Annotated in this window: 48 protein-coding genes (1 of these 48 running past the window's edge); 11 read left to right on the forward strand and 37 right to left on the reverse strand. The window is 72.4% G+C overall.

Going from position 1 to position 57671, the window contains the following annotated elements:
• Positions 1-302: 302 nt before the first annotated feature.
• Together AB0G56_RS28800 and AB0G56_RS28805 are read right to left on the reverse strand one after the other, a co-directional pair.
• Positions 303-2732, reverse strand: a complete 2430-nt coding sequence (locus AB0G56_RS28800; RefSeq protein ID WP_360974556.1) for a polysaccharide lyase 8 family protein — start codon at positions 2730-2732, stop codon at positions 303-305.
• A 109-nt stretch (positions 2733-2841) separates the two neighbouring features.
• Positions 2842-3366: a hypothetical protein gene (locus AB0G56_RS28805; protein WP_360974844.1), complete on the reverse strand. Its 525-nt coding sequence runs from the start codon at positions 3364-3366 to the stop codon at positions 2842-2844.
• Positions 3367-3634: 268 nt separating this feature from the next.
• Here AB0G56_RS28805 and AB0G56_RS28810 point away from each other — a divergent pair, with 268 nt between their 5' ends.
• Entirely contained in the window at positions 3635-4249 is a 615-nt protein-coding gene (locus tag AB0G56_RS28810) for a YceI family protein (RefSeq protein ID WP_360974559.1), read from the forward strand.
• 145 nt (positions 4250-4394) lie between these two features.
• Entirely contained in the window at positions 4395-6041 is a 1647-nt protein-coding gene (locus tag AB0G56_RS28815; protein WP_360974562.1) for a sigma-70 family RNA polymerase sigma factor, read from the forward strand.
• A 4-nt stretch (positions 6042-6045) separates the two neighbouring features.
• On the opposite strand, the gene AB0G56_RS28820 is transcribed toward AB0G56_RS28815, so the two are convergent.
• Positions 6046-6462, reverse strand: coding sequence for an ATP-binding protein (locus tag AB0G56_RS28820; protein ID WP_360974565.1), 417 nt, complete (start codon positions 6460-6462; stop codon positions 6046-6048).
• 112 nt (positions 6463-6574) lie between these two features.
• On the opposite strand from AB0G56_RS28820, the gene AB0G56_RS28825 reads away from it, so the two are divergent.
• On the forward strand, positions 6575-7396 hold the full coding sequence (locus AB0G56_RS28825) for a helix-turn-helix transcriptional regulator (RefSeq protein WP_360974568.1): 822 nt from the start codon (positions 6575-6577) through the stop codon (positions 7394-7396).
• Positions 7393-7632 (forward strand): DUF397 domain-containing protein, encoded by a 240-nt coding sequence (locus AB0G56_RS28830; RefSeq protein WP_360974571.1) that lies wholly within the window; start codon positions 7393-7395, stop codon positions 7630-7632. Before AB0G56_RS28825 ends, AB0G56_RS28830 begins: the two co-directional genes overlap by 4 nt.
• A 1-nt stretch (position 7633) precedes the next feature.
• Here the strand turns inward: AB0G56_RS28830 and AB0G56_RS28835 are convergent, their stop codons facing one another.
• The gene (locus AB0G56_RS28835) at positions 7634-9019 is read right to left on the reverse strand and encodes a hypothetical protein (RefSeq protein ID WP_360974574.1); all 1386 of its coding nucleotides are present in this window, start codon (positions 9017-9019) and stop codon (positions 7634-7636) included.
• A gap of 90 nt (positions 9020-9109) precedes the next feature.
• On the opposite strand from AB0G56_RS28835, the gene AB0G56_RS28840 reads away from it, so the two are divergent.
• A complete protein-coding gene (locus AB0G56_RS28840) occupies positions 9110-9727 on the forward strand; it encodes a GPP34 family phosphoprotein (RefSeq protein ID WP_360974577.1) in 618 nt (205 codons plus the stop codon).
• A 16-nt stretch (positions 9728-9743) separates the two neighbouring features.
• Here the strand turns inward: AB0G56_RS28840 and cimA are convergent, their stop codons facing one another.
• From cimA to ureA, 6 genes are all read right to left on the reverse strand, one after another.
• Positions 9744-11348 (reverse strand): citramalate synthase, encoded by a 1605-nt coding sequence (cimA, locus tag AB0G56_RS28845; protein ID WP_360974580.1) that lies wholly within the window; start codon positions 11346-11348, stop codon positions 9744-9746.
• Positions 11349-11632: 284 nt separating this feature from the next.
• Positions 11633-12931, reverse strand: coding sequence for an MFS transporter (locus tag AB0G56_RS28850; RefSeq protein WP_360974583.1), 1299 nt, complete (start codon positions 12929-12931; stop codon positions 11633-11635).
• A gap of 110 nt (positions 12932-13041) precedes the next feature.
• Positions 13042-13644, reverse strand: a complete 603-nt coding sequence (locus tag AB0G56_RS28855; protein WP_360974586.1) for a TetR/AcrR family transcriptional regulator — start codon at positions 13642-13644, stop codon at positions 13042-13044.
• Between the two features lie 18 nt (positions 13645-13662).
• Positions 13663-14703 (reverse strand): agmatine deiminase family protein, encoded by a 1041-nt coding sequence (locus AB0G56_RS28860; protein ID WP_360974589.1) that lies wholly within the window; start codon positions 14701-14703, stop codon positions 13663-13665.
• A 13-nt stretch (positions 14704-14716) separates the two neighbouring features.
• Positions 14717-16441: an urease subunit alpha gene (locus AB0G56_RS28865; RefSeq protein WP_360974592.1), complete on the reverse strand. Its 1725-nt coding sequence runs from the start codon at positions 16439-16441 to the stop codon at positions 14717-14719.
• Positions 16438-17136: an urease subunit gamma gene (ureA, locus tag AB0G56_RS28870; protein ID WP_360974595.1), complete on the reverse strand. Its 699-nt coding sequence runs from the start codon at positions 17134-17136 to the stop codon at positions 16438-16440. Before ureA ends, AB0G56_RS28865 begins: the two co-directional genes overlap by 4 nt.
• Positions 17137-17316: 180 nt before the next feature.
• On the opposite strand from ureA, the gene AB0G56_RS28875 reads away from it, so the two are divergent.
• Positions 17317-18762, forward strand: coding sequence for a cytosine permease (locus AB0G56_RS28875; RefSeq protein WP_360974598.1), 1446 nt, complete (start codon positions 17317-17319; stop codon positions 18760-18762).
• Positions 18763-19010: 248 nt separating this feature from the next.
• On the opposite strand, the gene AB0G56_RS28880 is transcribed toward AB0G56_RS28875, so the two are convergent.
• The 7 genes from AB0G56_RS28880 to AB0G56_RS28910 form a co-directional block, all read right to left on the reverse strand.
• Positions 19011-20099, reverse strand: a complete 1089-nt coding sequence (locus AB0G56_RS28880) for a branched-chain amino acid aminotransferase (protein ID WP_360974601.1) — start codon at positions 20097-20099, stop codon at positions 19011-19013.
• Positions 20100-20551: 452 nt separating this feature from the next.
• Positions 20552-21595 (reverse strand): 3-isopropylmalate dehydrogenase, encoded by a 1044-nt coding sequence (locus tag AB0G56_RS28885; protein ID WP_360974604.1) that lies wholly within the window; start codon positions 21593-21595, stop codon positions 20552-20554.
• Positions 21596-21686: 91 nt separating this feature from the next.
• The gene (locus tag AB0G56_RS28890; RefSeq protein ID WP_360974607.1) at positions 21687-21818 is read right to left on the reverse strand and encodes a hypothetical protein; all 132 of its coding nucleotides are present in this window, start codon (positions 21816-21818) and stop codon (positions 21687-21689) included.
• Positions 21819-22117: 299 nt separating this feature from the next.
• Complete coding sequence (locus tag AB0G56_RS28895; protein WP_360974847.1) at positions 22118-22669, reverse strand: GNAT family N-acetyltransferase; 552 nt, start codon at positions 22667-22669, stop codon at positions 22118-22120.
• Between the two features lie 17 nt (positions 22670-22686).
• A complete protein-coding gene (locus AB0G56_RS28900; RefSeq protein ID WP_360974850.1) occupies positions 22687-23562 on the reverse strand; it encodes an alpha/beta hydrolase in 876 nt (291 codons plus the stop codon).
• Positions 23563-23771: 209 nt separating this feature from the next.
• Positions 23772-25412, reverse strand: coding sequence for an L-glutamate gamma-semialdehyde dehydrogenase (gene pruA / locus AB0G56_RS28905; RefSeq protein WP_360974610.1), 1641 nt, complete (start codon positions 25410-25412; stop codon positions 23772-23774).
• A 176-nt stretch (positions 25413-25588) separates the two neighbouring features.
• Positions 25589-26569 carry a proline dehydrogenase family protein gene (locus AB0G56_RS28910; protein ID WP_360974613.1) on the reverse strand — a complete coding sequence of 327 codons (981 nt, stop codon included), beginning with the start codon at positions 26567-26569 and terminating at the stop codon, positions 25589-25591.
• A gap of 180 nt (positions 26570-26749) precedes the next feature.
• On the opposite strand from AB0G56_RS28910, the gene AB0G56_RS28915 reads away from it, so the two are divergent.
• Positions 26750-28063: a helix-turn-helix domain-containing protein gene (locus AB0G56_RS28915; RefSeq protein WP_360974616.1), complete on the forward strand. Its 1314-nt coding sequence runs from the start codon at positions 26750-26752 to the stop codon at positions 28061-28063.
• A 174-nt stretch (positions 28064-28237) separates the two neighbouring features.
• On the opposite strand, the gene AB0G56_RS28920 is transcribed toward AB0G56_RS28915, so the two are convergent.
• A complete protein-coding gene (locus tag AB0G56_RS28920) occupies positions 28238-28831 on the reverse strand; it encodes a TetR/AcrR family transcriptional regulator (protein WP_360974619.1) in 594 nt (197 codons plus the stop codon).
• Between the two features lie 110 nt (positions 28832-28941).
• Between AB0G56_RS28920 and AB0G56_RS28925 the strand changes: the two genes are divergently transcribed.
• A complete protein-coding gene (locus tag AB0G56_RS28925) occupies positions 28942-30513 on the forward strand; it encodes an MFS transporter (protein WP_360974622.1) in 1572 nt (523 codons plus the stop codon).
• A gap of 86 nt (positions 30514-30599) precedes the next feature.
• Here AB0G56_RS28925 and serA read toward each other — a convergent pair whose 3' ends face one another.
• From serA to AB0G56_RS28955, 6 genes are all read right to left on the reverse strand, one after another.
• Positions 30600-32189, reverse strand: coding sequence for a phosphoglycerate dehydrogenase (gene serA, locus AB0G56_RS28930; protein WP_360974625.1), 1590 nt, complete (start codon positions 32187-32189; stop codon positions 30600-30602).
• Positions 32190-32473: 284 nt separating this feature from the next.
• Positions 32474-33472, reverse strand: a complete 999-nt coding sequence (gene ilvC, locus AB0G56_RS28935) for a ketol-acid reductoisomerase (protein ID WP_360974628.1) — start codon at positions 33470-33472, stop codon at positions 32474-32476.
• A 127-nt stretch (positions 33473-33599) separates the two neighbouring features.
• Positions 33600-34127 carry an acetolactate synthase small subunit gene (gene ilvN / locus AB0G56_RS28940; RefSeq protein ID WP_018568644.1) on the reverse strand — a complete coding sequence of 176 codons (528 nt, stop codon included), beginning with the start codon at positions 34125-34127 and terminating at the stop codon, positions 33600-33602.
• Between the two features lie 35 nt (positions 34128-34162).
• Positions 34163-36010 (reverse strand): acetolactate synthase large subunit, encoded by a 1848-nt coding sequence (locus AB0G56_RS28945; protein ID WP_360974632.1) that lies wholly within the window; start codon positions 36008-36010, stop codon positions 34163-34165.
• A 265-nt stretch (positions 36011-36275) separates the two neighbouring features.
• Positions 36276-39668: an EAL domain-containing protein gene (locus AB0G56_RS28950; RefSeq protein ID WP_360974635.1), complete on the reverse strand. Its 3393-nt coding sequence runs from the start codon at positions 39666-39668 to the stop codon at positions 36276-36278.
• Between the two features lie 421 nt (positions 39669-40089).
• Positions 40090-41052, reverse strand: coding sequence for a 2-hydroxyacid dehydrogenase (locus AB0G56_RS28955; RefSeq protein ID WP_360974638.1), 963 nt, complete (start codon positions 41050-41052; stop codon positions 40090-40092).
• A 77-nt stretch (positions 41053-41129) separates the two neighbouring features.
• Here AB0G56_RS28955 and AB0G56_RS28960 point away from each other — a divergent pair, with 77 nt between their 5' ends.
• Together AB0G56_RS28960 and AB0G56_RS28965 are read left to right on the forward strand one after the other, a co-directional pair.
• Positions 41130-42128 (forward strand): aldo/keto reductase, encoded by a 999-nt coding sequence (locus AB0G56_RS28960; RefSeq protein ID WP_360974641.1) that lies wholly within the window; start codon positions 41130-41132, stop codon positions 42126-42128.
• Positions 42129-42351: 223 nt separating this feature from the next.
• Positions 42352-43497 (forward strand): PQQ-dependent sugar dehydrogenase, encoded by a 1146-nt coding sequence (locus AB0G56_RS28965; protein WP_360974853.1) that lies wholly within the window; start codon positions 42352-42354, stop codon positions 43495-43497.
• Between the two features lie 9 nt (positions 43498-43506).
• Here the strand turns inward: AB0G56_RS28965 and AB0G56_RS28970 are convergent, their stop codons facing one another.
• The 12 genes from AB0G56_RS28970 to AB0G56_RS29025 form a co-directional block, all read right to left on the reverse strand.
• Complete coding sequence (locus AB0G56_RS28970; protein ID WP_360974644.1) at positions 43507-43728, reverse strand: DUF6191 domain-containing protein; 222 nt, start codon at positions 43726-43728, stop codon at positions 43507-43509.
• A gap of 36 nt (positions 43729-43764) precedes the next feature.
• Positions 43765-46812 carry an AAA family ATPase gene (locus AB0G56_RS28975; RefSeq protein WP_360974648.1) on the reverse strand — a complete coding sequence of 1016 codons (3048 nt, stop codon included), beginning with the start codon at positions 46810-46812 and terminating at the stop codon, positions 43765-43767.
• A 188-nt stretch (positions 46813-47000) separates the two neighbouring features.
• On the reverse strand, positions 47001-47186 hold the full coding sequence (locus tag AB0G56_RS28980; protein WP_360974651.1) for a hypothetical protein: 186 nt from the start codon (positions 47184-47186) through the stop codon (positions 47001-47003).
• Between the two features lie 212 nt (positions 47187-47398).
• Positions 47399-48163 carry a hypothetical protein gene (locus tag AB0G56_RS28985; protein ID WP_360974654.1) on the reverse strand — a complete coding sequence of 255 codons (765 nt, stop codon included), beginning with the start codon at positions 48161-48163 and terminating at the stop codon, positions 47399-47401.
• 51 nt (positions 48164-48214) lie between these two features.
• Complete coding sequence (locus AB0G56_RS28990) at positions 48215-48787, reverse strand: GNAT family protein (protein WP_360974657.1); 573 nt, start codon at positions 48785-48787, stop codon at positions 48215-48217.
• A complete protein-coding gene (locus AB0G56_RS28995; RefSeq protein WP_360974660.1) occupies positions 48765-51002 on the reverse strand; it encodes an MMPL family transporter in 2238 nt (745 codons plus the stop codon). Before AB0G56_RS28995 ends, AB0G56_RS28990 begins: the two co-directional genes overlap by 23 nt.
• A 323-nt stretch (positions 51003-51325) precedes the next feature.
• Positions 51326-51727 (reverse strand): hypothetical protein, encoded by a 402-nt coding sequence (locus tag AB0G56_RS29000; RefSeq protein WP_360974663.1) that lies wholly within the window; start codon positions 51725-51727, stop codon positions 51326-51328.
• Positions 51728-51933: 206 nt separating this feature from the next.
• The gene (gatB, locus tag AB0G56_RS29005; RefSeq protein WP_360974665.1) at positions 51934-53448 is read right to left on the reverse strand and encodes an Asp-tRNA(Asn)/Glu-tRNA(Gln) amidotransferase subunit GatB; all 1515 of its coding nucleotides are present in this window, start codon (positions 53446-53448) and stop codon (positions 51934-51936) included.
• A gap of 16 nt (positions 53449-53464) precedes the next feature.
• On the reverse strand, positions 53465-53707 hold the full coding sequence (locus tag AB0G56_RS29010; RefSeq protein ID WP_037858086.1) for a hypothetical protein: 243 nt from the start codon (positions 53705-53707) through the stop codon (positions 53465-53467).
• Positions 53704-55206, reverse strand: coding sequence for an Asp-tRNA(Asn)/Glu-tRNA(Gln) amidotransferase subunit GatA (gene gatA / locus AB0G56_RS29015; RefSeq protein WP_360974668.1), 1503 nt, complete (start codon positions 55204-55206; stop codon positions 53704-53706). Before gatA ends, AB0G56_RS29010 begins: the two co-directional genes overlap by 4 nt.
• Positions 55207-55211: 5 nt before the next feature.
• Complete coding sequence (gene gatC / locus AB0G56_RS29020) at positions 55212-55508, reverse strand: Asp-tRNA(Asn)/Glu-tRNA(Gln) amidotransferase subunit GatC (protein ID WP_006130840.1); 297 nt, start codon at positions 55506-55508, stop codon at positions 55212-55214.
• A gap of 187 nt (positions 55509-55695) precedes the next feature.
• Positions 55696-56067: a DUF4267 domain-containing protein gene (locus AB0G56_RS29025; protein WP_360974671.1), complete on the reverse strand. Its 372-nt coding sequence runs from the start codon at positions 56065-56067 to the stop codon at positions 55696-55698.
• A 96-nt stretch (positions 56068-56163) separates the two neighbouring features.
• Here AB0G56_RS29025 and AB0G56_RS29030 point away from each other — a divergent pair, with 96 nt between their 5' ends.
• Positions 56164-56751, forward strand: a complete 588-nt coding sequence (locus AB0G56_RS29030; RefSeq protein WP_360974674.1) for a TetR/AcrR family transcriptional regulator — start codon at positions 56164-56166, stop codon at positions 56749-56751.
• A gap of 512 nt (positions 56752-57263) precedes the next feature.
• Here the strand turns inward: AB0G56_RS29030 and AB0G56_RS29035 are convergent.
• On the reverse strand, positions 57264-57671 hold the end of the coding sequence (locus AB0G56_RS29035) for a bifunctional diguanylate cyclase/phosphodiesterase (protein WP_360974677.1). The gene runs 1857 nt beyond the window's last position; the window shows 408 of its 2265 coding nt (coding positions 1858-2265); the start codon falls outside the window, past its right edge; it ends in the stop codon at positions 57264-57266.

Consider the following 57671-nt stretch of genomic DNA (forward strand, 5'->3'; position numbering starts at 1 on the left):
TCAGCTTGCCCTTCGCGTGCTGAGCCGCGGTCGCCTTCTCACTCGGCCCCGCCACCGCCTGCGCACGGATCCCGTGCAACTCGGCGACGCGGCCGCGCGCGTCCGCCGGCTCGCCGGTCGGCTCACCCGTCGTCTCTTCCAAAACGGTCATGTAGCGACCTTACGAAGGACACCAAGGAAAGCGAGCCGTCGACTCCGTACAGTCTCCGGCCCGTTTTCCTGGTACCCCTGAACAGAACCTGGGCGCCGTGCAGCCTTTCCGACTGCTCAGAGGGGATCGGCGTTGTAGAGGTCACACAAACTCAGGGGGCGAGAGCCACCTCACATTCGTGGGTGGCACATGCCTTCCCCGGAGTGACACGCAGACCCAGATGGGCGCCTCGCCGGATCACCTCGACCGTGTCGTCGTGGCGCAGCACGCGGCGCACCGGACGGTCCCGGGTGTCCCAGCCGATCTCCAGCGGCTCGCCGGTGCGGGGCGGCTCGCTCACGCAGAGCGTAGCGGTCCGGCCCTGGCGCCGGACCAGCACACTGGCGCCGCCCGACGCGGTGAGCGGTCCCACGGTACCGGCCCGCCAGAAGTTGGCGGCGAGCAGGCCGAGGGACGGCACGGCGACGCCCTGGCGGCCGGCGTCGTTGGCGAGGACCGTCATCCAGTGCCGGTCGGCGGCGCGCGCGGCGACGGCCCGGCGGGAGGCGCCGGGCAGGAGGACGTACACGCAGGAGGCGTCGGCAGGGTCGGTGCCGTGGTCGAACCAGAGGGTCTGCCAGCGCCGGGTGCGCCGCTCGGGCGAGCTGGTGGTGTTGATGTCCGACCAGGCACCCGTGCGGTCCTCGCGCAGCACGTTCAGCTCCCGGCCGCCGGGGCCGTGGCCGTGACCGGAACCGGTGCCGGTGCCGGGGAGCACCCAGCCGCCGTGCCCCTCCAGGTGGGCCCAGCCGTCGCCGCGTACGAAGGCCTGGGTGCCGCCCTCCCCCAGGTTGCGGTTGTCGACGACGGTCTCGACGGGCACGCCGTCGGCGCAGGTGATCCCGGCGGTCAGGCAGACGACGGCGTCGTCGGCGCAGAACCAGGACTTGCGCGCTTCCAGGGTGGAGCCGAGCCCCTTGACGTGCTGTCCGACGGCCGCGTACGTGCCGTCCGTGGTGCCGCCGACCCACCGCACATCCGGGCGGGAAGCGCCCCACTCGCCGCCCGCGCGGTCGGCCAGGCGCCTGGTGGAGACGGTGGTGCCGGGCAGCCGGTACCAGTCGACGGTCGGCCAGAACCAGTCGGTGTACTGGTCGGTGGGTTCGCCCGCCGCCCACCACAGGAGCATGCCGGCGCCCGTGTGCCAGCCGCGCGGGTTCTCACCGTTGCCGCATTCGTAGTACGTGATGCGGTCGCTGGCCATGGAGACGTTCGCGGTGAAGCGGGGGCGGCGGTGGACGGCGCGGTCCATGGCCGGGAACAGGTGGTGGCCCGGCACTTCGGGCGCGGCGGCCACGGGCGAGTCCGCGACCGCGTGCAGCCGGGCGAGGTCGGCGACGTCGAGCTGGGGGGCGGTCAGGGCGGGGGTGACGGTGTCCCGTTCGATCCAGCCCTTCACGCGCGCGTGCCAGCGTTCGCGCTCGGCCGGGCTCGCGCCGTCGGCGAGCAGCGCGATGGCGGCGATCAGCCCCTGGCCGTGGAAGTGGTCGCCGCGCAGGACGTGCCGGTCGTCGCCGGCGAGGTAACCGCGGCTGATCGCACGGCCGTTGACGCTGTCCATCACGAGTCCGTCGTGGATCAGCGGCGCGTAGGCGCGCTCGACGCTGTCGAGGATGTTCTGCCTCTTCGGGTCGGTGACCTCCCAGGGCGATCCGGCCAGCAGCGCGAAGAGCCGGCCGAGTCCGTCGAGCATGACCTGGCCGTACGTGCCCGAGTACGCGACGTCGGTGTGCTGGACGAACGACCCGTCGGCGTAGAGCCCGTCGCCGGCGGTGACGTAGGGGAAGACGGGCGAGAGGGCGTCGCGGGCCAGGGCGGTCTTCTCCGGGGACCGGCCGAGGATGCCGCGCAGGGCGACGCTGCGGCACAGGTCGACGCGGTTGGCGCCGGTGGAGGTGCCGGAGTAGTCGTGCAGCATGGCGTCCGGGACGAAGTGGTCGACGGCCGCGCAGGCCGCGGCGACCCGGGCGGCGCCGAGGTGGTCGTGGAGGGCGGCCGTGATGTCCATGAGCAGGCGCGGGCTGCCGATCTGCCACTCCCACCAGTTGCCGTAGCGGGTGGTGGCGGGGTTGTACACGGTGGCGGAGAGGTGGTCCAGGCCGCGCAGCACGTCCGCGAGGAGGGCGGGGTCGCCGGTGGAGCCGGTGCCGGGCTGGACGTGGGCCTGGGCCATCGTCCACAGCCTGCTGTAGGCGGCCGTGATGCCGGAGGGCGGGTCGAAGGGGAGGCCGGGCCAGAGGGAGGTGGGGGCGGGGGCCATGGTGGCCTGGAAACCGCGGGCGAGCCGGCCGGTCTCGGCGAGCCGGGAGGCGTAGGGCTCGGCGGCGGGATCGTAGCCGGTGCCGAGGGCGATGGTGAGCCAGCGGGTGCGGAGGGTGTCGTAGGGGTCGTCGTCCGGCGCCGCGGACGCGCCCGGTGTGCTGAGTGCCGTGGCGGGGGCGGTGCCGGCGGTCGCGAGGAGGGCCGCGGTGAGGAGGAGCGTGCGGCGGGTGGGTCGTACGAAGGCTCTGGGGGCGGGGGTCCCTTGCTGGTGCTTCGTCATAGGGCCTGGTTAGTCGCGGGCGGGGAGTCCGTCAACGGTGCCTGGTCCCGCGGGCGGTGGCGGTGCGGTACGCCGCTGCCGTCCGCGGGACCGGGCTCTGTCTGCCGGTTCAGCAGCCGCCGCAGTTGTAGTAGAGGACGTCCCAGTGATTGCCCTCGTCGGCGTAGATGTTGCCGGAGCCGGACTTGTACTGCGGGGCGCCGTCGCCGCGCAGGCCGATGTAGGTGAACGTGTTCTTGATGTACGACGTGACGCAGGTGTTCTTTCCGTAGTCCAGCTTGTAGCCGTTCCAGTGCGAGTAGGTGCCCGAGGCGTGGCCGGTCTCGGTGCCGCCCGTGATGTTGAGCGCGCAGCGGCTGGCGCTCTTGAGGGTCTGGGCGCCTTGTGCGGTGGGCAGGTTGAGCTGGTCGAAGGACGTGCAGGTGGAGTTGTTGCGGTCGGAGCAGTTGCCGGAGGAGGACCAGGTGATGCCCGACTGGCGGAACATCCCGGTCGCGGTGGCATGGCTGATCTTGGTGACGGCGAAGGCGTCGGTCGCGGTGCCGAGGACGGCGACGCCGGGGGCGACGACGAGGGCGAGCGCGGTGAGGGCGGCTCGGGCCTTGGTGACCTTTGTGGCGTTGCCCTTCTTCATGACCTTCATGGGGACCCCTTCCTGCGGTTGGCCGGGCTTCCTGTGGGGCGGCTGTGCAGGTGGTGCAGACAGATGGTGCCCGAGGTCTACGCGCGTCCGCCAGAGGGCGGTAGCGGTCACTGTGAGTGAGCCCGAAAACGCGACGCGAATGATGTTGAAAGTTGAACGGAATGGGTCTACTGTCGTCTCCGTTGGTTCTAGTTGAACATTCAACGTCCTCGGTGTTCCCCCTTGACGCCGAGCGGACACCGTCCCCAAGGAGCACGCCATGAGCATCTTCGGCCGCAAGAACGAGACCGACACCACCACCGCCTCCGTCCCGGCCCCCGCCGCAGCGCCCGAGACGGCCGCGCTGACCGGCGACTACACGATCGACCCGGCCCACACCACGCTCGGGTTCGTCGCACGGCACGCCATGGTCACCAACGTCAAGGGCACGTTCACGGACTTCACCGGCACCCTGCACCTGGACGGCGGCGACCCGTCGAAGTCCACGGCCACGCTCGACATCACGATGGAGAGCATCGACACGGGCAACGCGGACCGCGACGGGCACCTGAAGAGCGCCGACTTCTTCCGGACCGACGAGTTCCCGGCGATGACCTTCCGCTCCACCGCGGCCGAGGCCCTGGGCGGCGACGACTACCGCATCACCGGCGACCTCTCCATCCTCGGCGTCACCAAGCCGCTCAGCATCGACCTGGAGTTCAACGGCGCCGCCAAGGACCCCTTCGGCAACGAGCGCGTCGGCTTCGAGGGCAAGGCCGAGATCCTGCGCTCCGAGTGGGGCCTGACCTGGAACGCGGCACTGGAGACGGGCGGCGTCCTGATCTCCGACAAGATCAAGCTGAACTTCGACATCTCGGCGATCCGGCAGGGCTGAACGGAAGCTGAGCGCTCCTCGGGGAACCTTCTCGCGGAGAACTGACGGGAACTTCCTGGCGGGGAACTGTTATTCGGTTCCCCTCCCCCGGTCTCCCAGGCATCGGACATCATCGACCGACGCCGAGGGACAGGGAACTTCTCGTATGAGCACACAGCACACGGTGGATCCGGCCGCCCTGGTGGCCCTGGTGACCGCCGCCCGCGAGGGCGATCCGGCGGCCCAGGACGCCCTGGTCGGCGCGTACCTGCCGCTGGTCTACAACATCGTGGGCCGTGCGCTGAACGGTTCCGTGGACGTCGACGACGTCGTGCAGGACACCATGCTGCGCGCCCTGGACGGGCTGGACGGGCTGCGCGACCCCGCGAGCTTCCGCTCCTGGCTGGTGGCGATCGCGATGAACCGGGTCCGCGCGCACTGGCAGGACCGGCAGGCCGCCCCGCACTCCGTGGAGGACGCGGGCGAGGTCGCCGACCCGGGCGGCGACTTCGTGGACCTGACCATGGTCCGCCTGCAACTGTCCGGCCAGCGGCAGGAGACCGCACGGGCCACCCGCTGGCTGGAGCCCGACGACCGGGCACTGCTGTCGCTGTGGTGGCTGGAGTGCGCCGGGGAGCTGACCCGCGCGGAGGTCGCCGAGGCGCTGAGGCTGTCGCCGCAGCACACTGCGGTCCGCGTCCAGCGGATGAAGGCGCAACTGGAGGCCGCCCGGGTGGTCGTACGGGCGCTCGACTCCCGGCCGCGCTGCGCGGAGCTGAACGGCGTCCTGGCCGCGGGCTGGGACGGCCACCCCTCCGCGCTGTGGCGCAAGCGCATAGCCCGGCACGCGCGCGCGTGCGTGCACTGCGCGGGCCTGTGGAGCGGCCTGATGCCGGCGGAGGGGCTGCTGGCCGGGCTCGCACTCGTCCCGGTGCCGGTCGCCCTGCTGTCGCGCATACGCCCCGCCTTCGACGGCACGCCCGCGGGCTCCGCGTCCGCGCTCGGACCGGCAGCGACCTCCGCCCCCGCCCGGTCCGGCGGCCGGGCCGCCGCACGTGACGCGGCCCGCCGCCGCCGTCGCGTCCGGCGGCGGGCGGCGGGTGTGGCGGCCGTGGCCGCCTGTGTGGCGGGCGCCGGCCTCTGGTACTTCGGCGGCGGCCCGGGCACTGGCCCGGACGAGGGCGATACGGCGGCACGGACACCGGTCACGCCCGTCACGGACCTCGCCGCGCCCGCGACCCGCCCCGCCGGTTCCCCCACCGCGACCCCCTCGGCGTCCCCCTCCCCCTCCGCATCGGCGTCACCGCCGAAGAGCCCGAGCCCGTCCAAAAGCCCCCGTACGCACCGGAGTACGCCCCCGCCCGCGCCGAAGCAGCCGCCCCGGCCGACCCGTACCGCACCCGCCACGCATCCGGCGCCGCCCGTTCCGGCGGGCACCGTGGCGCAGGTCGTCGCACTGGTCAACAAGGAGCGTGCGAAGGCCGGTTGCGGCCCCCTCGCCGAGGTCCCGCAGCTCGACGCCGCCGCCCAGGGCCACTCCGACGACATGGCCGCGCGCGGCTTCTTCGACCACACCAACCCGGACGGCAAGGACCCTGGCGACCGCATCACCGCCGCCGGTTACCGCTGGTCCACCTACGGCGAGAACATAGCCAGGGGGCAGCAGACCCCCGCCTCCGTGATGGACTCCTGGATGCACAGCCCCGGCCACCGCGCCAACATCCTCAACTGCTCCTTCAAGGACATCGGCGTGGGCGTCCACAAGGGCTCCGGCGGACCGTGGTGGACACAGGACTTCGGGGCGAGGATGTAGGCGGTCAGGCAGGGCACCCCCGGCATCCGAACTCTGCCCACACGATCTTGCCGGGCGACCGCTCCTCCACGCCCCACTTGTCGGCGAGCGCGGCGACCAGCAGCAGCCCCCTGCCGTGCTCCGACTCCGCCGACGCCTCCGGCTCCCGCACCTCACCGCCCCCGCTGTCGTGCACCTCGACCCGCAGGACGCTGCCCGCGTGCAGCATCAGGAGCACGGCGAAACCGCGTCCGGGCGGTACGCCGTGCAGCAGCGCGTTGGTGGCCAGCTCGCTCACGCACAGCAGTACGTCGTCGCCGCGTGCGGTCAGCGCCCAGTCGGCCAGCGCGGCACGCACGAACTCGCGTGCGAGCCGCACCGACCTGCGGTCCTTCCGGAAGAACGCCGCACGCGTCAAAGGGGGTTGGGCTTCCACGTTCATGAGACGAGTGTCACTGTGTGTGACTACAGTGGACCAACGAGTGAGGTCGTACCGCTCATTGCTACGACGCCACTCGGGCCACTTCGCACGTGTACGGGGGAAAGGACCGGCCATGCACTCGGGGAAGAAGAGCAGGAAAGTCGGGACCTGGCAGGCCGTCGGTTCACTGGTCGCCCACTACCGCAGGCGGGCCCGGATGACCCAGGAGCAGTTCGCCGAGGCCGCCAGCGTCCATGTCGACACCGTCGGATCGATCGAGCAGGGCCGGTTGGCACTCCAGCCGGACCGGGCGGAACAGTTCGACGAACTGCTCGACACGGGCGGGGCGTTGGCGGTGCTGGTGGCACGCCTGCCGGTACGGGACCGGATCGTGCAGTTCGCTCAGGGGCTGGTGGATCACGAGCAGGAGGCGGTGAGCATCTACTCGTACCAGAGCCTTGCGGTGCCGGGTCTGCTCCAGACCAGGGACTACTGCCGAGCCGTTTTCGATTACCGCTATCCGGCACTGGGGAGCGAGGCGGCCGAACAGTGGGTGGACACCCGCATGGACCGGCAGTTGATCTGGCAACGCGAACGGCCGCCCGTTGGCCATTTCGTGCTGGAGGAGAGCATCCTGCGGCGGCAAGTGGGCGGCTCCGAAGTGATGCGCGAGCAGATCCGCCAGATCCTGGCTTACACCGATCCGACCAACATGAGCTTCCAGATCATGCCCGAGGACCGGACCCCGCACGCCTGCCTCGACGGTCCGCTGGTGTTGCTGGAGACCCCCGAGCACGAGCGTCTCGTCTACTTGGAGGTACAGCGCGCCAGCTTCCTAATCGACGACCCCGAAGAGGTCTGCGACTACCACCACAAATATGCGATGCTGCGGTCACAGTCGCTCTCACCCGACGAGAGCGTGCGCCTCTTGAACGGACTGCTAGGAGCGTCATGACGACCGCGTGGTTCAAGTCCAGCTACAGCGGCAGCGAGGGTGGTGACTGCCTCGAAGTCTCCTACGACTGGCGCAAGTCCAGCTACAGCGGCAGCGAGGGCGGTAACTGCGTAGAGGTCGCCACTCACACCGCCGCCGTCCACATCCGTGACTCCAAGGCCGCCCCCGTCGGCCCCGTCCTCACCGTCTCCCCGGCGACCTGGGCCGCCTTCGTCGGCCGTACCCGCGAGGCGTAGGTCAGAACCCGCCCCCGAAGTCCCCGCCCCCTCCTCCGCCACCCCCGCCGAAGTCCCCGCCGCCGCCGAAGTCGCCCCCGTCGCCGAAGCCGCCGCCGAAGTCGCCGGGGTCGAAGTCGGCGCCCGAGACGTCGCCGCCGTCGTAACCGCCGAAGCCCGGGTCGGCGTAGCCGTAGTCGGCGGCGTAGGCCGGGGTGGACATCATGCTGCCCAGGACGGTGCCGACGAGGAGGCCGGGGAGGATGCCGCCGCCGAAGTAGCCGCCTGCCCAGGGGCCGTAGGCGGGGCCCGCGTCCCAGTAGGGGCGGCGGCCCTGGGCGGTGTCGACCTCGCGGATCACCGGGTCGCGGCCGTCGGCCAGCCGGGTGGCGTCGGCGGCGCAGACCGGGACCCGGCGCGCTGCTCCGCCCGGCGGGGTCCAGTCGGCGTCGGTGACCGAGGGGCCGTGGCGGGGGTCGAAGAAGCAGGGCGGGCGGCGCTCGGGCAGCGGGCGGCCCTCGCGGCGGGCGGCGAGCTGGGCGAGGGAGAAGCGTCCGTCCTCCAGGGCCTGGGTGACCGCGCGGACGTCCTCGGGCCGCCGGGCCGCGGCCATGGACTGCTTGGCCTGTTCATAGGCGTCCAGCGCGCGTTCGTAGTCGGCGCGCATGGCGTCGTCGGCGCCGGGCTCGGCCGGGTGGAAGTCCAGGCGGTCGAGTTCCTCGCCGAAGGCGGTGATGTCCTCGTCGACGACGACCCGCAGCTTCTCCAGCGCGGCCCGCTGCTCCGTCTCCCGGCGGCGGGCGGAGCGCCGCACCAGGGTGTACGCGCCGATGCCGCCCGCAACCAGGACCGCCGCCGCGGTGATCAGCGCGGTGCTGGACATGCCGGTGGCGCGGCCCGAGGTGCCCCAGGTGGAGGGGGCCGAGCCGCGCATGTTCGCCAGGGCGCGGTCGGTGAAGTCCTTGAGCTGGGTGGCGGCGCTCTCGCCCTGGACGCTGGTGACCAGGTTCTGCACGGCGGTGCGCGGCAGCGCCGCGGCGTCGGCGCGGGCGTCGAAGCGGTCGCCGAGGCGGACGGCGTAGGCGCCGGTGATGCCGGTGGCCGTGCGCAGGTCGGTGAAGAGGTTCTGGGTGGGGTAGCCGGCCGGGAGGACGGTGATGAAGAGGGGCTTGTCCGCGTTCTTGATCGTGCGGGCGAGCGCGTCGGCGTCGGCGGCCGGGAGCTGGGCGGTGGCGGCCGGGTCGACGTAGACGGGGCTCTTGCGCAGGGCCTGCGCGATCGTCGAGATACTGGTCGCCGCCTCGGCACGCGGGACGCCGGTCACCAGGAGGGACAGGGCGACCAGGACGGCCACGGTCAGCGCTGCCAGCAGTCTGACAGGGGCCAGGGGCGGGGCGACGGCCTTCATGGTTCGAAGCTACCCGAAATGTGACAATCAGGTTGTCTCGTCCCGTACTGTCCTGTCTCGTCCTGTCCGACGCCCGATCGGGAGCCCGGCATGAGCACACCGCGCGATCTGCTGTACGTCACCCTGGACGTGCCCGGTGACCGTCCCGTCGAGCAGGGCGATCTGTCGCTGGCCCTCGCCGGGGCCGAACTGGTCGACCTGCTCGCGGGCGGGGCCGCCTTCCTGGACGGTGACCGGATCCGGCCCGGCCTGCGCACGGTCACGGACGACCGGCTCCTGGACGCGGCGGGGGCCGCGCTCGTCGGTGAGGCGCCGTACGAGAGCGTCGAGGACTGGCTGTGGCGCCGAGGAGACGGCCTGGCGGCGTCCTACGGCGCCGCACTGGACGCGGAGGAGCATCCCGGCGGGAGCCGGCACCGGTGGCGGCCCGGACGGCCGGCTGCCGGTGCGGCGGGCGGCGCCCCTTCGGCCGCCCGGCAGGCGGCGGCCGGTCGGTGGACCGCCCGTGAACCCGTCCTCGTCGCGCTGGCCGCCGCCCTCGGCATCGAGCCGGAGGCGGCGGGCGCGGAGCCGCCCGCCGAGCCCGACGACGACGCGGTGGTCACCGTGGTGGCCGCCGTCGCCGACGCGGTGACCGAGCTGGAGGCCGTACGGCAGCGGCGGCGCGTCGAGGACGCGGCCTTCGACAACATCTGGCGCTCGCCGTGACCGCGCGGGCCCGGACTTACGCCGCCGGGTCCACGCCGGCCCGCAGCAGGCCGTACGTGTACGCGTCCTCCAGGGCCTGCCAGGACGCGGCGATGACGTTCTCGGCGACGCCGACCGTGGACCACTCGCCCTTGCCGTCCGAGGTGGAGATGAGGACCCGGGTGGTGGAGGAGGTGCCGTGCCTGCCCTCCAGGATGCGGACCTTGTAGTCGACCAGTTCGAGGGAGCCCAGCTGGGGGTAGATCTTCTCCAGGGCGACGCGCAGCGCACGGTCGAGGGCGTTGACCGGGCCGTTGCCCTCGGCGGTGGCGACGATGCGCTCCTTCTTGGCCCACAGCTTGACCGTGGCCTCGTTGGCGTGGGTGCCGTCGGGGCGGTCCTCCACGATGGCCCGCCAGGACTCCACGTCGAAGTACTTCAGCGGGCGGCCCTCGACCTCCCCGCGCAGCAGGAGTTCGAAGCTCGCGTCGGCGGCTTCGTAGGTGTAGCCCTTGAGTTCGCGCTCCTTGACGCGCTCGACGACCCGGCCGACCAGCTCGCGGTCGCCGCCGAGGTCGATGCCGAGCTCCTTGCCCTTCAGCTCGATGGAGGCGCGCCCGGCCATGTCGGAGACCAGCATGCGCATGGTGTTGCCGACCTGCTCGGGGTCGATGTGCTGGTACAGGTCGGGGTCGACCTTGATGGCGGAGGCGTGCAGGCCGGCCTTGTGGGCGAAGGCGGAGAGGCCGACGTAGGGCTGGTGGGTGGAGGGGGTGAGGTTGACGACCTCGGCGATGGCGTGGGAGATGCGGGTCATCTCGCGCAGCCGGCCCTCGGGGAGCACCTGCTTGCCGTACTTGAGTTCCAGGGCGGCGACGACGGGGAAGAGGTTGGCGTTGCCGACGCGTTCGCCGTAGCCGTTGGCCGTGCACTGCACGTGGGTGGCGCCGGCGTCGACGGCGGCCAGGGTGTTGGCGACGGCGCAGCCGGTGTCGTCCTGGGCGTGGATGCCGAGCCGGGCGCCGGTGTCGGCGAGGACGGTGGCGACGACCGCGTGGACCTGGGCGGGGAGCATGCCGCCGTTGGTGTCGCACAGGACGACGACGTCCGCGCCGGCCTCGGACGCGGCCCGGACGACCGCCTTGGCGTACTCGGGGTTGGCGCGGTACCCGTCGAAGAAGTGCTCGCAGTCGACGAAGACGCGGCGGCCCTTCGAGCGCAGGTGGGAGACGGTGTCGCGGACCATCTCCAGGTTCTCCTCCAGGGTGGTGCGCAGCGCCAGCTCCACGTGCCGGTCGTGGGACTTGGCGACCAGGGTGATCACGTCGGCGCCCGAGTCCAGGAGCGCCTTGACCTGGGGGTCGTCCGCGGCCCTGGCGCCGGCCCTGCGGGTGGCGCCGAAGGCGACCAGCCGGGCGTTGCGGAAGTCGATCTCGTCCCGGGCGCGGGCGAAGAACTCGGTGTCCCGCGGGTTGGCGCCGGGCCAGCCGCCTTCGATGAACCCCACACCGAAGTCGTCCAGGTGGCGGGCGATGGCCAGCTTGTCGGCGACGGTGAGGTTGATGCCCTCCCGCTGGGCGCCGTCGCGCAGGGTGGTGTCGAAGACGTGGAACGAATCGTCCAGCCGGCTGGTTTCGGACATGTCTCAAGGCTCCTGATGTGGGATCTCGGTCGTACCGGAATGACCGGCTCCACCGTCCCCCCAATCCTCCCGCGCGCCCCGTCCCCGGCTGAAGGTGGGCCGGGAAAACGAAAGACCCCTCGCGGGTGCGAGAGGTCTGCGCGCGGGTCGAGGACGACGGTGGCCGCCCGTACCTGGTCGTACGTGACGGTCACTGCGGACCGGCGCGCCTGCTGCCAATAATCATGGCGAACGAGAGCACGGGAGCAGTCTGGCACAGTCCTGCCCCCGTACTCACCGATGTCTCAGGATGCGGGCGTCAGCGTGGACGCCTCGGCGTTCTTCACCCGGGTCAGGTCCAGGTCGCGGGTCTCCCGCATGCTGATGTACACCACCAGGGACACGGCCGCGCACGCCGCCACGTACCAGAAGAACCCGGACTCGGCCCCGGCGTTCTTGAACCACAGGGCGACGTATTCCGCCGTCCCGCCGAACAGGGCGTTGGCGAGGGCGTACGGCAGGGCCACGCCGAGCGCGCGCACGCCCGTGGGGAACAGCTCGGCCTTCACACAGGCGTTGATCGAGGTGTAGCCGGTGACCACGACCAGCGCGAGCAGGGAGAGGCCGAGCGCCGGCCAGTAGCTGCCCGCGTGCTGGAGCAGCGTCATGATCGGCACGGTCAGGAAGGTCGAGCCGACCGCGAAGGTGATCAGCAGCGGGCGGCGGCCGATGCGGTCGGAGAGCCGGCCCGCCAGCGGCTGGAGGCAGGCGAAGACGATCAGCGCGGTGAAGGAGACCAGGGTCGCGGTCCGCTTGGGCAGGCCCGCGGAGTTGGACAGGTACTTGGTGAGGTAGGTGGTGTACGTGTAGTACGCCACCGTGCCGCCCATGGTCAGGGCCATCACCAGCAGCGCCTCCCGCTTGTGCCGCCACAGGGCGCGCAGCGTGCCGCGCTCCTCACCGCTGTCGTCGGCCTCGTACACGTCGGTCTCCAGCATGCTGCGCCGCAGGTAGAAGATGACGGCGGCGCCGAGCGCGCCCACCACGAACGGGATGCGCCAGCCGTAGCTGTGCAGCGCGTCGTCGGACATGGTGCGCTGGAGCAGGATCTGCAGGCCGAGGCCGACGATCTGGCCGGCGGTCATCGACACGTACTGGAAGCTGGAGGCGAACCCGCGCCGGCGCGGATCGGACGCCTCGGTGAGGTAGGTGGCGCTCGCCGCGTACTCGCCGCCGACCGACAGCCCCTGGAGGAGCCGGGCGAGGAGCAGCACCAGCGCGCCCCCGTACCCGGCCACCCCGTAGGTGGGCGCGACGGCGATGAGGACGGCGGAGGCGGACATCAGGGTGACGGTCAGGGTCAGCGCCGCCTTGCGGCCCCGGCGGTCGCCGACGCGACCGAGCAGCCAGCCGCCCACCGGCCGCATGAAGAAACCGACCGCGAAGATGCCCGCGGTGTTCATCATCTGGGCGGTCGGGTTCCCGTGCGGGAAGAACGCCCCGGCGAAGTAGGTGGCGAAGCTGGCGTAGACGAACCAGTCGTACCACTCCACCATGTTGCCGGCCGAACCGATCCAGATCTTCTTCCAGTGCTCTCGTCCCATGAGCCCTCATTGCCCCGCCGGGACGCGGCCGACGCATGGGCCGGTACACGGCCGGCCCAACGGGCGGGAGCGGGGGAAGCGGTGGAAGCGGTGGAAGCAGTGGAAGCGGCCTACCGGTTCAGGGACTCGTCCAGGAAGTCCCGTACGTGGCCGAGCACCCGCTCCCGGTCGGTGCCGCGCAGGCCGATCGCCACGTGGATGGCGAAGCCGTCGAGGAGGGCGCGCAGCCGGGTGGCGAAGCGGTCGGCGTCGACGGGCCGGAACTCGCCGCGCGAGACGCCCTCGGCGACGAGGGCGGCCAGGTCGCGGTGCCAGGCTCCCTCGATGGCCGCCTGCCGCTCGCGGCCGTCCTCGTCGGCGGTCAGCGAGCGGTTCCAGACCTCCAGCCACAGCGTCCAGTGGGGGTCGCGGTGGCCGTCGGGCACGTACAGGCCGACGTAGGCGTCCAGGCGCTCGCGGGCGGAGACGCCGCGGGCCAGCAGCCGGCCGCGTTCGGCGCCGAGCCGGCTCTCGCTCCACTCCAGGGTGCGCAGCAGCAACTCGTCCTTGGAGCCGAAGTAGTAGAGCAGATGGCCGCTGCTCATGCCGACCTCGCGGCCGAGCGCCGCCATGGTGAGTTTCTCCAGACCGCGCTCGGCGATCATCTCCATGGCGGCGGCGAGGACCTCCTCGCGGGGCGGCGCGTTCCTGCGCGCCCGTGCCGCATCGGCCATCTGCTGCTCCTGTACGTGTCAGACCTTCGGCTGCTGCTGGGTGATGCAGTGGATACCGCCCCCGCCCGCGAAGATCGTACGCGCGTCCACCAGGGTCACCGTCCGCTCGGGGAAGAGACGGCGGAAGATGCCGGCGGCGATCTCGTCGCGCGGGTCGTCGAAGCCGCACAGGACGACGCCGTCGTTGCAGAGGTAGTGGTTGATGTAGGAGTAGTCGGCCCAGTGGCCGTCGGCCTCCAGGACGGTGGGCGCGGGCACCTCCACGACCTCCAGGGGGCGGCCGTGCGCGTCGGTGGACGACTTGAGGATGCCGATGACCTCCCGGGTGACCTCGTGGTCCGGGTGGGCGGGGTCGGGCTGGTGGTGGGCGACGACGACGCCGGGGCGGGCGAAGGCGGCGACGATGTCGACGTGGCCGAGGGTGCCGTAGCCGTGGGGAGGGTAGTCGCCGGTGAGGCCGCGCGGCAGCCAGATCGCCTTACGGGTGCCGAGGTGGGCGTGGATCTCGGCCTCGACCTCCTCCCTCGACCAGTGCGGGTTGCGCTCGGGGCCGAGCTGGACGGTCTCGGTCAGCAGGACGGTGCCCTCGCCGTCGACGTGGATCGCGCCGCCCTCGTTCACCAGCTTCGAGGCGTACGTCTTCGCGCCCGCGAGGTCCGCGACGAACGCGCCGATCTTCGCGTCGTGCTCCCAGCGGGCCCAGTCCTGGGCGCCCCAGCCGTTGAACGTCCAGTCGGCGGCGGCGAGCCGGCCGTTGCCGTCGGTGAGGAAGGTGGGGCCGATGTCGCGCATCCAGGCGTCGTCGAGGTCCCGCTCGACGGTGTCGACGCCGTCGCCGAGGAGGGCGCGGGCGTCGGCCGACCGGCCGGGACCGCAGACCACGGTGACCGGTTCGAAGCGGCGGACCGCGCGGGCGACCGCCGCCCAGGCGGCACGGGAGGCGGCGAGGTCGTCGGGGGTGTCGAAGGTCGGGTTGGCGCCCGGCCAGGCCATCCAGGTGCGCTCGTGCGGCGCCCACTCGGCGGGCATGCGGAAGCCGTCGGCGGCGGGGGTGGTCATGAGTGAGGGGTCCTTAGAGGAAGTACAGGCGGTTGAGGGAGACGGAGTCGGCGGGCTCGGAGCGCAGCGGGTCGCCGTCGAGGGTGACCAGGCCGGTGCGCTGGTCGACGTCGACCGCTCCGGTGCGGGAGTTGAGCCGCAGGTCGGCGGGGCCGATGCCGCGGGTGCCGCGGACGGCGACGCGGCGCCTGCGGGTGGGCATCGTGTCGTTGCCCTGTTCGAGTGCGGCCCGGGCGACGAACGCCACGGAGATGTCTGCGGGGGTGGCGCCGTGCGCGCCGAACTGCGGTCCCAGGACGAGGGGTTCGCAGGTGTCGGTCGCGGCGTTCGGGTCGCCGGTCACGCCGTAGGCCGGGAAGCCGGACTTGAGGACGAGCTGCGGTTTGGCGCCGAAGTACTCCGGGCGCCACAGCACGATGTCGGCCAGCTTGCCCGCCTCGATCGAGCCGACCTCGTGCGAGAGTCCGTGCGCGATGGCGGGGTTGACGGTCAGCTTGGCGATGTAGCGCAGCACGCGGGCGTTGTCGTCGTCGGGGCCGTCGCCGTCGGCCGGGCCCAGCTCGGCCTTCATCTTCCCGGCCATCGCGAAGGTGCGGCGCACGGTCTCGCCCGCGCGGCCCATGCCCTGCGCGTCGGAGGAGGTGATGCCGATCGCGCCCAGGTCGTGCAGCACGTCCTCGGCGCCCATCGTGCCGGCGCGGATGCGGTCGCGGGCCATGGCGGCGTCACCGGGCAGGTCGGTCTTCAGGTCATGGACGGAGACGATCATGCCGTAGTGCTCGGCGACCGCGTCCCGGCCGAAGGGCAGGGTGGGGTTGGTGGAGGAACCGATGACGTTGGGGACGCCGGCCATCTTCAGGACGTTGGGGACGTGTCCGCCGCCGCAGCCCTCGATGTGGAAGGCGTGGATGGTGCGGCCCTCCAGGACACGGAGGGTGTCCTCGACCGACAGGCACTCGTTCAGGCCGTCGCTGTGCAGGGCGACCTGGACGTCGTGCTCCTCGGCGACACGCAGGGCGGTGTCCAGGGCGCGGGTGTGGGCGCCCATGTCCTCGTGCACCTTGAAACCGCAGGCGCCGCCCTCGGCCAGCGCCTCGATGAGCGGGGCGTCGTGCGAGGACGAGCCCCGGCCCAGGAAGCCGATGTTGACCGGCCAGGCGTCGAAGGCGTCGAACGCGTGCTTGAGCGCCCACGGCGAGTTGACCCCGACGCCCCACACCGGGCCGAACTCCTGGCCGATGATCGTGGTCACACCGGAGGCGAGCGAGGCCTCCATGATGCGCGGCGACAGCAGGTGGACGTGGGTGTCGACGGCACCGGCGGTGGCGATCAGGCCCTCGCCGGACACGATGGTCGTGCCGGTGCCGACGACGACGTCGACGCCGTCGAGGGTGTCGGGGTTCCCGGCCCGTCCGACGGCGCTGATCCGGCCCTCGCGGATGCCGATGGACACCTTGCGGATGCCCTGGGCCGCGTCGATGACGACGACGTTGCTGATGACGACGTCGCAGGTCTCGCGGACGGCGGCGGCCTTGAGGTGCAGGCCGTCGCGGGCGGTCTTGCCGAAACCGGCGAGGAACTCGTCGCCGTACTTCTGCGCGTCGGACTCGACGCGCACGACGAGACCGGAGTCGCCGAGGCGGATGCGGTCGCCCGCGCGGGGGCCGTGGGTGGCGGCGTAGGCGTGCGGGTCGACGTGGATCGCCCGGCTCACCTCGCGTCCCTTGGAGCGGCTCATCGGACGTCTCCTTCCGGTGTGATGCCCAGATAGCCGCAGGCGGCGGCCCGGCGCAGGGCCTCCTCCTTGGCGCCGGGCGCGTCCAGGGGACCGTCGACCAGTCCGGCGAAGCCGATCGCGACCCGCGCGCCGCCGATCGGTACGAGGCCGACCTCGGCGCTCTCGCCCGGCCCGAACCGCACCGACGACCCGGCGGGCACGGCGAGCCGCATGCCGTAGGCGGCGGCGCGGTCGAAGTCCAGGCGCGGGTTGGCCTCGAAGAAGTGGAAGTGGGAGGTGACGGAGACGGGCACGGCGGCGGTGTTGGTGACCGGCAGGCACACGGCCGGTTCCGGGTCCTCGTGCCGGGGGCCCGGCAGCAGCGCGCCCGGCGCCGCCTCGCCCTGACTTCCGCCGGCGATCGGGTCGGTGACGATCGCGAGCCGTGAGCCGTCGTCGAAGACGGCCTCCACGTGGACCTCGGTGACCACGTCGGCGACGCCCGGCAGGACGTCGTCCGGTCCGAGCACCGTACGGGCGCGCTCGATCGCCTCGGCGAGGCGGGCGCCGTCGCGGGCGGCCTCGCACACCGTGTCGGCGATCAGGGCGGTGGCCTCCGGCACGTTCAGCCGCAGCCCGCGGGCCCGGCGGGCGCGGGCCAGCTCGGCGGCCGTGAAGAGCAGCAGCCGGTCACGTTCGGTGGGAGTCAGTCTCACGCCTCGGCACCTCCTTGCCTCTCGCACTTTAGAGCAACACTCTAAACGCGAAATTCACAGAAACGAAAGGTTGACTGCACCACACCGGTCCCGTCACATTGAACGTCGCTCTAACCTGCTTCCCTCTGACCCTCCCCCAACCCGCACCCCCCGCAGGCGGTAGTCGAAGGAGACCCGGCCATGCCGATCGAACAGCGCGGTGTCGACACCATCCCGGATCAGGAACGCACCAGCGGCCCGCGCGATCTGGTGTCGATCCTGCTCGGATCCAATCTGTGCCTCGGCGTGATCATCTTCGGCTGGCTGCCGCCCTCGTTCGGGCTCGGCTGGTGGGCGTCGGTCAGCGCGGTGGCCGCCGGGACGGCGGTGGGCACGCTGTTCACCGCCCCGCTGGCGCTGGTCTCGCTGCGCACCGCCACCAACCTGTCCACCTCCTCCGGCGCCCAGTTCGGCGTGCGCGGACGGCTGGTCGGCTCGGTGGTCGGACTGCTGCTCGCCCTCGGCTACACCGCGCTGACCGTGTGGATCGGCGGGGACGTGATGGTGAGCGTCCTGCACCGGCTGTTCGGCCTCACGGCCGGCTCCGTGTCGTACGCCGTCGTCTACACACTGCTCGCCGCGGCCACCGTCGCGGGCGCGGTCTACGGCTACCGGGTGCTGCTCACCATGTCCCGCGTGCTGTCGGTCGGCATGACGGCACTGCTGGTCCTCGGCGTGTTCGCCTACGCCCCGCACTTCACCACCGCCGCGCTGCCGGAGGCCGGCGGCTATCTGCTGGGCGGATTCTGGCCGACCTGGTTCCTCGCCGCCGTGGCCGCCGGGCTGTCCGGCCCGATCGCCTTCATCACCCTGCTCGGCGACTACACCCGCTACATCTCCCCGCGCCACCACTCCCCCCGCCGGGTGCTGCACGCCACCTGGCTCGGACTGGTCCTCGGCCTGCTGGTCCCGCAGCTCTTCGGCACCTTCACGGCGTACGGTGCCCGGGCCGCCCTGGACTACGCCGGACCGCTGGTGGACGCCTCGCCCACCTGGTACCTGGTCCCGCTGCTGCTCGCCGCCTCCGCCGGATCGGTGGGCAACGCGGGGCTGATGCTGTACTCGATGGGCCTGGACCTGGACGCGATCCTGCCGCGCGCCTCCCGCGCCCGCGCCACCTTCACGGTCGCCGTCATCGCCACGGTCTGCGTCTTCATCGGCCACTACGCCTGGAACGCGCAGTCGGCGATGACCTCCTTCGTGCTGCTGCTCACCGCGATCGGCACCCCGTGGGCGGTCATCACTCTGATCGGCTTCGTCCGCTGCCGCGGGGTCTACGACGCCGACGCCCTCCAGGTCTTCAACCGCCGCTCGCACGGCGGCGTCTACTGGTACCGGGCCGGCTGGAACGTCAAGGCAACCGCGTCCTGGGCCGTGGGCGCCGGAGTCGGCCTGCTCGCGGTCTCGCTGCCCTCCTACCAGGGGCCGCTGCTGCACCTGACCGGCGGGGTGGACTGCAGCTTCCTGCTGTCGGGCGCGGCGGGCGGCGTGGTGTACCTGCTGCTGACGGCGGCCGGCCGGGAGGACACCGGGGCCGCCGCGGACGACAAGTCCACGGCGGCCCTGGTCACGAGCGGGGAGCGCTAGTAGTGCTTGGTGTGCTGTGGCCGGAAAGGTTTGCCGGGAAGCTCGCGGCGTCCGGTGCTGGGGGTGCCTCCCACGCCCTTCAGGCAGTGGGGGAGCATCGCGAGGCGGAGCATCACCCGCGTACTGGATGTACTCGGGTGATGCGACAACGCGGCTGGGGGTCCCCCCTGCTCGAAGAGCTTGGGGGAGCCGTGCCGGGCGTCGCGAGCCGGTGAACCTTTCCGGTCGCAGCGCTAAGGTCCTTCGGCTCAGCCGAGCCGGTGCATCCAGCCGTGCTTGTCCTCGGTGACGCCCCGCTGGATGTCGAGCAGGGCCCGGCGCAGCCGCATGGTGACCTCGCCGGGCTCGCCGCCCGACTGCTGCCACTGGGCGTTCGCACGCTTGACCGTGCCGACGGGGGTGATCACGGCGGCCGTGCCGCAGGCGAAGACCTCGGTCAGCGTGCCGTTCTCGGAGTCGCGCTGCCACTGGTCGACGGAGACCCGGGCCTCCTCGGCCTCGTAGCCGAGGTCACGGGCGACGGTGAGGAGCGAGTCGCGCGTGACGCCCTCCAGGATCGAGCCGCTGAGGACGGGTGTGACGATCTTGTCCCCGTACACGAAGTACAGGTTCATGCCGCCCAGCTCCTCGACCCACTTGTGCTCCACGGCGTCGAGGTAGCAGACCTGGTCGCAGCCCTCCGCGGCGGCCTCGGCCTGGGCGAGCAGGGAGGCGGCGTAGTTGCCGCCGGTCTTGGCGTCGCCCATGCCGCCGGGGACGGCCCGGACCCGGTCCTCGGAGGCCCAGATGGAGACGGGCTTCACGCCGCCGGGGAAGTACGCCCCGGCCGGGGAGGCGATCACGATGAACAGGTACTCGTTGGCGGGCTTGACGCCCAGGCCCACCTCGGTGGCGATCATGAACGGCCGCAGGTAGAGGGACTCCTCGCCGCCGTGCGCCGGCACCCACTCCTTGTCCTGCTGGACCAGGACGTCACAGGCCTCGATGAAGGTCTCGACCGGCAGCTCGGGCATGGCCAGCCGGCGTGAGGAGGCCTGGAAGCGCTGGGCGTTCTTCTCGGGGCGGAAGGTGGCGACCGAGCCGTCGGGCTGGCGGTAGGCCTTCAGGCCCTCGAAGATCTCCTGGGCGTAGTGCAGGACGGTCGTGGCCGGGTCCAGGGGGATCGGCGCGTACGGAACGAGCTGACCGTCGTGCCAGCCCCGGCCCTCGGTCCACCGGATCGTCACCATGTGGTCGGTGAAGTGGCGGCCGAACCCGGGGTTGGCCAGGAGCGCCTCGCGCTCGGCTGCGGAGAGCGGGTTGGCCGAGGGCTTGAGCTCGATCGTGGGCGTCGTCATGAGTGAGTGTCCTTCACCGAGTTGTTGTGACGGGCCGCGCTCACGCCCGCACGGCCCGTGGCCGGTGCTAGGACGACCGAGCATTCCCTCATGTCGCGGCTCCGCGTTCGATTATCGCGCGCGGGCTGCGGCGTCAGGAAACGGGGTGGAGGCGGCAGGGTCCTTCTGGTGGATCTCCGCGGGAGAAGGAGCTCGGCGTTCGGTGCGTGCTCTCGGCGTGCCGCGTGGGAGCCCTCGTAGCGGGGCTACTCGGGCTCTCGCGCGGTGCGGCGAGAGGGCGTGCCGGGCGTCGCGACGCCGCGGAGACCCATCAGAAGGGCCCCAGGATCCGATGGTGGCACCCGGCGGCGGACAGGGGGAAGCCGCCGGGTGCCCGGTGTGCGACCCGACGGCTTCGAAGTGATTCGAGTGGCCTGGGGGTCCCCCCAGGCTCTTCAGGCTCTGGGGGAGGGTCAGCCGGCTACTCGTACGGCGAGCGCGTCGCCGATCTCGGCGGTGGTGCGCTCGGGCAGCGAGCCGCGCTCCGCGAGGTCGGCGGAGACGGCATCCTCGATCCGGGTCGCCTCGGCGTCGTAGCCGAGGTGGCGCAGCAGCAGGGCGACCGAGAGCACCGTGGCGGTGGGGTCGGCCTTGCCCTGGCCCGCGATGTCCGGGGCCGAGCCGTGGACCGGCTCGAACATGGACGGGAACCGGCGGCTCGGGTTGATGTTGCCCGAGGCCGCGACGCCGATGCCGCCGGAGACGGCCGCGGCGAGGTCGGTGATGATGTCGCCGAAGAGGTTGTCGGTGACGATGACGTCGAACCGTTCGGGCTGGGTGACCAGGTAGATGGTCGCCGCGTCGACGTGGATGTACTCGGTGGTGACCTCGGGGTACTCCTCGGCCACCTGGTTGAAGATGTTCGTCCACAGGTGACCGGCGAAGGTCAGGACGTTGTTCTTGTGGACGAGCGTGAGCTTCTTGCGCGGGCGGGCCTGGGCGCGGGCGAAGGCGTCGCGGACCACGCGCTCGACACCGTAGGCCGTGTTCACGGAGACCTCGGTGGCGACCTCGTGCTCGGTGCCCTTGCGGATCGTGCCGCCGTTGCCGGTGTACGGGCCTTCCGTGCCCTCGCGGACGACGACGAAGTCGATCTGCGGGTCGCCGGCGAGCGGGGTGGCGACGCCCGGGAGCAGCTTGCTCGGGCGCAGGTTGACGTGGTGGTCGAAGGCGAAGCGGAGCTTGAGCAGGAAGCCCCGCTCCAGCACACCGGAGGGCACCGACGGGTCGCCGATCGCGCCGAGCAGGATGGCGTCGTGGGCCTTCAGGGCGTCGAGGTCGGCGTCGGTGAGGGTCTCACCGGTGGCGTGGTAGCGCCGGGCGCCGAAGTCGTACTCCTTGGTCTCCAGCTTCACATCCTGCGGGAGCGCGGCGGCCAGGACCTTCAGCCCCTCGGCCACCACTTCCTGGCCGATGCCGTCACCGGGGATCACTGCGAGATCGATGCTGCGAGACATGTCGGCACCCTACCCCTCGTCCCGAGAGATGACATGGAGCGTCCGATATGTGGACACGACCCGGTGGGGGCACACGGACGGGCAGGGCGGCTCAGTGGCCGGTCTGCCCGCCGTTGTCCCTGCGGTCGAGGGCGCGCTGGAGGGCTGCGGCGGCGTTCTTGCGGTCGGACTCGCCGGCGCGGGAGACGTGGCGGACCCGGCGGCGGACGGTCGTCTCGGCCATGGGGGATCGACTCCTTCGAGAAGACGTGGGAGTGCCTGGGTTGAGGGGACGCGGACGCCGGAAGGGGCGGGGAGCGAGGGCCGCAGGGGTGACCTGCTCGGGGCCCGGCTCACTACCGCCGTTCGCTTGATCGAGCGAGACGTTCGGCTCCTACAAAACTAGGCCAGGAGCGCGCGGCTGTCTGCACAATTACTCGGACTTCCTACTATCTGAGACGGCGGCCTCGGCCGTACGGCGGACCTGCGCCACCCGTACGGCCGTGACCTGCGGAGATCCCCACCGGTTTGGTGGAGGGAAGCTCAGAGGACGTCCCCGTCGCGCCAGTCGAAGAGCAGTTCGGCCGTGGGGTCGGTCGCGGCGGCGGGCGCGGGCCACACATAGGTGGACCCCTCCTCCCCGGGCAGCCGGACCGCGCCGGCCGGGCCGAGCGCGTGGATCGGCCCGCACCACGCCCGCCAGCCGCGGGCCCCGTAGAGCAGGGCGCCGTCGTCGCTGGCCGAGAGGGCGCCGAGGTCGTAGGCGCGGGTGATGACCTCCTCCAGGGCGCCCATGACGAGCGTGCCCAGTCCGGCGCGCCGGACGTCCCGGCGCACGGCGACGGCCTCCACGTACCCGGTGCGCAGCCAGCGCCCGCCCAGCCGGACCCGCCGCATGACGACCGAGCCGTGCGCGGCGAGCCCGTGCCCGTCGCGCACCAGGGCGTGCATGCCGCCCAGGGAGTGGTCCCAGTCGTGGTCGCTGAAGTCGCCCTCGAAGGCGTCGTCCAGCAGAGCACGCGCGGACCGCAGCTCGGCCGGGGTGAGGGCGGACGTGTGGGCGGTGCGCAGCCGGGCCCCGGCCCCGGGCGCCATGCCGTGCGGACCGCCGCTCACAGGGCCACCGCCACCGCGTCGCGAAAGCCCGCGGGCTGTTCCGTCCAGGGCATGTGCCCGGCGCCGGGCAGGACCACCCGGCGCACCCGGGGCAGGGCCCGCTCCAGGGAGTCCACGGCCGAGCGGGGGCGGATGTCGTGCTCTCCGTCGACGATCACCACGGGCCGGTCGAGTCCGCGGCAGGCGGTGTGCAGCTCCGGTGTGCCCCACCGCCGCGCGCGCTCCGCGTTGAGAGCGTTGGTGCAGGCCTCGTTGACCCCGAACCAGGGGTCGGCCATGCGCCGGGCGTGCTCCATGGCCCGCTCCCGGTCCTCGAACTCGACGGACCACCGCAGCACCGCGGACTCCCGTCGCTCCTCGGCCGTGAGGGAGGTGCGGCCGGCCAGTTCGTGCCAGCGGGCGAGGCGGGCGGGGTCCTCGGCGAGCCGGGTGCGGAAGTTCTCCCGGAAGGCGGGGTGCCACTCGCTGTCGGGACCGATGCCCGTGCCGGACACGTACACCAGGGCGCTCACCCGTTCGGGGTGGGCGAGGGCGTAGCCGAGCGCGAGCTGGGCGCCCCAGGAGTGGCCGAGCAGGGCGACGCGCGGGAAGCCGAAGTGCGCGCGGACGGCGTCCAGGTCGGCCGTGAACCGCTCGCTCGTCCAGGGCCCGTCGCACGGCTCGGAGCGCCCGCAGCCGCGCTGGTCCCACCGGACGACGGTGGCCCGGTCGGCGAGCAGGTCCGCGACGTCCTCGAACATGTCCCACAGGCCGGGGCCGCCGTGGCACAGCACCAGCGGGGTGTCCCCCTGCCCGCCGCGGGCCGCCCAGAGCCGGACGCCGTCGTCCGCGCTCACCTGCTCGCCCGGCGGGGGTGCCGCCCGGTCGTGCATCAGGGGCGTCCGCCGGGACTCGTGTGCCTGTGGCGCCTGTTGTGGCGCCTGTTGCCTCTGTTGCGCCTGTTGCGCCCGCTGTGTCTCGGGGGCCGGGGGTGTCTCGGGCGTCTCGTTCGTCCGCGTCGAGGTCATGACGACAGTCTGCCCGGCGACACGCGGACGGGCCGGTCCTTTTTCCGGACCGGCCCGCCGAGTGCGTCAGGGTGTCAGCCCATGTGCGGGTAGGTGTAGTCGGTCGGCGCCACCAGGGCCTCCTTGATGGCGCGGGTCAGGGTCCAGCGCATCAGGTTCTGCGGGGCACCGGCCTTGTCGTTGGTGCCGGAGGCACGGCCGCCGCCGAAGGGCTGCTGGCCGACCACGGCGCCGGTCGACTTGTCGTTGATGTAGAAGTTGCCGGCCGCGTAACGCAGCTTCTCCATCGTGTACGCCGCCGCCGCGCGGTCGTTCGCGACGACCGAGCCGGTGAGGGCGTAGTCGGAGACCGACTCCATCTGGGTCAGCATCTCGTCGTACTTCTCGGCCGAGCTGTCGTCGTACACGTGCACGGCGAGGATCGGGCCGAAGTACTCGGTGGTGAACACCTCGTTCTCCGGGTCGGTGCACTCGATGACGGTCGGGCGGACGAAGTAGCCCACCGAGTCGTCGTAGGAGCCGCCCGCGACGATCGTGCAGGACGGGTCCTCCTTGGCCCGGTCGATGGCGGCCTTGTTCTTGGCGAAGGACCGCTCGTCGATGACCGCGCCGATGAAGTTCGACAGGTCGGTGACGTCACCCATGGTGAGGTGGTCGACCTCGGCGGCGAACTCCTCCTTGAAGCCGGAGTTCCAGATGGACGCCGGGATGTAGGCGCGGGAGGTGGCGCTGCACTTCTGGCCCTGGTACTCGAAGGCGCCGCGGGTCAGGGCGGTCTTCAGCACCGCGCGGTCGGCGCTCGGGTGGGCGACGACGAAGTCCTTGCCGCCGGTCTCGCCGACCAGGCGCGGGTAGGAGCGGTACTTCTCGATGTTGTTGCCGACCGTCTTCCACAGGTGCTGGAACGTCTTGGTCGAGCCGGTGAAGTGGATGCCGGCCAGGTCGCGGTGGTTCAGGGCCACCTCCGAGACCTCCAGGCCGTCACCGGTGAGCAGGTTGATGACGCCCTTGGGCAGACCCGCCTCCTCCAGCAGCTGCATGAGCAGCACGGCGGCGTGCGTCTGGGTCGGGGACGGCTTCCAGATCACCACGTTGCCCATGAGGGCGGGCGCGGTGGGCAGGTTGGCGGCGATCGCCGAGAAGTTGAACGGCGTGATCGCGTAGACGAAGCCCTCCAGCGGGCGGTGGTCCAGGCGGTTCCACACGCCCGGCGAGTTGGCCGGGGGCTGCTCGGCCAGGATCTGGCGGGCGTAGTGGACGTTGAAGCGCCAGAAGTCGACCAGCTCGCAGGGGCTGTCGATCTCGGCCTGCTGCGCGGTCTTGGACTGGCCGAGCATGGTGGAGGCGGCGATGGTCTCGCGCCAGGGGCCGGCCAGCAGCTCGGCGGCGCGCAGGATGATGGCCGCGCGGTCGTCGAAGGACATCGCGCGCCAGGCGGGGGCGGCGGCCAGGGCGGCGTCGATCGCGTCCTGGGCGTCCTGGCGCGTGGCGTTGCGGTACGTACCGAGGACGGCCTTGTGGTTGTGCGGCTGCACGACCTCGAAGGACTCACCGCCACCCATCCGCTTCTCGCCGCCGATCGTGCACGGCAGGTCGACCGGGTTCTCGGCCAGCTCCTTGAGCCTGGCCTCCAGACGGGCCCGCTCGGGCGAACCGGGGGCGTAGCCGTGCACCGGCTCGTTGACGGGCGTGGGGACCTGGGTCACAGCGTCCATGGGTTCCGTAACTCCTTGACTTGAGCGGTGTTTCGAGCTGTGGAGCGGGCTCGCTCAGCCCTTGCTGACCATCGGGCGGACGAAGGGCCGGCTTCTCCGCCAGACGGCGCATGCTGTGCCTTCCCGGGGGGCGACCCCCGGACCCCCGGCAGGGGCTGCGGCACAGCCCTGGCCGGTCAGCCGCGGCTGAGCATGCTCCGCGCGAAGAAGCGCAGGTTGGCCGGCTTCTCCGCCAGACGGCGCATGAAGTAGCCGTACCAGTCGGTGCCGTAGGCGGTGTAGACGCGCATGCGGTGGCCCTCGGCGGCCAGTCGCAGGTGCTCGTCGCTGCGGATGCCGTACAGCATCTGGAACTCGTACTCGTCGAGCTTGCGGCCGGCCGTGCGGGCCAGCTCCTGCGCGATGGAGATGAGGCGCGGGTCGTGGGACCCGATCATCGGGTACCCCTCGCCCTCCATCAGGGTGCGCAGGATCCGCACGTACGCCTTGTCGATCTCGTGCTTGTCCTGGTAGGCGACCTCGGCGGGCTCCTTGTAGGCGCCCTTCACCAACCGTACGCGAGAGCCGCTCGCGGCGAGGCGGCGTGCGTCGGCCTCGGTGCGGAAGAGGTACGCCTGGATGACGCAGCCGGTCCGCGGGAAGTCCTTCCGCAGCTCCTCGTGGATGGCGAACATCGAGTCCAGGGTCGTGTGGTCCTCGGCGTCCAGGGTGACGGTGGTGCCGATGGCGGCGGCGGCCTCGACGACCGGGCGGACGTTGGCGAGGGCCAGCTCGTGGCCGCCGCAGAATGCAGGGGCGGGCCCGGAGGGCCCTTCGTTCAGGGCGGTGGCGGGCGACGGGAGGGACTGGCCGAACATCGACAGCTTCACGGACATCTCGACCTTCGGGCCCAGCTCCAGGTCCTTGATGTGGTCGATCAGCGCCAGGTAGGCGTCGCGGGCGGCGGTGGCCTGCTCGGGGGTGGTGATGTCCTCGCCGACCACGTCCATGGTCAGCTCCAGGCCCTTGCCGGTCAGGTCCGTGATGATGGGGACGATGTCGTCCACGGTCTCGCCGGGGATGAAGCGGTCCACGACCTGCTTGGTCACCGGGGCCGCCGAGATCAGGCGTCGCATCCGGTCGCTGCGCGACGCGGCAAGAATCACGGGACCCAGCACGGGGCACCTCCACAACAGTGAGCACAAGGCCGTCACCCGACCGATCGGGAACGGCACGGAGAACCACCGTGAAAGTTAGGGATCTGTGCGATCGTCTGCCATCGACAGCTGTCACGCATCCGTGGACCCGATCTCAGACAGATGTATGAAGGCCCTGCGGAAATGCGGGAGAATGCCCGGGTGACGGCGGATTACAAGGGCGATTACCAGGAGCTGGTCGACGAGATCTCGGAGCTGCTGGGCGCTCCGGCCACGCTGGAGAACCGGAACTTCGAGCTGATCGCCTTCGGCGCCTACGACAGCGAGGGCGACCTGGACCCCTCGGCGCTGGACCCGGTGCGCACCCGCTCGATCCTCACCCGCCGCTCCACGGCCGCCGTCCGCCGCTGGTTCGAGGGCTTCGGCATCACCCGGGCCACCGGACCGGTCCGGATCCCGCCCACCCCCGAGGCCGGCGTCTACCGGGGGCGGATCTGCCTTCCGGTACGCCATCGGGGTGTGGTCCTCGGCTACGTCTGGCTGCTGGTCGACGAGCCCGGCCCCGCCGAGCCCCAGCTCGCGGCGGCCATGCGGGTGACCGGGCGGATCGGCGCGCTTCTCGCGGACGAGGCGCAGCACGGCGCGGACCTCACCCGTGAGCTGCGGGCGGTGCTGACCGCCGAGCGGGGCTGGCCGCGGGACATGGCGGTGGCCGAGCTGCGGACGGCGCTGGGGGCGCGCGCGGAGGGGCCGCACACGATGGTGTGCGTGGCCCCCTGGCCCTCGGCCGACCCGGACGACGCGCCGTCGGTGCGCACGCTGCCGGGCGCGACGGCCCTGTGCACCGTGCCGTGGGGGACGACGGACCAGTGCCTGGCGCTGCTGGTGCGGCTGCGCTCGGCGGACACCCTGACCCCGGCGGTGTCGGCGGCGACCCGGCTGCTGGAGAGGGCGGCGGGCGGTACGGCGACCAGCGGGGCGGCGACGGGCACGTCGGGCGCCGCGGGCAGTCGGGTGAGCGGGGCGGTGAGCGGTGCCGCGGGCCGTGCGGTGAGCGGTGCCGCGGGCCGTGCGGTGAGCGGTGCCGCGGGCCGTGCGGTGAGCGGTGCGGCGGCCGGGGTGGCCGCCGGGCGGACCGGGCTGGCGGAGCTGGGAACGGCCTGGGCGCAGGCGGTGGCGGCGGCGCGTGCCGCGCTCGCCGAGCCCCGGCTCGGTCCGATCGCACAGTGGGCCGGCATCGGCCCGTACCGGCTGCTGGCCTCGCTGTCCCCCGAGGCGCGGCACGACGCGGCGGTGGGACCGCTGCTCTCCCCCGCGCACCAGGAGCTGGCGCGCACCGCCGAGGTCTACCTGGACTGCGCCGGCCAGGCCGGGCGCACCGCGGCCGAGCTGGGCGTCCACCGCCAGACGCTCTACTACCGCCTCTCCCGGGTGGAGCAGCTCACGGGCCTTGACCTGGACGACGGCGAGGACCGGCTGCTGCTGCACATGGCACTGAAGGCGGCGCGGCTGTAACCGGCCCGTCCCCGGGCCGAGGGCGACGGCCGCGCCCCGGCGCGCGCTCGAGCCGGGCATTTCGGTGGGACACGAAGACCTCCGTGCGATGCGTTCCCAGACAGCTCCACCACACCGGAGGTCTTCGCCATGATCAAGCCCGACAGGCGTCAACAACGCTCACGGTCAATACAACTAGGCGCTGGGCGCGGCGCCCGCGAGCACCCGGCGCAGGCCCTCGGTCAGCTGGTCGGCGCGGGTGGCGGTGTCGGGGTCGAAGAGCCACTGCACCATGAGGCCCTGGAGCAGGGTCTGGTAGAGGCGGCCCTCGGTGTCGACGGCCTCCTTGTCGAGGTCAGCCTCCGGGACGTCGCTGAACATCGGGAGGATGCCGGAGCGGCCGTCCTCCTGGGCCTGCGCGAGCAGCTTGCGCACCTCGGGCAGGCGGTCCCCCTGGAGGATCAGCTCGAAGCTCAGCAGCCAGATCGGGCGCGACTCGGGGATCGAGGCGATGACGTTCGCCCAGACCTCCTGGAAGCGCTCCAGCGACCCCGCCGCCGTCCGGGGCGCCTCGCCCCCTCCCCAGCCGGCTCCGCTGCCGTCGCCCATCTCCTCGACCAGGGCGACGTACGCCTGCACCAGCAGGGCGTCCTTGGAGCCGTAGTGGTAGCCGATGGAGGCCAGGTTGGTCCCGGACTCCTTGACGATGTCCCGCGCCGTGGTGCGCACGAAGCCCTTCTCCAGCAGGCAGCGCTTCGCGCCGTCGAGCAGATCCTCACGATGTCCCATGTCCTCAACCCTACCCGCGATCCATACAGGCGTCCTAGACGGATGACCTATACGCACGATCTATACGGACGTACTAGACAGGCGTTTAAGACGTGTGTACATTCCTTGGCATGACGAACTCCACGAGCACCAACACGATCCGGGCCGGTCTCGCCGGCCGTCGCGAATGGACCGCCCTCGGCGTGCTGATGCTGCCGCTGCTGCTGGTCTCGATGGACGTCTCGGTCCTCTACTTCGCCATCCCGGCGATCAGCGCGGACCTGGAGCCGACCGGCACCCAGCAGCTGTGGATCTTCGACATCTACGCGTTCGTCCTGGCCGGCCTGCTGATGACGATGGGCTCCCTGGGGGACCGCATCGGCCGCCGCCGGCTGCTGCTGATCGGGGCCGCCGCCTTCGGCGCCGCCTCCCTGGTGGCCGCGTACGCGAACAGCGCCGAGACCCTGATCGCGGCCCGCGCGGTGCTCGGCATCGGCGGCGCGACGCTGATGCCCTCGACCATGGCGCTGGTGCGCACGATGTTCACCGACCCGGGCCAGCGGGCCAAGGCGATCGGCATCTGGTCCGGCGTGATGACGGCCGGGATCGCGCTCGGCTCGGTGCTCAGCGGCATCCTGGTGCAGTACTTCTGGTGGGGCTCGGTGTTCCTGGTCAACCTGCCCGCGATGGCGCTGCTGCTCGTCCTCGGCCCGATCCTGCTGCCCGAGTCGAAGAACCCCGCCCCCGGCCGCTTCGACCTCGTCAGCGTGCCGCTGTCGATGGCCGCGGTCCTCCCCGTGGTCTACGGCCTGAAGGAGATCCCCTCCGAGGGCGTGCACCCGCTCTACGTCGCCTCGATCGCCACCGGTCTCTTCTTCGCCGCCCTCTTCGTCCACCGCCAGCGCACCGCGGCCTCCCCGATGATCTCGCCGGCCCTGTTCCGCGGCCGGGGCTTCGCCCCCGCGGTGGTGCTGAACCTCATCTCCTCGTTCGCGATGATGGGCTCGGCGTTCTTCACCACGCAGTACCTCCAGTCGGTGCTCGGCAAGAGCGCGATGGAGGCGGCCCTGTGGGCCCTGCTGCCCTCGCTGCCGATCGGCATGGCGGCCCCGGTCGCGACCCAGCTGGTGCAGAAGGGCGTCAACCGGGCCTACGTCGTCACCACCGGCTTCGCGATCGGCGCGGCGGGCTACGGGATGCTGGCCCTGGCCGGCACGGACTCCCTGTGGCTGGTCCTGGCGGCCTGCGCCGTCCTCTCCTCCGGCATCGTGATGGTCATCTCCCAGATGACCGACCTGGCGCTGGGCGCGGCCCCGGCGGAGCAGGCGGGCGCCGCCTCCTCCCTCCTGGAGACCGGCTCGGAGTTCGGCGGCGCGCTGGGCATGGCGACGCTCGGCTCCATCGGCACCGCGATCTACCGCCACGAGATCCCCTCCGGCGCCCCCGCCCCGGCCCACGAGACGCTCGGCGGCGCGCTCGCGGTGGCCGGTCAGCTTCCGGGCCGGGCCGGCGAGGCCCTGGTGACGGCCGCCCGGGAGGCGTTCACCGGCGGAATGCAGGGCGCGGCCCTCGCGGGAGCGGCGCTGCTGGTCCTGGCCGGCACCGCGGCGGCGGTGACCCTGCGCCGGGTGACCGTCAGGGACGAGGAAGCCCAGCCGGTCGCCGAGACCGAGGAGGCCGAGCCGGTGAAGGCGATGGCCTGACGGCCGGGGCGCACGCGAAAGGCGCCGGGTGAGCTGGAATCGACCAGCTCACCCGGCGCCTTCGTCCGCTTGCGGGCGCGGCTGCCTCAGACGAGGTTCACCGAACGGGCGGACGTCGCCCCGATCTCGGCCGCGACCTCCGCGAGCACCCCGGCGGGCACCGTGTCGTCCACGGTCAGCACCGCCAGCGCCTCGCCGCCCACCGTCGCCCGGGCGACCTGCATGCCGGCGATGTTGATCCCGGCCTCGCCGATGACCCGGCCCACCGTGCCGACGACGCCGGGACGGTCCTCGTAGCGCAGGACGACCATGTGCTCGGCGAGCGCCAGGTCGACGTCGTACTCGCCGACGGCGACGATCTTCTGCACGTGCTTGGGGCCGGCCAGCGTGCCGGAGACCGACACCTCCTCGCCGTCGGCGAGGGTGCCGCGCACGGTGACGACGTTGCGGTGGTCCGTCGACTCGCTGCTCGTGGTCAGGCGGACCTCGACGCCGCGCTCCTGCGCGAACAGCGGCGCGTTGACGTAGGAGACGGTCTCGTCGACGACGTCCTCGAAGACACCCTTGAGGGCGGACAGCTCCAGCACCTTCACGTCGTGCTGGGTGATCTCGCCGTAGACCTCGACGTCCAGACGGACGGCGACCTCACCGGCGAGCGCGGTGAAGATGCGGCCGAGGCGCTCGGCGAGCGGCAGACCCGGCTTGACGTCCTCGGCGATGACACCGCCCTGGACGTTGACCGCGTCCGGGACCAGCTCACCGGCGAGGGCCAGGCGCACCGACTTGGCGACGGCGATGCCCGCCTTCTCCTGCGCCTCGTCGGTGGAGGCGCCCAGGTGCGGGGTGCAGACGACCTGGTCGAACTCGAACAGCGGGGAGTCGGTGCACGGCTCCTTGGTGTACACGTCCAGGCCCGCGCCGGCGACCCGGCCCTCCTTGAGCGCCGAGTACAGCGCCTCCTCGTCGACGATGCCGCCGCGTGCGGCGTTGACGACGCGCACCGTCGGCTTGACCTTGCGCAGCGCCTCCTCGCCGATCAGGCCGAGGGTCTCGGGGGTCTTCGGCAGGTGGACGGTGATGAAGTCGGAGACCTCGAGGAGTTCGTCCAGGGTCAGCACCTTGACGCCCATCTGGGCGGCGCGCGCGGGCTGCACGTAGGGGTCGTAGGCGACGACCTTCATGCCGAAGGCGGACATGCGCTGCGCGACCAGGGCGCCGATGCGGCCGAGGCCGACGACGCCGAGGGTCTTCTCGGCCAGCTCGACGCCGGTGTACTTGCTGCGCTTCCACTCGCCGTTCTTCAGCGCGGCGTTGGCCTGCGGGATGTTGCGGGCGGTGGCGAGGAGCAGACCGCAGGCCAGTTCGGCGGCGGTCACGATGTTGGAGGTCGGGGCGTTGACGACCATCACGCCGGCCTTGGTGGCGGCGGAGACGTCGACGTTGTCCAGGCCGACCCCGGCGCGGGCGACGACCTTGAGCTTCTTCGCGGCGGCGATCGCCTCGGCGTCGACCTTGGTGGCCGAGCGGATCAGGATGGCGTCGACGCCGGCGATGGCGGGCAGCAGTTCGGCCCGGTCGGCGCCGCTGCAGTGCCGGATCTCGAAGTCCGGGCCGAGCGCGTCGACGGTCGCGGGCGACAGCTCTTCAGCGATGAGTACGACAGGTTTCGAGCTCACGTGAGTCCTCACAGGTCCGATGCGGACGGCCGTCCCGACGGCCGCAGCGGTGGAGTGGGCGGGATGCTAGCCGCGTGGAAGACGCACGACGCTGTGGGCCTGACGCGTTGTTTGTGCAGCAGTGTAGTGGCGTCGCGTGCGTCGTATTACGCCGCTGCGGAAGGATCACCCGTCCGTGGCTGGACGGGGTGGACAACGCCGTGAGTCCGCCGTGAACTCCGACGTTACCCCGGGTTCGGCGGACGGGGCCGGGGCGTCGGCCCCGCCCCCGTCCGCCGCGAGGCCTACGCCTCCTCGTCCACCCAGCTCATGAGCTTGCGCAGCTCCTTGCCGGTGGTCTCCAGCAGGTGCTCGGAGTCCTGCTTCTTGTACTCGTTGTACTTCTTCAGACCGCCGTGGTACTCGTCCATCCAGTTCCTGGCGAAGGAGCCGTCCTGGATCTCGGCGAGGACCTTCTTCATCTCGGCCTTGGTGGCGTCGGTGATGATGCGCGGGCCGGTGACATAGTCGCCCCACTCGGCGGTCTCGGAGATCGACCAGCGCATCTTCTCCAGGCCGCCCTCGTACATGAGGTCGACGATCAGCTTCAGCTCGTGCAGGCACTCGAAGTAGGCGATCTCCGGCTGGTAGCCCGCCTCGACCAGCGTCTCGAAGCCGGCCTTCACCAGGGCGGCGGTGCCACCGCACAGGACGGCCTGCTCACCGAACAGGTCGGTCTCGGTCTCCTCGGTGAAGGTGGTCTTGATGACGCCGGCGCGGGTGCCGCCGATGCCCTTGGCGTAGGACAGCGCCAGCCCGAACGCGTCACCGGAGGCGTCCTGCTCGACGGCCACGATGCACGGGACGCCGCGGCCCTCCTCGTACTGACGGCGCACCAGGTGACCCGGGCCCTTGGGGGCGACCATGCAGACGTCCACGCCGGCCGGGGGCTTGATGAAGCCGTAGCGGATGTTCAGGCCGTGACCGAAGAACAGCGCGTCGCCGTCCTTCAGGTTGGGGGCGATGTGCTCCTCGTAGACCTGGCCCTGGATCGGGTCCGGCACCAGGATCATGATGACGTCGGCCTCGGCGGCGGCCTCCGACGGGCTCACCACGCGCAGGCCCTGCTCCTCGGCCTTGGCCTTCGACTTGGATCCCTCGTGCAGACCGACACGCACGTCGACACCCGAGTCGCGCAGCGACAGGGCGTGGGCGTGACCCTGGCTGCCGTAGCCGATGACCGCGACCTTGCGGCCCTGGATGATGGACAGGTCGGCGTCGGCGTCGTAGAACAGCTCGGCCACTGGGTTCTCTCCTTGGTGTGCAGGTTGTGCGTCCCACCGTATGCCGGTGGGGGGACGGGAAGTCTCGGGGTCTCGGTATACGGGCGGACGGTGTCACCCGGCCGCCGGTACACGTCGCTTCGTGTTGTTACGCCGACCGGTCCAGGGCGCGCAGCGACCGGTCCGTGATCGAACGGGCGCCGCGGCCGATCGCGATGGTGCCGGACTGCACCAGCTCCTTGATGCCGTACTGCTCCAGCATCTTGAGCATGGCGGTCAGCTTGTCGCTGGAGCCGGTGGCCTCGATGGTGACGGCCTCCGGGGAGACGTCGACCGTCTTGGCGCGGAAGAGCTGGACGATCTCGGTGATCTGGGAGCGCGTCTCGTTGTCGGCGCGCACCTTCACCAGGACGAGTTCGCGCTGCACGGCCGAACCGGGTTCCAGTTCGACGATCTTCAGCACGTTGACGAGCTTGTTGAGCTGCTTGGTCACCTGTTCCAGCGGAAGGTCCTCGACACCGACCACGATGGTGATGCGGGAGATGTCGGGGTGCTCGGTGACGCCGACCGCGAGCGAGTCGATGTTGAAGCCGCGGCGGGAGAAGAGGGCGGCGATCCGGGCGAGGATGCCGGGGGTGTTCTCGACCAGGACCGAGAGCGTGTGCTTGGTGGACATGACGGTCGTACCTTCCTGAAGTCCTCGGACGGCTCTCAGTCGTCGGCGCTGTCGCCGAAGTCGGGGCGGACGTCGCGGGCGGCCATGATCTCGTCGTTGGAGGTGCCGGCGGCGACCATCGGCCAGACCATCGCGTCCTCGTGGACGATGAAGTCGATGACGACCGGGCGGTCGTTGATCGAGTTCGCCTCCTCGATGGCCTTGTCCAGGTCCTCGGGGCGCTCGCAGCGGATCGCGTGACAGCCCATGGCCTCCGACAGCTTCACGAAGTCGGGGACGCGGGTGCCGCGGGCGTCCTGGTTGACGTCGTCCGGGCCGGAGTGCAGGACCGTGTTGGAGTAACGCTGGTTGTAGAACAGGGTCTGCCACTGGCGGACCATCCCGAGGGCGCCGTTGTTGATGACGGCGACCTTGATCGGGATGTTGTTCAGGGCGCAGGTGGTCAGCTCCTGATTGGTCATCTGGAAGCAGCCGTCGCCGTCGATCGCCCAGACCGTCCGCTGCGGCATGCCGGCCTTGGCGCCCATGGCGGCCGGGACGGCGTAGCCCATGGTCCCGGCGCCGCCGGAGTTCAGCCAGGTGGCGGGCTGCTCGTACTGGACGAAGTGCGCGGCCCACATCTGGTGCTGGCCGACGCCCGCCGCGAAGATCGTGCCCTCGGGGGCGAGCTGCCCGATCCGCTCGATGACGTGCTGCGGGGACAGGGAGCCGTCCGCGGGCTCCTCGTAGCCGAGCGGGTAGGTGTCGCGCCAGCGGCCGAGATCCTTCCACCAGGCGGTGTAGTCGCCCTTGTGGCCTTCGGCGTGCTCCTTCTGGACGGCCTGGACCAGGTCGGCGATGACCTCGCGGGCGTCGCCGACGATCGGCACGTCGGCCTCGCGGTTCTTGCCGATCTCGGCGGGGTCGATGTCGGCGTGGACGATCTTGGCGTACGGGGCGAAGCTGTCCAGCTTGCCGGTGACGCGGTCGTCGAAGCGGGCACCGAGGGCGACGATCAGGTCGGCCTTCTGCAGCGCGGTGACGGCGGTGACCGCACCGTGCATGCCCGGCATTCCCACGTGCAGCGGGTGGCTGTCGGGGAACGCGCCGAGCGCCATCAGGGTGGTGGTGACGGGCGCTCCGGTGAGTTCGGCCAGCACCTTCAGTTCGGCGGTGGCCTTGGCCTTCAGCACGCCGCCGCCGACGTAGAGGACCGGGCGCCTGGCGGCGGTGATGAGCTTGGCCGCCTCGCGGATCTGCTTGGCGTGCGGCTTGGTGACGGGCCGGTAGCCGGGCAGGTCCATGACCGGCGGCCAGGAGAAGGTGGTCTTCTTCTGGAGGATGTCCTTGGGGATGTCGACCAGGACCGGGCCGGGGCGGCCGGTGGAGGCGATGTGGAACGCCTCGGCGATCACCCGCGGGATGTCCTCGCCCTTGGTGACCAGGAAGCTGTGCTTGGTGATCGGCATGGTGATGCCGACGATGTCCGCCTCCTGGAAGGCGTCCGTGCCGATCGCGGAGGACACCACCTGCCCGGTGATCGCGACCAGCGGCACGGAGTCCATGTTGGCGTCGGCGATCGGGGTGACCAGGTTGGTGGCGCCGGGGCCCGAGGTGGCCATGCAGACGCCCACCTTGCCGGTGGCCTGCGCGTAGCCGGTGGCGGCGTGGCCGGCGCCCTGCTCGTGCCGGACCAGGACGTGCCGCACTCGGGTGGAGTCCATCAGCGGGTCGTACGCCGGCAGGATCGTGCCGCCCGGAATGCCGAATACCGTGTCCGCGCCGACTTCCTCGAGGGAGCGGATGAGGGACTGCGCACCCGTGACGTGCTCGGGCGCCATCTGGTGTCCTCCGGATCGGGGCCGCGGCTGCGGATGGTGGGCCCCGGTGGCCTGCTCGGTCATCGGCATTCTCTTCTCGATGCTGAGGTTCTGCGAGGGTTCGGGTGTCGGCTTTCGCCAGGTTCGCACGGTGCGCGACCGCTGTGCGGCAGGTGCCCGTGCAACAAAAAACCCCTCGTGCCGTGAGGCAAGCGAGGGGAGCGCGCCGGTGAAGGTCGCTGGGGATCCGGATCGTCCTCCGGTGGGTCCCAGCTCAGCCGACGCGCTGTCCAAGTACGAGAATTCGGGTGCGCATGGAACTGACCCTCCCCCCGGCACGCATCCACTGTCAAGTGGGTGGGACGGGAGTCTCATCATGTGGGCGAAGGCTCGTCCCGCCTCCGAAGACGGCCGGTACCTGGCCCGTGTACACGCCCGCGCCACCGCCCCCGGCGAACGCCGGCTCGGCCGCGCCGTGCGGTACCGGGTAGTGGCCGCAGGTGAGCGCCCGGCGCAGCCGGTACTCGTCGAGCGGGCCGGAGAACGCCATGCCCTGGCCGTGCGTGCAGCCCATCGCGCGCAGGGCGGCGATCTGCTCGGGCAGGTCCACGCCGTCGGCCACCGACTGCAGCCCGAGGTCGCCCGCGATGCGCAGCAGCCCACTGGTGATCTTGTGCAGGCGGGCCGACTCGACGACGCCCTCGACCAGGGAGCGGTCGAGCTTCAGTACCTCGACGGGGAGCTTCCTGAGCGCCGTGAGGGCGCCGTGGCCGCTGCCGAAGCCGTCCAGGGCGATCCGCACACCGAGGCGGCTCAGGGCGGACAGGCGGCGCTCCAGCTCGTCCAGCGACACCCGCGGGTCGGTGTCGGCCAGCTCGAGCACCAGGGCCCCGGAGGGCAGACCGTGCCGGGTCAGCAGGGTCTCGACGGTGCCGGGCGGCAGGGAGCGGTCGAGGAGGCGGCGCGCGCCCATCCGGACCACCACCGGCACGTTCAGCCCGGTCCGGGCGCGCTCGGCTGCCTGCTCGACGGCCTCCTCCAGCATCCAGCGGCCCAGTTCGGCCGTCTTGTCGCTGTCCTCCGAGACCCTCAGGAACTCGGCCGGTGTGAAGAGGACCCCCTGGGAGGAGCGCCAGCGCGCCTGGGCGGCGACCGACGTGATCCGGCCGGTCGCCAGGCAGGCCACCGGCTGGTGCAGCAGCGTGAACTCGCCGTCGTGCAGGGCGGACCTGAGCCGGCCCGCCAGCTCCGCCTTGCGGACGACGTCCTGCTGCATCTGCGGCTTGTACAGCTCGACGCGGCCCTTCCCGGCCGCCTTCGCTCGGTACATGGCGAGGTCGGCGTTGCGCAGCAGCTCTCCCGCGCCGAGGCCCGGCTCGGCGAAGGCGACGCCGATGGACGCGGCGACGCGGACATCGTTGCCGTCGATGAGGTACGGCTGCGACAGGGTGATCCTGAGCCGGTCGGCCAGCTCCAGGATGTGCCCTTCGCGGGCGGTGCGGTCGCGGGTGCCGTCCCCGACGATGAGCGCGGCGAACTCGTCGCCGCCGAGCCGGGAGGCGGTGTCCCCGTACCGGACGGACTCCTGGAGTCTGCGGGCGGCCTGGACGAGGAGTTCGTCCCCGGCCTGGTGCCCGATGGTGTCGTTGACGGCCTTGAAGCCGTCCAGGTCGATGAAGAGCACGGCGGTGCCGCGGTCGGTGGAGCGGCGGCCGGACAGCGCCTGCTGCACGCGCTTGGTGAACAGCGCGCGGTTGGGCAGGTCGGTGAGCGGGTCGTGCTCGGCGTTGTGCTGGAGCTGCGCCTGCAGGCGTACGCGTTCCGTGACGTCCCGGCTGTTGAAGATGAGGCCGCCGTGGTGGCGGTTGATGGTCGACTCCACGTTGAGCCAGCCTCCCCCACTCTCGGCTTCTCCCCCAGCCTCCGGCCGGGAGGTGCCCCCAGAGCGGGAGGCGCCCCCACCCCCGGACCGGAAGCGGCACTCGATGCGCGTGGTGGGTTCTTCCAGCGGGCTGGCGGCGAGGAACCGGCGCACCTCGTGCACGACGCAGCCCAGGTCCTCCGGGTGGATGAGGCCGGCCAGTTCGGTGCCGACCAGTTCCTCGGCGGGCCGCCCGTACACCCCGGCGGCGGCCGGGGAGACGTACCTCAGGATGCCGTTGGGCGCGGCGATCATGATGACGTCGCTGGAGCCCTGCACCAGGGAGCGGAAGTGGTTCTCCTTCTGCGCGAGTTCCTGGGTGAGGGCCATGTTGTCGAGCAGCATGATGCCCTGGCGCACGACGAGGGCGAGCACCACCGCACCGGCGGTGATCAGCACCACCCGGTCGACGCTGTGGCCGTTGAGCACGTTGTACAGGACTCCGAGCGTGCACACGGCGGCGGCGAGGTAGGGCGTGAGGGCGGCCAGGGAACCGGCGATGGGCCGGGCGGCCGGGTACCGCTCGTGATCGGTCTCCGGTACGAGGCGCGGCCGGGCGGCCCCGCCGGGCGGCGCCTGGCGCTGTCCGGGCAGCCGCTCGTGCGCCACGCGGGCGTGCCCGTCGGTCGCGGGGGCGCCGCCCGCCGGGGCGCGGCCGTCGGCCTCGGGCGCGGGGCCGTCGGGCACGCGCGCGTGCACGTGCGCGTCGGCGCCGTGCGGGCGCGCGTCGGCCGCCTCGTGTGTCGCGGGGTGCCGGCCGGTCCCGGGGCGGTCGGGGCCGTGCTGCCCGACGGGCCCGTCGCGGTCGGCTCCGTGCCGGTCCGGTCGTTGCCGGCCGGCCCCGGTGCGACCCGTCCCCGGGTGGCCCGTCCCCGGGTGGCCCGTCTTCGGGCGGGCCGTCTCGTGGCGGTCGGCCGTGGGTCCGTCGTGGGGGCGTGCCGCCGGGATGGGACCGCTCCCGCGTGCGGGCGCGTTGTGGGGCCCGACCCAGGGGGCGTACGCCAGGAGCAGCGAGCCGGCGAACCAGCCCGCGTCCAGAAGCTGCCCGGAGCGGTAGCTGTGGTGCATCAGCGGCGACGTGAACAGGGCGTCGCTCAGCACGGTGAGGGCGAGTCCGCCGATCGCCGTGTTCACTGCGGTGCGGTTGAGCGGTGAGCGCCGGAAGTGCAGGGCGAGCACCATGCTGACCAGGGCGATGTCCAGCAGCGGGTACGCCAGGGAGAGCGCGGTGTGCGCGACGCTCGGCCCGTCGAACCTGGCCGCCTGGGCCAGCGCCAGGCTCCAGGAGAGCGTGAGCAGCGAGCCGCCGATCAGCCAGGCGTCCAGCGCCAGGCAGACCCAGCCGGCCCTCGTCACCGGGCGCTTGGCGAGCACCAGCAGCCCGACGATCGCGGGCGGCGCGAAGCACAGGAAGAACAGGTCGGCGTAACTGGGGCTGGGCACGGGCTCGTCGAGGACGACCTCGTACCAGCCCCAGACGCCGTTGCCCAGGGAGGCCATCGCCGAGGAGAGGGCGAACAGCAGCCAGGCGGATCGAAAGCGGACCCGGTGTCTGCGGGCGTACAGGGCGCACGACACGGCGGCGGTGCCGGCCGCGGCGGACAGCCCGAAGTCGCCCATGACCAGCGCGATTTCGCGCGAGCCCCAGTCGCAGGCGGAACCCACGGCGTAGCCCGCGCACACCAGCGCCAGGACGAGCTGGGAGGCCACTCTGCCGAATCCGCCGGGCGCCGCCGGCGGCCGGGTGGGCCGGGCTCCCGGCGGGGGCGGGGTCCGGCGCGCTCCCTCGGGCGCGGTCACGGCGGGGGCGGGCGGGCTCACCGGAGGCTCCCGGTCCGCACCGCCGTGTCCCTCGTGTCCCTCGCACCCCGGCGCGCCGGGTGCCCCTGCCTCACGCGGGCACCGGGTTCGCGGTGCCGGTGCCGGCTTCGGTGGCAGCCGGGCCGCCCGTCGCGGCCGGGCCGGTCGCTGTGCGGGCCGCTGCCGCGAGCGGCCGTGTGCCAGGGCCTCCGGCGGCTCCGCCGCGTCGGATCGTTCGTCCATAGGCCGTGCATCGCCCGTCGCCCCCCTCGCAGTCCGAAATGTCCATCCCCGGCGCCGAACGGTGCCCGGCGCAGCCCCTGTCGGGGACGATACACCAGTCTCGTCACTCAGGGACATAGTTCCTCTACGCTCCGTGACGACCAGCGCATATGCGGATACACCCCGCGTCCGGGGGGTTGCGGACGGTGCCGGGACGGGGCTATACGCCTGCCCCGCCCGTCGTCAGAACCACGTTCGCGAGCGGCTCCTGGTTCACGAACCGGTGCAATTGCCCCGTCAGCAGCCGCTCGGCGCGCGGCCGGAACGCCGAGGTGGGGCCACCGACATGCGGGCTGATCAGCACGCCGGGCGCGTGCCACAGCGGATGGTGCGCGGGCAGCGGCTCGGGGTCGGTGACGTCGAGGGCGGCGGTGAGCCTGCCGCTCTCCAACTCGGCCAGCAGCGCCTCGGTGTCGACGACCCTTCCGCGCGCGACGTTCACCAGGAGCGCGCCGTCCTTCATCCGGGCGAGGAAGTCCGCGTCGACCAGGCCGCGCGTGGCCTGGGTCAAGGGCGTGGACAGGACGACGACATCGGCCTCCGGGAGCAGGGCGGGCAGATCGGTGAGCGGGTGCACCGGGCCGCGCGCTGTGGCGCGCGCGGAGCGCGCCACGCGCGCCACCCGCGCGACCTCGAACGGCACGAGCCGGTCCTCGATGGCGGCGCCGATGGCTCCGTAGCCCACGATGAGGACGTTCTTGTCGGCCAGCGCGGGGTGGAAGCCTCCGCCCCACTCCCCGCGGTCCTGGGACCGCACGAAGCCGGGGACGCCGCGCAGGGAGGCGAGGACGAGCGTCAGGGCCAGTTCGGCCGTGCTCGCCTCGTGCACCCCGCGCGCGTTGCACAGCACGACTCCCGGCGGCAGGTGCCCGAGGCCTGCCTCCACGTTGTCGGTGCCGGCGGACAGCGTCTGCACGACCCGTACCGAGCGCATGCGGTCCAGCGGGCGTACGACGAGCCCGGCCGGCCTCATGTACGGCACGACGTAGAAGGCGCAGTCGGCCGGATCCCCGGGGAACGGCTGCGCACCGTCGTCTCCCCCGTCCCAGAACAGGTAGTTCGGCCCCTCGGGGAGCCCCTTGATCTCCTTGGGCGGGATGGGCAGCCACACGTCAGCACTCATGCTCAGGAGGCTATGCCAGGCGCGCGCGGGCGCAGAGGTTAGGTTGGTGAGCCGAGGAGAGGGAGGGTTACGGCGAGGTGGAGCGCAGGACGATCGGCGCGGCGGCACTCGCGGTGGGGGCCGTAGGACTTGGCTGCATGCCGATGAGCTGGGCCTACAGCGCGTCCCGGCGGCGCGGGGAGGACTCTTTGCGGGCCGTGCACCGGGCGCTGGACCTGGGCTCGGCACTGCTGGACACCGCCGACATGTACGGCCCGTTCACCAACGAGTTGCTGCTGGGGCGGGTGCTGAAGGAGCGGCGCTCGGACGCCTTCGTCTCGACCAAGGTCGGGCTGCTGGTGGGCGACCAGCACATCGTGGCCAACGGCCGTCCCGGGTATGTGCGGCGGGCCTGTGACGCGTCGCTGCGGCGGCTGCAGACGGACGTGATCGACCTCTACCAGTTGCACCGGGCCGACCCGGAGGTGCCGGTGGAGGAGACCTGGGGGGCGATGGCGGATCTGGTGCGGGCCGGGAAGGTGCGGGCGCTCGGTCTGTGCGCCGTGGGGGCGCGCGGCGGACGCCGGTCCCGGGGGCGGCTGCATGACGGAACGATCCGGCAGCTGGAGCGGGTGCAGCAGGTGTTCCCGGTGAGCGCGGTGCAGGCCGAGCTGTCGGTGTGGTCGCCGGAACCGCTGGAGGCCCTGCTGCCGTGGTGCGCGGCCCGGGGCGTCGGCGTGCTGGCCGCGATGCCGCTGGGCAACGGCTTCCTGACCGGCACGCTCACCCCCGGCCAGGGCTTCGAACCGGACGACCTGCGGGCCCGCCACCCCCGCTTCACCGCCGAGATGATGGCCGCCAACCAGCCGATCGTCGCCGGTCTGCGGCGCGTGGCCGCCCGGCACGGCGACGGCGTCACACCGGCCCAGGTGGCCCTGGCCTGGGTGCTCGCCCAGGGACGGCACGTGATCCCGGTGCCGGGCACCAAGCGCGAGCACTGGGTCACGGAGAACGCCGCCGCGGTGGAGCTGCGCCTGACGGTCCAGGACCTGACGGAGCTGGCACGGCTTCCGGCGGCGCGGGGGTCGTGGGACTGAACGCGGGGGCGGTGACCGGGCGCGGGGGCGTGTGACCGCGGGGGCTGTGACCGGGCGCGGGGGCAGGGACTTGTGCGCGGGGGCAGGGACTGCGCGAGGGGCGCGGGGAGCCGGGTCCGCGTGGATCGCGGGCGATCGGGAACCTGGGAGGGCGCGGGCGGTGTTTGAGAAAGAGCGACCGCCGCGTCGAAGGGACACGATCGTGCAGGCTCGGGCTCGGGCTGTGACCGGCATGCTGGCCGCCGCCGCACTGCTGCTGACCGCCGGGTGCTCCTCCGGTGGACCGCCACCCGGCGCTGGGAGCGCCCCGCCCGGCACGGCGGTGGGGTCCTCCCCCTCCCCCGGGCGGCCCGCCGCGGAGAACACCCCGCCGGCCAAGGGCACCGTGAAAGTGCTGCGCACGGTGGCGGAGGGCCTGGACTCCCCGTGGGGCCTGGCCCCGCTTCCGGACGGCGGCCTCCTCGTCTCCTCCCGCGACCGGGCGACGATCACCCGCGTCGACGAGCGGACGGGGAGGAAGACGGAGCTGGGCACGGTCTCCGGAGTGGCACCCCGGGGCGAGGGCGGCCTCCTCGGCATCGCCCTCTCCCCCCACTACGCCGCCGACCACATGGTGTACGCCTACTTCACCTCTGCCTCGGACAACCGCATCGTCCGGATGCTGTACGACGCGAAGAAGCCCGCCGGGGAGCAACTGGGCGCGCCCGACACGATCTTCAAGGGCATTCCCAAGGGCGTCATCCACAACGGCGGCCGGATCGCCTTCGGCCCGGACGGCATGCTGTACGCGGGCACCGGCGAGAACGGCGAGCGCGGGCCGGCCCAGGACACGAAGTCCCTGCGCGGCAAGATCCTGCGGCTGACCCCGGAGGGCGAGCCGGCTCCGGGCAACCCCTTCCCCGGCTCCCCGGTGTACTCCTACGGCCACCGCAACGTGCAGGGCCTCGCCTGGGACGGCAAGCAGCGGCTGTTCGCGTCCGAGTTCGGCCAGGACACCTGGGACGAGCTGAACGCGATCGCACCCGGCGGGAACTACGGCTGGCCCGACGCGGAGGGCAGGTCCACCGACGCGCGCTTCCGCAACCCCGTCGCCCAGTGGCACACCGACCAGGCCTCGCCGAGCGGCATCGCGTACGCCGAGGGCTGCGTGTGGATGGCGGGGCTGAGGGGCGAGCGCCTGTGGCGGATCCCGCTGAAGGGCACGGTGGCGTCCGCCGCCCCCCAGGCGTTCCTCCCGGGCACCTACGGGCGGCTGCGCACGGTCGCCGCGGCGGGCGACGGCAGGCTCTGGCTGGTCACGAGCAACACCGACGGCCGGGGCACGCCGAAGAAGGGCGACGACCGGATCCTGGAACTCGAGGTGAGGTGACCCGGGCGCTCACGCGTCGCCCGGCTCGCCTTCCCCCCGGGGTCCGGCGTCCGCCTCGCGGACCTCCTCGGTCCTCGGTGGCCGTACGACGACCCGTCCCGAGGCGAGGTCGATCGGTCCCCGCCCGGGATCGTTGTCCCCGACGTCCTCACGGGTCAACTCCAGCCGCTTCTGCTCGTCACGGGTGTGCTTGCGCCCTGGGGCGAACAGTTCCTCGAAGGCGTCGAACACGTCCCCTCCCTCACCGTCCTGCCTCCACCGTACGACTCAGCCGGCGGCCCGGGCGGCGAGCGGGTCACCGGGGAACATCTCCAGCCGGTGCGCCACCGCCGCCGCCTCGACCCGGCCGGAGACGCCGAGCTTGGCCAGGATGTTGGAGACGTGGACGCTGGCCGTCTTGGGGGAGATGAACAGTTCCCCGGCGATCTGGCGGTTGGTGCGGCCGAGGGAGACCAGGCGCAGGACGTCGCGTTCCCTGCTGGTGAGGCCCAGCGACTCGGCGGGGTCCCCGGGGGCCGCGGGCCGCTGGGCGGGCTTCGTCAGGGGCAGCCGGGCGCGCTGGGCGAGCAGGGCCACGGAGTCGGCGAGCGGCCGGGCCCCGAGGTGGCCGGCGACCGCGTGGGCCAGGCGGAGCAGTTCCGTGGCGCGCTCCCGCTGGTCCTCGCCGGCGAGCAGCGCCTCCGCCAGGCGCAGCCGGACGCGGGCGAGGTCGTAGGGGCGCTCCAGGGTCTCGAAGGCGGCGACGACGGCGGCCCACTCCTCGGGCCGGGAGCATCCCTCGGCACGCAGCAGTTCGGCGCGTACCCAGCGTTCGTAGGCCTGCCAGACGGGGACGTTGACGGTCAGCGCCTTGGCGGCCTTCCGGATGCGGTCGAGGGCGTCGGGGCGGCCCGGGCCGGCCGCGGGCAGCCCGGCCGTGCGGGCCTCGACGGTGGCGGCGGCGAGCAGCAGGGGCCAGCCGTAGCGCTGGGTGCCGGGCGGGAAGCCGTCCTCCAGGGCGCGTGCGAGTTCGGTGCGGGCGTCGAGCAGGCGGCCCTCCCCCGCCGCGACGCCGATCGCGATGCGGACCAGGGGCAGGGTGTGCTGCGGCGCGCAGTCATGGGTGCCGAAGTGGGAGCGGCCGTCGGCGAGTTGTGCGGCGGCCTCGGCCAGTTCGCCCCGGGCGAGGGCCAGTTCGGCGCGTATGCGGGCGTGGAAGGCGCGCGGCTTGGCGCTCTGGCCCACGCGCCGCGACCGGGAGGCGGCCTCTGCGGCCTCCTCCCAGCGGCCCAGGGTGAACAGCGACTCGGCGAGGTTGCCCCAGACCCAGGCCTCCTGGTCGAGCAGGCCGTAGCGCCGGGTGTGGGCGATGCCCTGTTCCAGCAGGGGGACGGCCTCGCGGGAGCGGCCGACGGACTCCAGCTCGGACGGCAGGTTGACGTAGGAGCGTCCGGCGACGGCGGCGATGCCGCGCTCCACCGTGCGCTGGTTGACCTCGTGCATCTCGGCGAGTCCGGCCTCGACGTCGCCCGCCTGGACCCTGAGGCCGCCGAGGGTCAGGCGCGCGGTCATCTCGATCTCGCAGGCGCCGACCATGCGCGCGTACTCCACGGCCCGCTCGGCGGCCGAGAAGGCCTCGGGGCCGGGCTCGTGGACCATGGACCAGTTGGCGACGTTGGCGAGCACCTCGGCGTGCACCTCGGACGGCGGCAGACCGCGCACCAGGTCCTGGGCGCGGGCCAGTTCACGCCAGCCGTTGCCCTGGGCCTTCGCCTGGACCAGGCGGGAACGCTGGATCCAGAACCAGGCGGCGCGCAGGGGGTCGTGCTCGTCCTCCAGGAGGCGCAGCGCCCGCTTGATGATCTTCATGGCGCGGTCCCGCTCGCCGCAGAAGCGGCCCGCGACGGCGGCCTCGGCCAGCAGGTCGAGGTAGCACAGGGGCGTGGTGGCGGGGTCGCCGCCGCAGGGCGGACAGACCTCCGTGTAGTCCACGGGACGCAACCGGTCCCGTACGTCCTCGGGGGTGGTGTCCCACAGTTCCATGGCCCGCTCCAGGAGGCGCAGCTGCTCGCTGTAGGCGTGCCGGGCGCGGGCGGTGACGGAGGCGTCCAGGACGGCGGGCAGGGCCTTGGCCGGGTCGTGGGCGTGGTACCAGTAGCTGGCCAGCCGCATGACGCGCTGGTCGGCGGCGACGAGGGACGGGTCGTCCTCCAGTGCCTCGGCGTAGCGGCGGTTGAGGCGGGAGCGTTCGCCGGGGAGCAGGTCGTCGCCGACGGCCTCGCGGACCAGGGCGTGCCGGAAGCGGTAGCCGTCGCCGGTGGGGGCGGCGATGAGGATGTTGGCGTTCACGGCGGCCCGCAGCGCCTCGATGAGGTCGTCCTCGGTGAGCCGGGCCACGGCGGCGAGCAGCCGGTACTCGACGGTGGATCCGCCCTCGGCGGCGATCCGGACGACCCGCTGGGCGGCCTCCGGGAGGGCTTCGACGCGCACGAGCAGCACGTCGCGCAGGGAGTCGCTGAGGTCGGCGCAGCCCTCGTGGGCGCAGACGGCGAGTTCCTCGACGAAGAACGCGTTCCCGTCGGAGCGTTCGAAGATCCGGTCGACCTGGGCGGGGTCCGGTTCGGTGGCGAGGATGCCGGCGATCTGGCGGCCGACCTCGTGCCGGGTGAAGCGGTCGAGTTCGACGCGGCAGACCGTGCGCAGCCGGTCGAGTTCGGCGAGCAGGGGGCGCAGCGGGTGGCGGCGGTGGATGTCGTCGGAGCGGTAGGTGGCCAGGACGACGAGCCGGCCGGTGCGCAGGGTGCGGAAGAGGTAGGTGAGCAGGTGCCGGGTGGAGGCGTCGGCCCAGTGCAGGTCCTCCAGGGCGAGGACGACGGTCTGCTCGGCGGAGACGTGTTCCAGCAGGCGGGCGGTGAGTTCGAAGAGGCGGGCCATGCCCTCCTCGTCGTGCCGGCCGGTGCCGCGCGGGGCGGGCTGCTCGCCGAGTTCGGGCAGCAGCCGGGCGAGTTCCTCCTGCTGGCCCGCGGTCGCGGCGTCGAGGGCGTCGGGCAGTTCGCGGCGCAGCGCGCGCAGGGCGGTGGAGAAGGGGGCGAAGGGCAGCCCGTCGGCGCCCATCTCGACGCAGCCGCCGAGCGCGACGACCGCGCCCCGCCGGGCGGCGGCAGCGGCGAACTCCTCGATCAGCCGGGTCTTGCCGACGCCGGCCTCGCCGCCGATCAGCAACGCCCGCGGCTCCCCCGCGTTCGCGCGGGTGAGCGCCTCGTGCAGCGTGTCCAACTCGTTCGCGCGGCCCACGAACACCGGACTGACAGACCTGGTCTCCACAGGCCCGAGCATCGCACGGGGGTACGACAGCACGGGACCGGTTTTCGTGTCGGCGGGGCCGGTTCGCGTGTGGGCGGGGCCGGTTCGCGTGTGGGCGGGGCCCGTTTCCGTGTCAGGGGGACCGGTTCTCGTGTCGCCGCCCGGCGGACGGCGCCGGTCCCCCTCCTGGAGACCGGGCGCCGTCCTCGGGGGCCCCTCGCTCACGCGGCCCGGGTGAACCGGTGACGGCGGGGGCCGTCGCTATGCGCCTCGGCCTCCGGGGCCTCTCGGTAGGCCCGGCGGCGGGCGGCGCGGCGCCCGCGGAGCACCGCCAGGGCGAGGCGTTCCTGCTCGGCCCGGCGGCGCATCTCGCTGGAACGCTGCTCGTGGAACTCGTACGTGAACATGGTGACTCCCCTGGTGAAGTGGCATCCGGCACCGTTTCCCGGTGCCGCACTCCACCTTCGTCCGCCAGGGGGCCGGCCCGCATCGGGCGAGTTCCGCATCTTCGGCGGCGCCCGGGGCCTTAGACGCGCGTGCGGGGCCTCAGGGCCGCCATAAGGTCCTTACGGCGTTGCTGAGGCCCCGCACGGCACGGCCGGGGGCGGCGGGGTCGGACTCAGGCGGACGGGAGGGCGAGCAGCACGTCGGTGTACTTCAGGACGGCCAGCAGCAGACCGACGGCGCCGAGCGCGACGCCCGCCCAGGCGACCGACTTGGTCCATTGGGCCTGCGGCCTGCCCGGAGCGCCGAACGCGGGCCGGGCGAGCACCACGACGCCGACGATCAGGGCGAGCAGCGCGAACAGGCCGCCCCACAGGGCGGTGGTGTGCCAGGCGTCACCGTAGACCTCCTTGATCTGCGTGGCGACGCTCGCGGAGGTGGAGGTCCGCAGCTGGCCGACCAGTTGCTCGCGCGCGCCGGCGACGGTGCCGAGCCAGCTGCCGGTGAGCGAGACGAGGCCCAGGGCGGCCGACACGACGGCGCCGGCGCCCTGCCCGGCCCCCGCGGGGGCCGCCTCGGCGGACCCGGCGGACTCGGTACCGGCGTCGCCGGTCTCAGCGGCCTCGCCGGTCTCAGCGGCCTCGCTGGCCTCGCCGGTCACAGCGGTCTCAGCGGTCTCGCTTGTCACAGCGGCCTCGCCGGCCTGGTCGGCGTCCCCGGCTTCCCCGGTCTTCGGCTGCGCTCCGGCCTCACCGGTCTCCCCGGCCGCTTCGGCAGTGCTCGTCGCCTCGGCTTGCGGGGCGGTGCTCGCCGCCTGGGCTTCCGTCCGGTTCGTCGCCTCCGCCTGGTTCGTCTCCTGCGGGGCGCTCTTCGCCTCCGTCTCGTGCGTCGCCTCGGTGCCGGTGGTGGCTCGGGCCTCGTCTGCGGTCCTGGTTCCCATGCCGGGCACCGTACGGACGGAGTCTGAGAGGTCTCTTAACGGCGGACGGCCTCACCGGTCGCCGCGGCGGCGGCGCGCCCGTGCCGCACGCCACTCGGGGGCGAGCACGGCCCAGATCTCGGTGTCCTGGCGCACGCCCCGGTGCGGGTAGTTCTCGCGGAGCACGCCCTCACGGGTCAGGCCGAGGCGCCGCGCCACGTTGACGCTCGGCTCGTTGGCCGAGGAGACGTGCCAGGCCACGCGGTGCATGCCGCGCTCCTCGAACGCCCAGTCCATCAGGGCCCGGGCGCCCCGGGTGACCAGCCCCCGGCCGGTCGCGTCGGGTTCCAGCCAGCAGCCGATCTCGCACGTGCCGGTCGCCGCGTCGAAGGCGGGGAACAGCAGCCCGCCGACCAGGGTGCCCGCCAGCCACAGGCCGTGCAGGAAGCCGGTGTCGGCGGCGCGCTTGTCGGCGTACGCCTGGAGGACGGCGCGGGCGGAATCGACGTCGGTGGCGTTCGCCCCGAACGGGACGTGCCGGTTGACGAACGCGCGGCCGCGGTCGAGGTGCGCGAGGAACTCCTCGGCGTGCCAGGGCTCCAGGGGCCGCAGTTCGGCTCCGTCACCCAGGGATATCGCGTACATCCGGTCGGTGCTCCTTCGCGAGTTCCGCCATGACGTCGCCGAGCTTCTCATGGGCGGCGCGGCACTCGGGCGGCTCGATGCTGATACGGGGCAGGACGCGGTCCAGGCGGCGTGGCAGCCACCAGTTGGCGCGGCCCAGCAGGTGCATCAGGGCGGGCACGAGCAGGGTACGCAGCACGAACGCGTCCAGGGCGACGGCGGCGGCGAGCGCGATGCCGAACATGGCGATCACCCGGTCGCCGCCGAGCACGAAGGCGAGGAAGACGGAGATCATGATGACCGCGGCCGAGTTGATCACCCGGCTCGTCTCGGCCAGGCCGACCCGGACGGCGCGCCGGTTGTCGCCGGTCTCCAGCCACTCCTCGTACATCCGGCTGACCAGGAAGACCTGGTAGTCCATGGAGAGCCCGAAGAGGACCGAGACCATGATCACGGGCAGGAACGGTTCGATGGGCCCGGCCCGGCCGAGGCCGAGGAACTCGCTGCCCCAGCCCCACTGGAAGATCGTGACGACGACGCCGAAGGAGGCGGCCACGGCGGCGACGTTCATGACGGCGGCCTTGAGGGGGATGCCCACCGAACGGAAGGCGAGCAGCAGCAGGACGCAGCCGAGGCCGACGACGACGCCCACGAAGAGCGGCAGCCGGTCGACGATGACGCCGGCGAAGTCGTCGTATCCAGCGGTCACGCCGCCGACGTGCACGTCGAGCGAGGTGCCGGTCTCGGCGCGCGGCAGCACCTTCTCGCGCAGCCGGTCGACGAGGTCGCTGGTGCGCTGCGACTGGGGCGCGGAGTCGGGCAGGACGTTCAGGTAGGCGGTGGTGCCGCCGGTGTCGTAGGTCACCGGGGTGACGTCGGCGACGCCGTCGGTGGCGCGCAGGGTGGTGCCGAGGTTGTCCAGGGCGAGCCGGTCCTCGGCCCCGTCGACGCGGGTCACCAGGGTGAGCGGTCCGTTGACGCCGGGTCCGAAGCCGTCGGCGAGGAGGTCGTACGCCTTCCGGGTGGTCGAGGAGGACGGGTCGTTGCCCTGGTCGGAGGTGCCCAGGTGCAGGAAGAGGGTGGGCAGGGCGAGCACGGTGACGACGCCGAGGGCGAGGGAGCCGAGCAGCTTGGGGTGGCGTTCCACGAAGGCCGACCAGCGGGCGGCGAACCCGGTGGGCACCTCGGGTTCGGGGCCGTGCTCGGCCAGCCGCCGGCGCTCGCGGCGGCTCAGTGCGCGCGGGCCGATGAAGGAGAGCAGTGCGGGCAGCAGGGTCACCGAGGCCGCGACCGTGAGGACGACGGTGGACGCGGCGGCGACGGCGACGCCGTTGAGGAAGCCGAGCCGCAGGATCAGCATGCCCAGCAGGGCGATGCAGACGGTCGCGCCCGCGAAGACCACGGCGCGTCCGGTGGTGGCGACGGCGTTCGTGGCCGCCTCGGTGACGGGCAGGCCGCGCTTGAGGCCGCGCCGGTGGCGGGTGACGATGAACAGCGCGTAGTCGATGCCCACGCCGAGACCCATGAGCATGCCCAGCATCGGGGCGAAGTCGGCCACCGTCATGGTGTGGCCGAGCACTCCGATGGCGGCGTGGGCGGTGCCGACGCTCACCAGCGCGGTGGCGATGGGCAGCAGGGACGCGGCCAGCGAACCGAAGGCGACCAGGAGCACCACGGCGGCCACGGCGACGCCCAGGATCTCGGCCAGGTGGCCGCCGGAGGACTGGATGGCGCCGACGGCGCTGCCGCCCAGCTCCACCTGGAGCCCGTCGGTCTGGGCCGCCTTGGCCGTGTGGACGACGGCCCGGGCCTGGTCCGTGGTGATGTCCTGCGCGGGGCGGTCGAAGGTGACCGTCGCGTACGCGGTGTGGCCGTCCCGGCTGATCCGGTCGGTGCCCTGGGCGTTCTGTCCCTTGTAGGGGCTGGTCACGGAGGCCACCCCGGGCAGGGACTCGACGCGGTCCAGGGTGCGGGTCATCGTCTGCTCGACGTCGGCGGCCCGGACGGAGCCGGGCGCGGTGTGCCAGACGACGGTGTCACTGTCCCCTCCGAGGCCGGGGAAGCCCTGCTGCAGCAGCTGGGTGGCGCGTCCCGACTCGGTGCCGGGGACCTCGTAGTCGTTGGAGTACGCCGGGCCGGCGATGGCGGCGGCGACCGTGACCCCGCCGAGGGCGAGGAGCCAGAGCAGAACGGTGACGAGGCGGTGCCGGACACACCAGCGCGCGAGGGCTGCCACGAAACGTGCTCCCAGATGTCTTTTTGTGGATCTTTGACCGGGAACAGTCGTCGATGAACGGAACAGCCCGCAAAGAACGCGTGAGCAAGGTGAAGACACTCTTGCAGGCAAATATGATCGTTTACCGCATTCGTGGTGTTCCTCACACCCGTGCGACCCGATCAGCAGGCGACGACCGAGTGAAGCCCGGCCGAGTCGGCCGCAGCGGCCGGGCCTCAGGCGGGCGATCTCGGGCGGGCCGGACTCAGCCGGGCCGCCCGCCGGCCGGCGCCGCGGCCTCAGCCGGGCCGGTCTCAACCCCGCGGGTCTCAGCCGGGCCGGTCTCAGCCGGGTTGGTCGCCGAGGGCCATCATCATCACGCCGGCGACGAGCAGCCACAGCGCCCGCCGGGTGCGGCCCCGCTGCCCGAGGGCGGCCGCGCAGGCGCAGACGACGGCGCCGGCGGCGTAGGCGGCCGGGACGCGGCCCGGGGCGGCGTCGGTGAGGCGCAGCAGGGATGCGGCGAGACCCGCGGCCGTCAGCAGGACACCGGTCCCGGCCGCCGTCCAGCGGGTCCGGCGGGCGACGGAGACACCCTCCGGGCGGCCGTCCTCCACCCAGCCGTGGTCCTCCGGCGCCTCTCGGGCTCCTCGGGCTCCGTGGGCTGCCACTTCAGTGCCGTCCGTCGAGGACATCGGTGCGGGGGATATCGCGGCGGGCGTATCGGAATCGGCGCGTCCACTCATGGCGCGCGAGCGTAGCGCCTGCGCCCTGCGTCTCGGACACGGGGTCGGCGGGCGCAGGCACCGAGACACCGAGGCACGGAGGCACCGAGACACCGAGACACGGAGACACGGAGAGCCGCCGGGGCACCGGTGGCAGACACACCTGAGGGGATGCACCGCACTGCGGTACATCCCCTCAGGGTCACTGCGTCACGGCCGCCGCCGGCTCAGCCCTCGCTGACGCCCAGCTTCTGCAGGATCAGCTCCTTGACGCGGGCCGCGTCGGCCTGGCCGCGGGTGGCCTTCATGACGGCGCCGACCAGGGCGCCGGCCGCGGCCACCTTGCCGCCGCGGATCTTGTCCGCGACGCCCGGGTTCCCGGCGATGGCCTCCTCGACGGCGGCGGTCAGCGCGCCCTCGTCGGAGACGACCTTCAGACCGCGCTTGTCGACGACCTCGTCCGGGGTGCCCTCGCCCGCGAGGACGCCCTCGATGACCTGGCGGGCCAGCTTGTCGTTCAGCTCTCCCGCGGTGACCAGCTCGGTGACCCGGGCGACCTGCTGCGGCGTGATGGCCAGCTCGTCCAGGGCCTTGCCGGACTCGTTGGCGCTGCGCGCCAGCTCGCCCATCCACCACTTGCGGGCGGAGGCGGCGTCGGCACCGGCGTCGATGGTGGCGACGATCGGGTCCAGCGCACCGGCGTTCAGGATGGCCTGCATGTCGGTGGCCGAGATGCCCCACTCCGCGAGCAGCCGGGTGCGGCGGGCCAGCGGCAGCTCGGGCAGCGCGGCGCGGATCTGCTCGACCCACTCGCGCGAGGGGGCCACCGGCACCAGGTCGGGCTCGGGGAAGTACCGGTAGTCCTCGGCCTCCTCCTTGATCCGGCCGGAGGTCGTGGAGCCCGTGTCCTCGTGGAAGTGGCGGGTCTCCTGGACGATCGTGCCGCCCGAGGAGAGCACCGCGGCGTGCCGCTGGATCTCGAAGCGGGCCGCGCGCTCGACCGAACGCAGCGAGTTGACGTTCTTCGTCTCGCTGCGCGTGCCGAACTTGTCGGCGCCCTTGGGCATCAGCGACAGGTTCACGTCGCAGCGCATCTGGCCCATCTCCATGCGGGCCTCGGAGACGCCGAGCGCCCGGATGAGCTCGCGCAGCTCACGGACGTACGCCTTGGCGACCTCCGGGGCGCGCTCGCCGGCACCGACGATCGGCTTGGTGACGATCTCGATGAGCGGGATGCCCGCGCGGTTGTAGTCGAGCAGGGAGTGGGACGCGCCGTGGATACGGCCGGTGGCGCCGCCGACGTGCGTCGACTTGCCGGTGTCCTCCTCCATGTGGGCGCGCTCGATCTGCACGCGGAAGGTCTCGCCGTCCTCCAGCTGTACGTCGAGGTAGCCGTCGAAGGCGATCGGCTCGTCGTACTGGGAGGTCTGGAAGTTCTTCGGCATGTCCGGATAGAAGTAGTTCTTCCGGGCGAAGCGGCACCACTCGGCGATCGAGCAGTTCAGCGCGAGGCCGATCTTGACGGCGGACTCCACGCCGGTCGCGTTGACGACCGGGAGGGCGCCGGGCAGACCGAGGCAGACGGGGCAGGTCTGGGAGTTCGGGTCGGCACCGAGTGCGGTCGAACAGCCGCAGAACATCTTCGTCAGGGTGCCGAGTTCGACATGGACCTCGAGGCCCATGACGGGGTCGTACGACGCCAGCGCGTCCTCGTACGACACCAGGTCGGTCGTGGTGGTCACGGTGAAAACTTCCCTCTCAGCCCAGCAGGACGTCGTCGTCGCCCAGCCGCTTCAGCTCGCGGTAGAGGATGGCGAGGCCGGTGACGATGGCGGCGGCGGACACGGCGGCGTCGATCAGGCGCAGCGTGTCGCTCTCCGTGCGGGCCTTCTTGGCCTGCTTGATGACGCTGACGGCGCCGAACGCGGTCGTCGCCATCGACAGGTACGTACCGGACTTGGACTTCTTGAAGCCCTTGGCCTTGGACAGTGCGTTGCTCACAGCGACGGAGCCTCCTCAAGCAGCGGGTGTCCCCACTTTTCCACGAACGCGGCCTCGACGGCGGCGCCGACCTTGTACAGGCGGTCGTCCTTCATCACCGGGGCGATGATCTGCAGGCCGACCGGGAGGTTGTCCTCCGGGGCGAGCCCGCAGGGCAGGGACATGGCCGCGTTGCCCGCCAGGTTGGTGGGGATGGTGCACAGGTCGGCCAGGTACATCGCCATCGGGTCGTCGGCGCGCTCGCCGATCGCGAAGGCGGTGGTCGGGGTCGTCGGGGAGACGATCACGTCGACCTGCTCGAACGCCTTGTCGAAGTCCTGCTTGATGAGCGTACGGACCTTCTGGGCGCTGCCGTAGTACGCGTCGTAGTAGCCGGAGCTGAGCGCGTACGTGCCGAGCATGATGCGGCGCTTGACCTCGGGGCCGAAGCCCGCCTCACGGGTGAGGGAGGTGACCTCCTCCGCCGAGTGGCTGCCGTCGTCGCCGGTGCGCAGGCCGTAGCGCAGGCCGTCGAAGCGGGCGAGGTTGCTCGAACACTCGGACGGGGCGATCAGGTAGTACGCCGACAGGGCGAGGTCGAAGGAGGGGCAGTCCAGCTCGACGATCTCGGCGCCCAGTTCCTTGAGCACCTCGACGGACTCGTCGAAGCGCTGGATGACGCCGGCCTGGTAGCCCTCGCCGCGGAACTGCTTGACGACGCCGACGCGCATGCCGGCGACGCTGCCGTTGCGGGCGGCCTCGACGACCGGCGGGACCGGCTCCTCGATGGAGGTGGAGTCCAGCGGGTCGTGCCCGGCGATCACCTCGTGCAGCAGCGCGGCGTCCAGGACCGTACGGGCGCAGGGGCCGCCCTGGTCCAGGGAGGACGAGAACGCGACCATGCCGAAGCGGGAGACCGCGCCGTACGTCGGCTTGACGCCGACCGTGCCGGTGACGGCGGCCGGCTGGCGGATGGAGCCGCCGGTGTCGGTGCCGATGGCGAGCGGCGCCTGGAAGGAGGCGAGCGCGGCGGAGGAACCGCCGCCGGAGCCGCCGGGGATCTTGGTGAGGTCCCAGGGGTTGCCGGTCGGGCCGTAGGCGCTGTTCTCCGTGGAGGACCCCATGGCGAACTCGTCCATGTTGGTCTTGCCGAGGATGACGACGTCGGCGTCCTTCAGCCGCTTGGTGAGCGTCGCGTCGTACGGCGGGATCCAGCCCTGGAGGATCTTGGAGCCGACGGTGGTCGGCACGCCCTCGGTGGTGAAGATGTCCTTGAGCGCGAGCGGTACGCCGGCCAGCGGGCCGAGCTTCTCGCCGCGCGCCCGCTTCTCGTCCACGGCGCGGGCCTGGGCGAGGGCGCCCTCACGGTCGACGTGCAGGAAGGCGTGCACCTTCTCGTCGACGGCGTCGATCCGGGCGAGGTGCGCCTCGGTGACCTGGACGGCCGTCAGCTCGCCGGCGGCGATCTTCTCGGCGGTCTCGGCGGCGGTGAGCCTGATGATGCTGTTGATGTCCGTCATGGCGGTCACTCCTCCCCCAGGATCTGCGGCACCTTGAAACGCTGCTGCTCCTGGGCCGGGGCGCCGGAGAGCGCCTGCTCGGGGGTGAGCGACGGACGGACCTCGTCCGCGCGCATGACGTTCGTCAGCGGCAGCGGGTGGGAGGTCGGCGGTACGTCTTGGTCGGCGACCTCACTGACGCGGGCCACCGCGCCGATGATGTCGTCCAGCTGTCCCGCGAAGTGGTCGAGCTCTTCGGGCTTCAGCTCCAGACGCGCCAGCCGGGCGAGGTGGGCGACCTCCTCGCGCGTGATGCCAGGCATGCAGCGTTCCTCTGGGGTGAGTGTGTGGTTCGGGGCTGGGGGCCGGCGTCGCATTCCCGGCGTCCGCCGGAAGGGCGGCAGGTGGGAAATGTGACGCCAGTCCCCAATCCTATGGGGCCGGGGACGGTGTCCGTACAACGGTTTCCCGGTGGCGCCCCGCAGCGGCGGAACGGCCGCCCCGGCGGCATCAGACGAGGAACAGCAGCGCGGCGCTGATCAGGATGACGACCGCCGTGGCGCAGTGGACGCCGAAGGCGACGGCCTTCGAGCCGCCGTGGCGCAGGACTATCAGCATGTCGCCGAGCGGCACGACGGCCACACAGAGCATGAACCAGGCCTCGGCGGGGGCGCCCGCGAAGGCCAGCAGCGCGAGACCGACGAGGCCGAAGGTGCCGTCGCGCAGGCCCTTGATCGTCAGGTAGGCACCGGCGTCGCCGGCCGGGTCGGCCGGGACGCCGTAGCCGGCCGCGGCGGGGGCGGGCTGGAAGAGGAAGCGGTACCCGAGGAACAGGCAGAACAGGTCGAGCACGACGGCCAGGGTGTACGCGGTGACGGTCATGTCTCTACTCCCGGAGGTCAGCTGCTAGCGGCGCTAGCGATGAGAGTGAAGCTAGCAGAGCGTCGACAGGTTGGCTAGCACCGCTAGAATGAGGGCATGACGATCCAGACGCGCCGGGAGCGCGAACGAGCGGAACGCGAGCGGCTGATCGTGACGGCCGCCCGGGAACTGGCCGAGGCGGAGGGCTGGGACGCGGTCACCACCCGCCGCCTGGCCGCCGAGATCGAGTACAGCCAGCCCGTCCTCTACAGCCACTTCAAGGGCAAGGGCGCGATCATGGCGGCGGTCGCGGTGCAGGGCTGCGCGGAGATGGCCACTCAGATGCGGGCGGCGCGTACGGCGGCGCAGGGCGCCCGCGAGGCGCTGGCGGCGGTGGGCGAGGCGTACACCGCCTTCGGGCGGCGGCGACCCGCGCTCTACGACGCGATGTTCACGCACCTGGTGGACCTGCCGTTCGCCACACCCGAGGCCCCGGCGGCGCTGCAGGAGGCGTTCGGTGAGCTGCTGGCGGCCGTCGAGCCGTTCGCGGCTCAGGGCGAGGAGCCGGGGCTCCTCACGGAGACGTACTGGGCCGGCCTGCACGGGCTGGTGACCCTGATGCGCAGCGGGCGGCTGCCGGAGCCCGCCCATGAGCGCCGGCTGTCCCTGCTGATCAGCCACTTCGTGCCGCAGGGCATGCGCTGAGCCCAGCCGGGCCGGCACACCGCCGGCCCGGGCACTCGGCGGGCCGGCTGTTCCGGGAGAGCGCACTCGCCGGGCCGGGCGCGCCGAGAAGCGGCGCACGGCGAACCAGCCGCCCCGGGAAGCGGGCCTCCCTGAGCCGGTCCCCCGCGGACGGCGCCCCCTCAACCAGGGGGGACGGGCCTCCCTGAGTCCGGCTCCGGGGGAACGGCACCCCCTCAGCCAGGAGAGACGGGCCTCCCTGAGTCCGGCCCCGAGGGAACGGCACCCCCTCAGCCAGGAGAGACGGGCCTCCCTGAGTCCGGCCCCGGGGGAACGGCACCCCCTCAGCCAGGAGAGACGGGCCTCCCTGAGTCCGGCCCCGGGGGAACGGCGCCCACGGAGTCAGCCGCGCCGGAAGGCGGCACCCCTCCCCCGACCCGGGCGCCCCGTGGAGCGGCACCCCTGTGAGCCCGGTGCCGCGGGGGACGGGGCCGCGCCCTGGCGCCCTTGCCGTGGCACGGTGGGCCGCGGTCTCACTCGTCGCCGGCCGCCGCGGGCAGGGCGGCGGCGGGGCGTACCCAGCCCCGTGAACCGCGCGCCCGCAGCCATGCCGTCGTCTCCTCGGGCGGCATGGCCGCGGCGACCAGCCAGCCCTGTACGGCGTCGCAGCCCAGATCGCGCAGCCGCTCCCAGGTCTCGTCGTCCTCGACGCCCTCCGCGACGACCAGCAGGCCCAGGGAATGGGCGAGGTCGACGGTGCAGCGCACGATCTCGGCGTCCTCGGTGTCCACCGCGAGACGGGCCACGAACGAACGGTCGATCTTCAGTTCGCTCACCGGCAGCCGCCGCAGGTGCACCAGCGAGGAGTAGCCGGTGCCGAAGTCGTCCAGCGACATCTTCACGCCGTGCGCGGTCAGGCCCGCCAGGGTGTCGGCGGCCCG

Origin of the sequence: Streptomyces sp. NPDC021356 (genome assembly GCF_040641015.1) — a bacterium.
Classification (GTDB): Bacteria; Actinomycetota; Actinomycetes; order Streptomycetales; family Streptomycetaceae; genus Streptomyces.

Bases quoted from the DNA above. Each gene is read 5' to 3' on its own strand.
- AB0G56_RS28800 (WP_360974556.1), bottom strand. From the start codon at position 2,732: ATGACGAAGCACCAGCAAGGGACCCCCGCCCCCAGAGCCTTCGTACGA.
- AB0G56_RS28805 (WP_360974844.1), bottom strand. From the start codon at position 3,366: ATGAAGAAGGGCAACGCCACAAAGGTCACCAAGGCCCGAGCCGCCCTC.
- AB0G56_RS28810 (WP_360974559.1), top strand. From the start codon at position 3,635: ATGAGCATCTTCGGCCGCAAGAACGAGACCGACACCACCACCGCCTCC.
- AB0G56_RS28815 (WP_360974562.1), top strand. From the start codon at position 4,395: ATGAGCACACAGCACACGGTGGATCCGGCCGCCCTGGTGGCCCTGGTG.
- AB0G56_RS28820 (WP_360974565.1), bottom strand. From the start codon at position 6,462: ATGAACGTGGAAGCCCAACCCCCTTTGACGCGTGCGGCGTTCTTCCGG.
- AB0G56_RS28825 (WP_360974568.1), top strand. From the start codon at position 6,575: ATGCACTCGGGGAAGAAGAGCAGGAAAGTCGGGACCTGGCAGGCCGTC.
- AB0G56_RS28830 (WP_360974571.1), top strand. From the start codon at position 7,393: ATGACGACCGCGTGGTTCAAGTCCAGCTACAGCGGCAGCGAGGGTGGT.
- AB0G56_RS28835 (WP_360974574.1), bottom strand. From the start codon at position 9,019: ATGAAGGCCGTCGCCCCGCCCCTGGCCCCTGTCAGACTGCTGGCAGCG.
- AB0G56_RS28840 (WP_360974577.1), top strand. From the start codon at position 9,110: ATGAGCACACCGCGCGATCTGCTGTACGTCACCCTGGACGTGCCCGGT.
- cimA (WP_360974580.1), bottom strand. From the start codon at position 11,348: ATGTCCGAAACCAGCCGGCTGGACGATTCGTTCCACGTCTTCGACACC.
- AB0G56_RS28850 (WP_360974583.1), bottom strand. From the start codon at position 12,931: ATGGGACGAGAGCACTGGAAGAAGATCTGGATCGGTTCGGCCGGCAAC.
- AB0G56_RS28855 (WP_360974586.1), bottom strand. From the start codon at position 13,644: ATGGCCGATGCGGCACGGGCGCGCAGGAACGCGCCGCCCCGCGAGGAG.
- AB0G56_RS28860 (WP_360974589.1), bottom strand. From the start codon at position 14,703: ATGACCACCCCCGCCGCCGACGGCTTCCGCATGCCCGCCGAGTGGGCG.
- AB0G56_RS28865 (WP_360974592.1), bottom strand. From the start codon at position 16,441: ATGAGCCGCTCCAAGGGACGCGAGGTGAGCCGGGCGATCCACGTCGAC.
- AB0G56_RS28875 (WP_360974598.1), top strand. From the start codon at position 17,317: ATGCCGATCGAACAGCGCGGTGTCGACACCATCCCGGATCAGGAACGC.
- AB0G56_RS28880 (WP_360974601.1), bottom strand. From the start codon at position 20,099: ATGACGACGCCCACGATCGAGCTCAAGCCCTCGGCCAACCCGCTCTCC.
- AB0G56_RS28885 (WP_360974604.1), bottom strand. From the start codon at position 21,595: ATGTCTCGCAGCATCGATCTCGCAGTGATCCCCGGTGACGGCATCGGC.
- AB0G56_RS28890 (WP_360974607.1), bottom strand. From the start codon at position 21,818: ATGGCCGAGACGACCGTCCGCCGCCGGGTCCGCCACGTCTCCCGCGCC.
- AB0G56_RS28895 (WP_360974847.1), bottom strand. From the start codon at position 22,669: ATGGCGCCCGGGGCCGGGGCCCGGCTGCGCACCGCCCACACGTCCGCC.
- AB0G56_RS28900 (WP_360974850.1), bottom strand. From the start codon at position 23,562: ATGCACGACCGGGCGGCACCCCCGCCGGGCGAGCAGGTGAGCGCGGAC.
- pruA (WP_360974610.1), bottom strand. From the start codon at position 25,412: ATGGACGCTGTGACCCAGGTCCCCACGCCCGTCAACGAGCCGGTGCAC.
- AB0G56_RS28920 (WP_360974619.1), bottom strand. From the start codon at position 28,831: ATGGGACATCGTGAGGATCTGCTCGACGGCGCGAAGCGCTGCCTGCTG.
- AB0G56_RS28925 (WP_360974622.1), top strand. From the start codon at position 28,942: ATGACGAACTCCACGAGCACCAACACGATCCGGGCCGGTCTCGCCGGC.
- ilvN (WP_018568644.1), bottom strand. From the start codon at position 34,127: ATGTCCACCAAGCACACGCTCTCGGTCCTGGTCGAGAACACCCCCGGC.
- AB0G56_RS28945 (WP_360974632.1), bottom strand. From the start codon at position 36,010: ATGACCGAGCAGGCCACCGGGGCCCACCATCCGCAGCCGCGGCCCCGA.
- AB0G56_RS28955 (WP_360974638.1), bottom strand. From the start codon at position 41,052: ATGAGTGCTGACGTGTGGCTGCCCATCCCGCCCAAGGAGATCAAGGGG.
- AB0G56_RS28975 (WP_360974648.1), bottom strand. From the start codon at position 46,812: ATGCTCGGGCCTGTGGAGACCAGGTCTGTCAGTCCGGTGTTCGTGGGC.
- AB0G56_RS28980 (WP_360974651.1), bottom strand. From the start codon at position 47,186: ATGTTCACGTACGAGTTCCACGAGCAGCGTTCCAGCGAGATGCGCCGC.
- AB0G56_RS28985 (WP_360974654.1), bottom strand. From the start codon at position 48,163: ATGGGAACCAGGACCGCAGACGAGGCCCGAGCCACCACCGGCACCGAG.
- AB0G56_RS28990 (WP_360974657.1), bottom strand. From the start codon at position 48,787: ATGTACGCGATATCCCTGGGTGACGGAGCCGAACTGCGGCCCCTGGAG.
- AB0G56_RS29000 (WP_360974663.1), bottom strand. From the start codon at position 51,727: ATGAGTGGACGCGCCGATTCCGATACGCCCGCCGCGATATCCCCCGCA.
- gatA (WP_360974668.1), bottom strand. From the start codon at position 55,206: ATGACGGACATCAACAGCATCATCAGGCTCACCGCCGCCGAGACCGCC.
- gatC (WP_006130840.1), bottom strand. From the start codon at position 55,508: ATGCCTGGCATCACGCGCGAGGAGGTCGCCCACCTCGCCCGGCTGGCG.
- AB0G56_RS29025 (WP_360974671.1), bottom strand. From the start codon at position 56,067: ATGACCGTCACCGCGTACACCCTGGCCGTCGTGCTCGACCTGTTCTGC.
- AB0G56_RS29030 (WP_360974674.1), top strand. From the start codon at position 56,164: ATGACGATCCAGACGCGCCGGGAGCGCGAACGAGCGGAACGCGAGCGG.